At 61.2% G+C, this 57671-nt stretch carries 51 protein-coding genes, 1 tRNA gene and 1 pseudogene (2 of these 53 cut by a window edge); 28 read left to right on the plus strand and 25 right to left on the minus strand.

Features of this window, described 5'->3' with window-relative positions; translation table 11 throughout:
- The 4 genes from ABIB24_RS17090 to ABIB24_RS17110 all read left to right on the plus strand — a co-directional run.
- A protein-coding gene (locus ABIB24_RS17090; RefSeq protein ID WP_354316934.1) for an EAL domain-containing protein crosses the window boundary here: on the plus strand, nt 1-703 show its 3' portion. 3041 nt of this gene lie to the left of the window's left edge; the window shows 703 of its 3744 coding nt (coding positions 3042-3744); the start codon falls outside the window, past its left edge; the stop codon is at nt 701-703.
- Nucleotides 704-719: 16 nt separating this feature from the next.
- A tRNA-Ile gene (locus ABIB24_RS17095) sits at nt 720-796 on the plus strand.
- Nucleotides 797-922: 126 nt separating this feature from the next.
- The gene (locus ABIB24_RS17100) at nt 923-1987 is read left to right on the plus strand and encodes a tyrosine-type recombinase/integrase (protein WP_004887790.1); all 1065 of its coding nucleotides are present in this window, start codon (nt 923-925) and stop codon (nt 1985-1987) included.
- Between the two features lie 471 nt (nt 1988-2458).
- Nucleotides 2459-3292, plus strand: a complete 834-nt coding sequence (locus ABIB24_RS17110) for a hypothetical protein (protein ID WP_054573700.1) — start codon at nt 2459-2461, stop codon at nt 3290-3292.
- Between the two features lie 275 nt (nt 3293-3567).
- Here the strand turns inward: ABIB24_RS17110 and ABIB24_RS17115 are convergent, their stop codons facing one another.
- The 5 genes from ABIB24_RS17115 to virB5 form a co-directional block, all read right to left on the minus strand.
- Nucleotides 3568-3759 (minus strand): antitoxin VbhA family protein, encoded by a 192-nt coding sequence (locus ABIB24_RS17115; protein WP_054573699.1) that lies wholly within the window; start codon nt 3757-3759, stop codon nt 3568-3570.
- 287 nt (nt 3760-4046) lie between these two features.
- Nucleotides 4047-5132, minus strand: coding sequence for a TrbL/VirB6 family protein (locus ABIB24_RS17120; RefSeq protein WP_239688304.1), 1086 nt, complete (start codon nt 5130-5132; stop codon nt 4047-4049).
- The gene (locus ABIB24_RS17125) at nt 5129-5383 is read right to left on the minus strand and encodes an EexN family lipoprotein (protein ID WP_054573698.1); all 255 of its coding nucleotides are present in this window, start codon (nt 5381-5383) and stop codon (nt 5129-5131) included. The genes ABIB24_RS17120 and ABIB24_RS17125 overlap by 4 nt, the downstream gene beginning before the upstream one ends.
- Nucleotides 5380-5871 carry a hypothetical protein gene (locus ABIB24_RS17130; protein ID WP_054573697.1) on the minus strand — a complete coding sequence of 164 codons (492 nt, stop codon included), beginning with the start codon at nt 5869-5871 and terminating at the stop codon, nt 5380-5382. Before ABIB24_RS17130 ends, ABIB24_RS17125 begins: the two co-directional genes overlap by 4 nt.
- Before the next feature lies 1 nt (nt 5872).
- Nucleotides 5873-6637: a P-type DNA transfer protein VirB5 gene (virB5, locus tag ABIB24_RS17135; RefSeq protein ID WP_054573696.1), complete on the minus strand. Its 765-nt coding sequence runs from the start codon at nt 6635-6637 to the stop codon at nt 5873-5875.
- Nucleotides 6638-7050: 413 nt separating this feature from the next.
- Between virB5 and ABIB24_RS17140 the strand changes: the two genes are divergently transcribed.
- Nucleotides 7051-7569, plus strand: a complete 519-nt coding sequence (locus tag ABIB24_RS17140; RefSeq protein WP_354316936.1) for a plasmid mobilization relaxosome protein MobC — start codon at nt 7051-7053, stop codon at nt 7567-7569.
- 472 nt (nt 7570-8041) lie between these two features.
- On the opposite strand, the gene ABIB24_RS17145 is transcribed toward ABIB24_RS17140, so the two are convergent.
- From ABIB24_RS17145 to ABIB24_RS17155, 3 genes are all read right to left on the minus strand, one after another.
- On the minus strand, nt 8042-9334 hold the full coding sequence (locus tag ABIB24_RS17145) for a carbohydrate porin (RefSeq protein ID WP_054573695.1): 1293 nt from the start codon (nt 9332-9334) through the stop codon (nt 8042-8044).
- A 114-nt stretch (nt 9335-9448) separates the two neighbouring features.
- Nucleotides 9449-11884, minus strand: coding sequence for a membrane-bound PQQ-dependent dehydrogenase, glucose/quinate/shikimate family (locus tag ABIB24_RS17150; protein ID WP_054573694.1), 2436 nt, complete (start codon nt 11882-11884; stop codon nt 9449-9451).
- A gap of 382 nt (nt 11885-12266) precedes the next feature.
- A protein-coding gene (locus ABIB24_RS17155) for an IS3 family transposase (protein WP_173895541.1) occupies nt 12267-13423 on the minus strand; the annotation gives its coding sequence in 2 pieces (ribosomal slippage) (nt 12267-13165 and nt 13165-13423; 1158 coding nt in all).
- Nucleotides 13424-13652: 229 nt separating this feature from the next.
- On the opposite strand from ABIB24_RS17155, the gene pqqA (ABIB24_RS17160) reads away from it, so the two are divergent.
- On the plus strand, nt 13653-13724 hold the full coding sequence (gene pqqA, locus ABIB24_RS17160; RefSeq protein WP_003253598.1) for a pyrroloquinoline quinone precursor peptide PqqA: 72 nt from the start codon (nt 13653-13655) through the stop codon (nt 13722-13724).
- A 179-nt stretch (nt 13725-13903) separates the two neighbouring features.
- On the opposite strand, the pseudogene ABIB24_RS17165 reads toward pqqA (ABIB24_RS17160), so the two are convergent.
- From ABIB24_RS17165 to ABIB24_RS17175, 3 genes and pseudogenes are all read right to left on the minus strand, one after another.
- Nucleotides 13904-14485: pseudogene (locus ABIB24_RS17165) on the minus strand (transposase); the annotation flags it as partial.
- Between the two features lie 580 nt (nt 14486-15065).
- Nucleotides 15066-15593 carry a DUF2442 domain-containing protein gene (locus tag ABIB24_RS17170; RefSeq protein ID WP_170978807.1) on the minus strand — a complete coding sequence of 176 codons (528 nt, stop codon included), beginning with the start codon at nt 15591-15593 and terminating at the stop codon, nt 15066-15068.
- On the minus strand, nt 15590-15874 hold the full coding sequence (locus tag ABIB24_RS17175) for a DUF4160 domain-containing protein (protein WP_337994680.1): 285 nt from the start codon (nt 15872-15874) through the stop codon (nt 15590-15592). The genes ABIB24_RS17170 and ABIB24_RS17175 overlap by 4 nt, the downstream gene beginning before the upstream one ends.
- Before the next feature lie 242 nt (nt 15875-16116).
- Here ABIB24_RS17175 and ABIB24_RS17180 point away from each other — a divergent pair, with 242 nt between their 5' ends.
- Nucleotides 16117-16578: an Lrp/AsnC family transcriptional regulator gene (locus ABIB24_RS17180; RefSeq protein ID WP_015268712.1), complete on the plus strand. Its 462-nt coding sequence runs from the start codon at nt 16117-16119 to the stop codon at nt 16576-16578.
- Between the two features lie 13 nt (nt 16579-16591).
- Here the strand turns inward: ABIB24_RS17180 and ABIB24_RS17185 are convergent, their stop codons facing one another.
- A complete protein-coding gene (locus ABIB24_RS17185; RefSeq protein ID WP_137162838.1) occupies nt 16592-16882 on the minus strand; it encodes a hypothetical protein in 291 nt (96 codons plus the stop codon).
- A 601-nt stretch (nt 16883-17483) separates the two neighbouring features.
- Between ABIB24_RS17185 and ABIB24_RS17190 the strand changes: the two genes are divergently transcribed.
- The 9 genes from ABIB24_RS17190 (at nt 17484) to ABIB24_RS17230 (ending at nt 27745) form a co-directional block, all read left to right on the plus strand.
- Nucleotides 17484-19166, plus strand: coding sequence for a flavin monoamine oxidase family protein (locus ABIB24_RS17190; RefSeq protein ID WP_354316937.1), 1683 nt, complete (start codon nt 17484-17486; stop codon nt 19164-19166).
- A 14-nt stretch (nt 19167-19180) separates the two neighbouring features.
- Nucleotides 19181-19975 (plus strand): carbon-nitrogen hydrolase family protein, encoded by a 795-nt coding sequence (locus ABIB24_RS17195; RefSeq protein WP_137162836.1) that lies wholly within the window; start codon nt 19181-19183, stop codon nt 19973-19975.
- A 144-nt stretch (nt 19976-20119) separates the two neighbouring features.
- Nucleotides 20120-22420: a pyrroloquinoline quinone biosynthesis protein PqqF gene (gene pqqF / locus ABIB24_RS17200; protein ID WP_274120068.1), complete on the plus strand. Its 2301-nt coding sequence runs from the start codon at nt 20120-20122 to the stop codon at nt 22418-22420.
- Nucleotides 22421-22578: 158 nt separating this feature from the next.
- Nucleotides 22579-22650 (plus strand): pyrroloquinoline quinone precursor peptide PqqA, encoded by a 72-nt coding sequence (gene pqqA / locus ABIB24_RS17205; protein WP_003243383.1) that lies wholly within the window; start codon nt 22579-22581, stop codon nt 22648-22650.
- 78 nt (nt 22651-22728) lie between these two features.
- Nucleotides 22729-23640, plus strand: a complete 912-nt coding sequence (gene pqqB / locus ABIB24_RS17210; RefSeq protein WP_274078762.1) for a pyrroloquinoline quinone biosynthesis protein PqqB — start codon at nt 22729-22731, stop codon at nt 23638-23640.
- Between the two features lie 156 nt (nt 23641-23796).
- Nucleotides 23797-24552, plus strand: a complete 756-nt coding sequence (gene pqqC, locus ABIB24_RS17215; protein ID WP_003255592.1) for a pyrroloquinoline-quinone synthase PqqC — start codon at nt 23797-23799, stop codon at nt 24550-24552.
- Nucleotides 24549-24824 carry a pyrroloquinoline quinone biosynthesis peptide chaperone PqqD gene (gene pqqD, locus ABIB24_RS17220; protein WP_137162833.1) on the plus strand — a complete coding sequence of 92 codons (276 nt, stop codon included), beginning with the start codon at nt 24549-24551 and terminating at the stop codon, nt 24822-24824. The genes pqqC and pqqD overlap by 4 nt, the downstream gene beginning before the upstream one ends.
- A complete protein-coding gene (gene pqqE, locus ABIB24_RS17225) occupies nt 24796-25956 on the plus strand; it encodes a pyrroloquinoline quinone biosynthesis protein PqqE (RefSeq protein ID WP_025337440.1) in 1161 nt (386 codons plus the stop codon). Before pqqD ends, pqqE begins: the two co-directional genes overlap by 29 nt.
- Nucleotides 25922-27745 carry a S9 family peptidase gene (locus ABIB24_RS17230; RefSeq protein ID WP_354316938.1) on the plus strand — a complete coding sequence of 608 codons (1824 nt, stop codon included), beginning with the start codon at nt 25922-25924 and terminating at the stop codon, nt 27743-27745. Before pqqE ends, ABIB24_RS17230 begins: the two co-directional genes overlap by 35 nt.
- Before the next feature lie 132 nt (nt 27746-27877).
- On the opposite strand, the gene ABIB24_RS17235 is transcribed toward ABIB24_RS17230, so the two are convergent.
- Together ABIB24_RS17235 and ABIB24_RS17240 are read right to left on the minus strand one after the other, a co-directional pair.
- Nucleotides 27878-28036 carry a YqaE/Pmp3 family membrane protein gene (locus ABIB24_RS17235; protein ID WP_009681539.1) on the minus strand — a complete coding sequence of 53 codons (159 nt, stop codon included), beginning with the start codon at nt 28034-28036 and terminating at the stop codon, nt 27878-27880.
- A 152-nt stretch (nt 28037-28188) separates the two neighbouring features.
- Nucleotides 28189-29469: an aspartate aminotransferase family protein gene (locus tag ABIB24_RS17240; protein WP_354316939.1), complete on the minus strand. Its 1281-nt coding sequence runs from the start codon at nt 29467-29469 to the stop codon at nt 28189-28191.
- Nucleotides 29470-29678: 209 nt separating this feature from the next.
- Between ABIB24_RS17240 and ABIB24_RS17245 the strand changes: the two genes are divergently transcribed.
- The gene (locus ABIB24_RS17245; RefSeq protein WP_004375209.1) at nt 29679-30602 is read left to right on the plus strand and encodes a LysR family transcriptional regulator; all 924 of its coding nucleotides are present in this window, start codon (nt 29679-29681) and stop codon (nt 30600-30602) included.
- A 355-nt stretch (nt 30603-30957) separates the two neighbouring features.
- On the opposite strand, the gene ABIB24_RS17250 is transcribed toward ABIB24_RS17245, so the two are convergent.
- The 9 genes from ABIB24_RS17250 to bioB form a co-directional block, all read right to left on the minus strand.
- Entirely contained in the window at nt 30958-32736 is a 1779-nt protein-coding gene (locus ABIB24_RS17250; protein WP_274078766.1) for an acyl-CoA dehydrogenase C-terminal domain-containing protein, read from the minus strand.
- A gap of 123 nt (nt 32737-32859) precedes the next feature.
- Nucleotides 32860-34143, minus strand: a complete 1284-nt coding sequence (locus ABIB24_RS17255) for a GGDEF domain-containing protein (RefSeq protein ID WP_274078767.1) — start codon at nt 34141-34143, stop codon at nt 32860-32862.
- Nucleotides 34144-34434: 291 nt separating this feature from the next.
- On the minus strand, nt 34435-36240 hold the full coding sequence (locus ABIB24_RS17260; RefSeq protein WP_274078768.1) for a phenylacyl-CoA dehydrogenase: 1806 nt from the start codon (nt 36238-36240) through the stop codon (nt 34435-34437).
- A gap of 286 nt (nt 36241-36526) precedes the next feature.
- Complete coding sequence (locus ABIB24_RS17265) at nt 36527-36823, minus strand: hypothetical protein (RefSeq protein WP_003258614.1); 297 nt, start codon at nt 36821-36823, stop codon at nt 36527-36529.
- Nucleotides 36824-37053: 230 nt separating this feature from the next.
- Nucleotides 37054-37734, minus strand: a complete 681-nt coding sequence (gene bioD, locus ABIB24_RS17270; RefSeq protein WP_286919030.1) for a dethiobiotin synthase — start codon at nt 37732-37734, stop codon at nt 37054-37056.
- 10 nt (nt 37735-37744) lie between these two features.
- Nucleotides 37745-38563 (minus strand): malonyl-ACP O-methyltransferase BioC, encoded by an 819-nt coding sequence (bioC, locus tag ABIB24_RS17275; protein ID WP_075044392.1) that lies wholly within the window; start codon nt 38561-38563, stop codon nt 37745-37747.
- Nucleotides 38556-39287 carry an alpha/beta fold hydrolase gene (locus ABIB24_RS17280; RefSeq protein WP_054573687.1) on the minus strand — a complete coding sequence of 244 codons (732 nt, stop codon included), beginning with the start codon at nt 39285-39287 and terminating at the stop codon, nt 38556-38558. Before ABIB24_RS17280 ends, bioC begins: the two co-directional genes overlap by 8 nt.
- A complete protein-coding gene (bioF, locus tag ABIB24_RS17285; RefSeq protein WP_137162827.1) occupies nt 39280-40452 on the minus strand; it encodes an 8-amino-7-oxononanoate synthase in 1173 nt (390 codons plus the stop codon). The genes ABIB24_RS17280 and bioF overlap by 8 nt, the downstream gene beginning before the upstream one ends.
- Nucleotide 40453: 1 nt before the next feature.
- Complete coding sequence (gene bioB, locus ABIB24_RS17290) at nt 40454-41512, minus strand: biotin synthase BioB (RefSeq protein ID WP_013970556.1); 1059 nt, start codon at nt 41510-41512, stop codon at nt 40454-40456.
- Between the two features lie 89 nt (nt 41513-41601).
- Between bioB and ABIB24_RS17295 the strand changes: the two genes are divergently transcribed.
- The 5 genes from ABIB24_RS17295 (at nt 41602) to rarD (ending at nt 48142) form a co-directional block, all read left to right on the plus strand.
- The gene (locus ABIB24_RS17295) at nt 41602-42333 is read left to right on the plus strand and encodes a ComFC family protein (RefSeq protein WP_289514978.1); all 732 of its coding nucleotides are present in this window, start codon (nt 41602-41604) and stop codon (nt 42331-42333) included.
- 172 nt (nt 42334-42505) lie between these two features.
- Nucleotides 42506-43270, plus strand: a complete 765-nt coding sequence (locus tag ABIB24_RS17300) for a TOBE domain-containing protein (RefSeq protein ID WP_274120064.1) — start codon at nt 42506-42508, stop codon at nt 43268-43270.
- A gap of 111 nt (nt 43271-43381) precedes the next feature.
- Complete coding sequence (locus tag ABIB24_RS17305; protein WP_274078770.1) at nt 43382-44356, plus strand: serine/threonine protein kinase; 975 nt, start codon at nt 43382-43384, stop codon at nt 44354-44356.
- 306 nt (nt 44357-44662) lie between these two features.
- Nucleotides 44663-47095, plus strand: coding sequence for a hypothetical protein (locus ABIB24_RS17310; RefSeq protein WP_274078771.1), 2433 nt, complete (start codon nt 44663-44665; stop codon nt 47093-47095).
- 159 nt (nt 47096-47254) lie between these two features.
- On the plus strand, nt 47255-48142 hold the full coding sequence (gene rarD, locus ABIB24_RS17315; RefSeq protein ID WP_137162822.1) for an EamA family transporter RarD: 888 nt from the start codon (nt 47255-47257) through the stop codon (nt 48140-48142).
- Nucleotides 48143-48473: 331 nt separating this feature from the next.
- Here the strand turns inward: rarD and ABIB24_RS17320 are convergent, their stop codons facing one another.
- The gene (locus tag ABIB24_RS17320; RefSeq protein WP_025337425.1) at nt 48474-48992 is read right to left on the minus strand and encodes a glycine cleavage system transcriptional repressor; all 519 of its coding nucleotides are present in this window, start codon (nt 48990-48992) and stop codon (nt 48474-48476) included.
- A gap of 451 nt (nt 48993-49443) precedes the next feature.
- Here ABIB24_RS17320 and ABIB24_RS17325 point away from each other — a divergent pair, with 451 nt between their 5' ends.
- The gene (locus tag ABIB24_RS17325) at nt 49444-51621 is read left to right on the plus strand and encodes a malate synthase G (protein ID WP_354316940.1); all 2178 of its coding nucleotides are present in this window, start codon (nt 49444-49446) and stop codon (nt 51619-51621) included.
- A 147-nt stretch (nt 51622-51768) separates the two neighbouring features.
- Here the strand turns inward: ABIB24_RS17325 and ABIB24_RS17330 are convergent, their stop codons facing one another.
- Nucleotides 51769-52308, minus strand: coding sequence for a response regulator (locus ABIB24_RS17330; RefSeq protein ID WP_137162819.1), 540 nt, complete (start codon nt 52306-52308; stop codon nt 51769-51771).
- 116 nt (nt 52309-52424) lie between these two features.
- Between ABIB24_RS17330 and ABIB24_RS17335 the strand changes: the two genes are divergently transcribed.
- The 5 genes from ABIB24_RS17335 to ABIB24_RS17355 form a co-directional block, all read left to right on the plus strand.
- On the plus strand, nt 52425-54362 hold the full coding sequence (locus tag ABIB24_RS17335) for a DUF294 nucleotidyltransferase-like domain-containing protein (protein WP_354316941.1): 1938 nt from the start codon (nt 52425-52427) through the stop codon (nt 54360-54362).
- On the plus strand, nt 54359-55069 hold the full coding sequence (locus ABIB24_RS17340; RefSeq protein ID WP_075044380.1) for a 3'-5' exonuclease: 711 nt from the start codon (nt 54359-54361) through the stop codon (nt 55067-55069). Before ABIB24_RS17335 ends, ABIB24_RS17340 begins: the two co-directional genes overlap by 4 nt.
- A 243-nt stretch (nt 55070-55312) precedes the next feature.
- Entirely contained in the window at nt 55313-55831 is a 519-nt protein-coding gene (locus ABIB24_RS17345; protein ID WP_025337420.1) for an RNA polymerase sigma factor, read from the plus strand.
- Complete coding sequence (locus tag ABIB24_RS17350; RefSeq protein WP_354316942.1) at nt 55828-56784, plus strand: FecR domain-containing protein; 957 nt, start codon at nt 55828-55830, stop codon at nt 56782-56784. Before ABIB24_RS17345 ends, ABIB24_RS17350 begins: the two co-directional genes overlap by 4 nt.
- Before the next feature lie 220 nt (nt 56785-57004).
- On the plus strand, nt 57005-57671 hold the beginning of the coding sequence (locus tag ABIB24_RS17355) for a TonB-dependent siderophore receptor (RefSeq protein ID WP_354316943.1). The gene runs 1769 nt beyond the window's last position; 667 of the gene's 2436 nt are visible here — the first part of the coding sequence; its start codon is at nt 57005-57007; the stop codon falls past the right edge of the window.

Here is a 57671-nt window from a genome sequence, read left to right on the forward strand (position 1 = left end):
AGCGCTGATCCGCTGGAGCCACCCGACCTTTGGTGAAGTGCCGCCAGAGCACTTCATCCACCTGGCGGAAGAGAACGGCACCATCCTCCAGATCGGCGACTGGGTACTGGAACAGGCCTGCCGGCAGATGCAGGCCTGGAAGATGCACTACGACCCCTTCGGCCCACTGTCGATAAACCTCGCCGGCGCCCAGTTACGCCACCCCCACCTTGCCCGGCGCATCGAACAGTTGCTGAAGCACTACCAGCTCAAGGCCGGCGACCTGCAGCTGGAAATCACCGAAAACTTCATCATGAGCCAGGCAGAGGAAGCCCTGGCCGTGCTGTACCAGCTGAAGAAGCTGGGCGTGCAGCTGGCCATCGACGACTTCGGCACAGGTTATTCATCGCTGAGCTACCTCAAGCGCCTGCCGCTGGACATCCTCAAGATCGACAAATCGTTCATCCGCGGCCTGCCCGACGACCCCCACGACGCCGCCATCGCCCGCGCGATCATCGCCCTGGGCCGCAGCATGCAGCTGACCATCATTGCCGAGGGTGTGGAAAACCAGGCCCAGCAACGCTTCCTGGCGGCTGAAGGCTGTGAACAGATCCAGGGCTACATCGTCAGCCTGCCCCTGCCCCCGGACGACTTCGCGGCGACGTTTCTTCGCATAGCACTATCGGATCTTTCAGATGGCACAGGTGCGAAACCCTCGTTATAATCCGGCCACTTACTGAGGGCCTATAGCTCAGTCGGTTAGAGCAGAGGACTCATAATCCTTTGGTCCACGGTTCGAGTCCGTGTGGGCCCACCAACCTTGAAGCCGCGTATTACGCGGCTTTCAGCTTTCTGGGTTTGTGGCAGCCGGATCAGTCCTATGGTCCGAAGGTACAAATTAGGTACAGTGCGGCTTCGCTTGCACGCCTTTGGAGTCCTTCAGATGGCCACAATCGTCAAAACCCCTGCCGGCACCTGGAAGGCCGTCATCCGCAAGACCGGATGGCCGACCAACGCCAAAACCTTCCGCACCAAACGTGACGCCGAGGATTGGTCACGACGCACCGAAGATGAAATGGTGCGGGGTGTGTATATCCAACGCAGCGGTTCCGAGCGACTGACACTCGAAAATGCGCTGCAGCGGTATCTGCGCGAAGTCAGCCCTACCAAGAAGCCCACCACGCAGAAGGCCGAGGCGACCAAGGCTCAGCAGTTGATCAAGCACCTGGGCAAATACTCGCTGGCGGCTCTGTCATCCGAGGTTATTGCCAACTATCGCGATACACGCCTGGGCTCCCTGACCAACCGCGGCCAACCCACCAGCAATAACACCGTGCGGCTAGAGCTTGCCCTCCTCAGCCACCTATTCACTGTCGCAATTCAGGAATGGGGCCTCGGACTCACATACAACCCTGTGCTCAACATTCGGAAACCGAGCCCAGGTGAAGGCCGAAATCGTCGGCTTACAGCAGACGAGGAACGTCGCTTGCTGAAAGAGGTAAACAAACACAGCAACCCTATGCTCGGATGGATCGTCAGCATCGCCTTGGAAACGGGTATGCGATCGTCTGAAATCACAGGGCTACGTCGGCATCAGGTCGATGTCAAAAAGCGCGTAGCACGCCTTCTGGTAACGAAGAACGACAGCGCCCGAACTGTGCCACTTAGCAAGCTCGCTGCAGCAACATTCCAAGCAGCGCTTCAAAACCCTGTGCGCCCCATCGATTGCGATTTGATCTTTTTTGGTGAACCTGGAAAGGACGGGAAGCGGCGCCCTTATGCCTTCACGAAAATCTGGGGATTGCTCAAATCTAAGCTGGGCATGCCAGATTTCCGCTTCCACGACCTTCGCCATGAGGCAGTCAGCCGATTGGTTGAAGGTGGGCTTTCAGACCAAGAGGTTTCTAGCATCAGCGGCCACAAGTCAATGCAGATGTTGAAACGATATACGCATCTTCGCGCGGAGGACCTGGTGGTGAGGCTTGATAGCTTGAAAGCTAAAAAATAGGCAAAAAATAATTTCTATTACATATTCGCCGACAATAGATTTCAGGAAAACCCCTATATACATTAGCTTTTCCACGTCTGCCAATTAACCAAAACCATATATTTTGGCAACCACAAACCAACAAAGTCTTTAATCCAAACTAATACGCCTTGGTTGAAAACCGAGGCGTAGCCATTTGACGACTGCGCTTCACTACCCAAAGATACGCCTAACTATTAGCAACTATGGTTGATTGACAATGACGACCGAACAATATTTGCTTGAGCGCTTTGGCCCACTAATGAGCATCGTAGACATTGCCGCGATATTAGGCCGATCGCCAGAAGGAGTCAGAGTGGCCCTTTACTCAAACACCGAAATCTCTAAAAGACTCAAACCTACGATGCTCAAGATCGGCCGGCGAGTTTATTTCCGCACCCTCCAGGTCAAGGAGGTATTGTCGCTCGACGGGGAGCGTGGAAGTGCAATCCCATGAGCACGGATCAAACCTTCAAAGTTAAAAAGCCGCCCTACTGCATTGTTCCAGCAAGCGTCCTAACCGAGAGCAGACTGAGCTGGCGTGCGCGCGTGATCTTGTCTTGGATGCTGGGTCAGAACGAAGGCTGGGAGCTTAGGGTCGGCCACATACGTGGAAAATTCGGCCTCAGCGAGCAGCAATGGAGCGCTACAAGCAAGGAGCTACGGGCGCTAGGCTACTTCAAGCAGGAGCGATTCCAGAATGAATCCGGGAAGATCATCTGGGAGAATTTTGTCACGTATAACCCCAGTGAACCATCCCCCCAAAAACCAGGGGGTGGTCGGTCATGCCATGGTGAGCCACTGCCCGGGAAACCATCCCCTGGCCCCCAGGGGGATATACCAATAAAAAGAGAAAACAATACAAACCATACCAATATAAAAGAAACTAGAACAAAACCTAACACCAGCGAGACTTCACCGAAGCATACGCTCGCATGGCCAACACTGGCCGCCACAGAGCGGAGCCTCATTGAGCCATTGTTGATAGACGTGGACCAACAAGCCGCTCAGATGCTTCTTGATGAGCTAGCAGGCAATCTGGAAGCGGGCAGAGTTAAAGCACCTAACAGATGGTTCAAAGCAGTTCTCAAACGCTACAGAGAAGGTAAGTTCTCGCCCACGATTGCACGCGCTATGGCAAATAAGCAGAATTCGTCATTGCCAGACCAGCCCCGCAAAACGAAGCGGGTGATCAAGACGAGATCGGTTGCGGATGCAAACATCTCCGGCATGCCAAAGCACATAGCTGCAGTTCTGAATAGAAAATATCAGCAGCCACAAGCGTAGGAGCGAAGCGCTGTGAAACCTCGCCATTATTCGCCGTTCATCTCCGCGCTCCGCTTGGGCAACCCCTTCGGTTGCATCCCGCGTCCTATCCTTGCCGGACGGGCGGCAGGGGCAGGTCCGGCGGCTTCGCCTTGTTCCTCCCCCTGTCGCTAGGCTTGGTCGCTTACAGCTGCATCAAGGGTACGGCTACGCCCATCATCCTCACCCGTTCGGTGCTCGCCCTCCGGGCTGCGCTCCGCTGCGGCTTGCGGTGATGCCCTTGACCCAGCTTCCAGCTATTCGTGAATGCTGGCTGAAACAAATTCGGCCAAGGTGAGCTCCCCGTCCACAAAAGCTTGAGCGCGTCGCTTTTCTTCAGCGCTCAATACAAAGCCCTCAAGCCCGATTGACACGCACGCATACTCGACAGCCTTCCGACGCCGCTCCCGCTCAGCATTCGTGACGATGATGCTCTCCGAAGTATTCACGGGCTTTCCCTTCGTGTCGGTGACTAAAACAAGACAATTTCAGCGCTGAACAGATCAACGAGTGTCAAGGGCGTCACCGGAGGCCGCAGCCCGTGAAACGGGACCGGGCGAGGATGACGGCGAAGCGAACCCTTGACGCTGCGCACCTCCAATCCTATATGCGGGGGCTGCTGGATGCCTTTCCCAGCGGCCCCTGCTACCGGCGAGGGCGGGAAGTCCAGAGGGGCAGAGCCCCTTTGGGTAAGCCCGCCAGGGCGCGCAGCATGCTCCACGGCACCAATAGACCTTTAACTGCCGACTTTCCCTCCTCTCGCCCTACCCCAGTTCTTGCCCAGGTTCTGCATGACGTGCTGCCGGTAGGCGGGATTCCAAACGCTGTTCCCTGCGATCACATGATTTAAGCCTCTTGCAGTGGTCATCATGCCCGACTGCAGATCACGGCGCGTTGACATCGGATTAACTGTGTTGAAGACCGCCTTGGCTGGATTCAACGCCGCCTGCGCCATCTGCCGCAATGTGATCGCACTGGACGACAAACCACCTGCAAGCTGACCTCCTAAAGAGTAAGCCTGATAAACCATGTAGAGCACGATCCCGCTCAACGCGAGGATCTCCAACATGTCGGTCGCTGGGCCGTTTCCAGCAGTGGGCTGCACATCTGCCAACATTACCGAAAAGAATTTCATCCCAAGCGTCAGCACTGACGTGACAGCAGCACACTGAATGACATAGGTCATCACCTGGGCGAACCATTGATCGAACCACTTGCTGGTCATCTGGCCGAACAGCAGCATTGCAATGAACAACGGACCGCACCCAAGCAAAAACGCTAAAAGTACCTTCGCTGTAATGATCATCGCTCCAGCGGGTAGCGTGATCAGGAATGTTGCAAAGAGCATCGTTCCAGCGATGACCCCGTCATAAAGAATCATGCCTATTTCGGTAATCCCACGCCTCCCTGCACGAGCAATGAGATCAGAAAAGATATCCAAGCCGTCGGTCATAGCTCTATCAATCACCTGATAGACCGATGTCGCAGCTACACCGTCGCCGTTTGGCGAAAATGCATCTGCCAAGCCAGCCTCAAGGCCGTGAATCGCTTCCACCACCCAACCAAGGTACGTATCAGCATTGAGTGCCAGTGCGCCGATAAACACCCACTTCAGCATCAGCTTAAAGAGATGTGGAAGGGGATGCTCGATGAACCCACCGACCGACAAAAGGCCCAGGGTCATGAAAAACAGGCCACCGCCGACAACGAACAAGCCCGAGAAGTCATCAATGACACTATGTGCCATCAGCTGAACGTAGCTATTCAACACCGCGTCGACTGAGCCACCTATCCATTCGTAGATATTGGACTCCATGGTCATTGCCCCTCCAGATTCAGCATTTCACGCTTCCGATAGCCGCGCTGATCAAGCTGCTGCTCATTCCTGGCTTGCTTGGCATTAACGCAGTTCGGCGTAAGGGCCAGAGTCCCGGCATGTCGCTCACACTCCGCTATACGGATATCCCTTTCCGAACTGTGGGCTTTGTACCAATCGACAGAATGGACCGATTCATCCGCCCCGCAGCCCGTGAGCAGGAACAAAGCGACAATTGAGAAACGATAGGCTGTCATTTCCGGCCCTCCCGATTCTGATCCGCCCCATTCACTTCGCGAGGCAGCACATGCTCCGCCTCCGTGCGGAATTCCCCAGCAAATTTCAGCGAATAGGCCAGCTCAGCAGCGTTGATAATCTCGAGTGCTGCAAGCGTTCTCAACGCGCTTTCCCTTGTCCCTGCCCAACTACCCGCGATGCGGTATTCAGACCTCGAAATCAATAGCGACGAACCCAGTGCACATGCGAACGAGATCAAAACGGCGAGCGTTGACGAGATTGGCCCAGTTGCTCGGGGCGGCACTATCTGCAACCAATCCGCAAACGCGAGCACAAAAGGCATGATCGCGGCCGACGCTGCCAGGAGATCGCTCTGAAACAACTCGGGTGCACGTCGTGACACCTCTTTCAAAGCCCCGAACCGGCCAATACAAATCCAGAATCGTCGTAAGGAAGTGAGGATGAAGAAGCACACGACCAAGGGGAGGATATGAGCGTACGAGATCATTTCAGTTGCCTCCCAGGTTCAGCACTTCGCGATTCTTGTAGCCTCTCTTGTCGAGCACCTGGGCATTCAATTCCCGTTGTCGCTGCTCCTGGATCTTGCCCTCAGCCTCAGCGACCATTTGGAACATCTGCAATTTGGTCTGCTCGTTCTGGATCATCGCTTGCTCTGCCGCGATGCGACCTTGCAGCTCTGCGATCCCTTTGGGATCTTGCGTTTGATTGATCTGCCCCATGAGCTGGTCAATCTGGCGTAGTCGGGCTTCGGCCTGGTCATAGGCTTCCAGCGCAAACGCTTTATCTTGCGAAGGCTTCACCGCCTGTGCTCGGCAAGCATCGCGCTGCTGATCCTGAACCAGGCTTCCGCAAGCATCGAACACCTTGTTATCCGCATAGATCGAACCAGCACGACCATTTAGGCCTAAATAGCCGCCACGCTTCACTGCGTCATACACAGCCTGCCAATCTTGTGGCAGATAATCTCGCAGCTGCGGGTCATCGAATACTCGACCGAGTCCACGCGACCCTGTGAGCGCACCGTACTGCTGCTTCATCTGATCAATCTGAGATGTCATCTGCTGAACCTGCTGTGCCCAGCGAGTCGTGTTAGATGCGAACTCTGCAACAGTCATGGGGGAATCCGTCACTTGGGTAGTAACGGTTACAGGGATTTGCGCGTATCCCTGCTGCGAGCCGAGCATCAACGCGAGCGTTGTCGCGAAACTAAATGGCCGGACGCCTTTGTAGGCGAGACGCTTGAACAGACCCATAGTCACCTCTCCATTGGACATGGTGAACACTGGGCCGTCTGTCCGACCTGTCGATCTGTTTAGGAATCGCACCCAGCACGGATGTACCGTTCTTGGGGTGACTATGCGCCAGTCTTACCCGGTGTAGGCCCCGTCTTTTAAGGGCCGCGCCCATAATGCATTAAGCATCAGCGAGACGATTACAGCATTCATGCAATTAAACCAAAGCACTGTACTTTGGCAATATCTATTATCTCACTTTGGCGCACTATCTGAAAGTGCCATACATCCCAAATTCTTCGTCATGACGAAATCTCGATTGCTACGAAGGACTACTGCAGGATAGGCTAATCGCCGGTAAAGTGTGCGCACACAGTTTTCAAGAGATACCTTGCAGCGTGTGAGAGGTCGTTATGCGAAAGCCCAACCGAGCTATGAACGTCCACCTGGGGGCAGATCTAAAGGCGCGCTGGGTCGCCTATTGTGATGTACGAGGTAAAACACCAGGGGCTGCGCTTAAAGAGGCAATCGAACATCAGCTAGCTAACGCGGATGTCAGCACGACACCGAAAATCTATCGACAAAACGAGCAATTCAAAGAGCGAAAGCAACGCTTCGAAATACTTCTGACTAAATCAGAGAAAGCTGCTATTGCACAACGTTCACAAGCCGAGAGGTGCTCTATGAGACGCTGGATTGTAGATGCCATTCGTGTGGGCTTGACTCACGAACCACAATTTTCAATGTCAGAGATCGATCAGCTAGGTGAGTCTAATTATCAGCTGCTTGCTTTAGGGAGAAACTTAAATCAAATTTCCAGGGCTTTGAATGAGGGGCGTTACGAGCCGGTGACAGTAGAACGGATAGACGCTCTTAGGTACCTAATTGACAACCATACCACCAGAGTTAGTCGAGCTATCCGGGCGAGCCTAGAGCGCTGGAGCCTTGATTAGCTTGTTCACCCAACTTGACCACTAGCATTACGCGCGCCATTGACGGTGTAGGAGCGATAGTTAAGCACACACCGCCAAGGGAGAATGTTGATAAATTTATCTGCCTGTCCCTTTCATCATCACGGAGGAATATATGCTTGATTTGAATTTAGAGCTTCCAGCTGAAGTCGGTGAACTGGCAAAGGTCCACGGTTCGAGTCCATATGGGCCCACAAAAAAATCAATGGCTTACGTCTAATCGACGTAGGCCATTTCTGTTTCAGGGCACAAATCTTCCCCGTATTGTTCCCGTTTCGTCATCCGATCCTTCGAACGTAGTGAGCTTCCCGACACCCTTGGGGGCGATGCCTGGAACGCTCCGAATTTTGCTATCGGGACTCCCCTGCTCTGATCGCCGAAAGCCCAGTGCGCACAAACAAGCCTTCCACGATCACTTTAAAAATCAAACCAGCAAGCAAGCCAAGGCAAACCGTTAAAGCGTCATTTTTATTTGAAACCCAACCGCCAGCGCGTTTCCTCTTTGCTTACCAAAGAATGCACCAGGCTCGATGTAGTACTGCACATCGGGGCGCAGCAGTAGCCAGGGGGTCACTTGCGCGCCGTAGTTCAGCTCCAGCACTTGCTCCCCGCTATCCAGGCCACTGAACATTGCATATTGCTCTGCACTGGCTGCAGCGGCTTCCTGCAAATCGCGGGCGCGCGGGTTGATCACGGCGCGGCCATAGCCAAAGGAAATGGAGTCTTGCGGGCGGCTGTCAAACGGCTTTTGCCTAACCAGGCCCACGGAGTACCAGCGACGCATGGGTGAGGTCGCAGCGTTACTGGTGGCAGCTTGCCCGAACAACCGTAGGGCACTCGCCGGGTCTTGCTCATCGCGCCAGATCGCCTGGTCGACCAGCAAGTAAGCGCCTGTACGACTGCTGCTTTTACCGGTGCCGCCAATCTTGGGGTAATCGGAGGTATCGTAGTACCAGCCCACCTTGTACTGGCCGTTGAGGAAGGCGCCGTTATTGATGATCGCCTCCAGTGGCATGATGGCGCCCGTCGTGCCATTGGCGGGCATGGCGAAGGCTTTGGATACGCGCGCGTTGTACTCCGGGTTGACTTGGAACAACGCCGTTTGCAGCGTCAGCGACGGGTTGACGTCATACCGCAACTCGCCACCCCAGTGGGCTGTCGGGTAGTTACCCCAGCCACTGCCGCTGGACATGGTCAGCGGGTGTGCACAAAAGCCGGCGCTGACAAAGTTGGCCAGGATCGGCATGCCACCGAACTCGGTGCCCATGACCATGTAGCCAACCTTGGCGGACAAGTCGGGGGAGAACAGATTGCGCTGGTAACTCAACTCCGTCAGCCGGGTGTACTCGCCCCCATAGATTTCTTGCGCGGACATGCGGTTGCCAATCAGGTCCTCGGTGGCACTGTGGCCGCGACGATCATTGACCAGCACTTGCACACGACCGGCATCTGGAATGTCGAGCAGTTTGCTCAAGTCAAACTGCGCGCCCAGACGTATCTGTTGTGCATAGCGGGTGCCGCGCTTGATGCCGCCATTCAGGTTGGAAAGGGTTTCCGAGGTGTAGTCACCCGTCAGCTTTATACCTTGCTCCTCCAGCTTCTGGCGCTGTCCGCCCCAGTTGCCAGTGAGCGTAGGTTGCGTCATCAGGCTGGAAGTACCTGCCAGTGCGCAAGGCAGGGGCAGGAAACACAGGGACAAGCCGCTGCACAGGCTGCAGGCCAGCACGGTGCGGAGGGGTAATGACATGGTGGGCAGGCTCCCTTGCGTGAGAAATCGTTGCACAGCCCAGGCTTGCGAGAGGGCCGACTGGAAAGAAAAATCCCCGCGAACGGGGATTTTTCATAGGGCATCAACGAAGCGTTACGGCTTGCTGCTGTCAGGCAGCGCGTACGCGATGATGTAGTCGCCCACATCTGGCGAATGGCTCATGCCACCAGCGGAGATCACCACATACTGTTTGCCGGTGGTGGGCGACTTGTAGATCAGCGGGGCCGCCACGGCGCCCACTGGCAAGCGGGCCTTCCAGACTTCCTTACCGGTTTTCGAGTCGAGTGCACGCAGGTAGTAGTCCTGAGTGCCTGCGAAGAACACCAAGCCGGATGCCGTCGAGGTCGGGCCACCCAGCGTCGGCATACCCAGCGGGATCTGCATATGCGTCTTGATCCCCAGGGGGCCAGTATCCTGAACCGTGCCCAGTGGCACCTGCCATACCAGCTTCTGGGTATTCAGGTCGATCGCGCTCATGCTGCCAAACGGTGGGGTATTGCATGGCACGCCCAGCGGTGACTGGAGAATGTCGATCTTCACGCCGCCATAGATACCTGCAACCTGCGGGCGAATGGTGCCCATGAAACCAGGCACTTCATCGGTCGAGACTTTGTACTTGCGGGTGTTTTCCTGGGTTACCAGCGACATGCGTAACGGCATGCGCATGTCGTTGACGAACATCATGCCGGTGTTTTCATCGATGGAAATACCACCCCAGTTCATGCCACCCAACAGCCCTGGCCATTCGATGTACGGCTTCTCGGTGGGCGGTGTGAACGGGCCGACGTATACCGAGTCCTTGAACATGATGCGGCAGTAGAGTTGGTCGAAGGTGGATACCCCCCACATCGATTGCTCGGTCAATGGGTCCGCACCAATCACCGGCATGCCGGTCGAGAACGGTTGGGTTGGCGAAAGGTGTTCGCCTTCTGCAGCCGGTGAGGTGGGAACGGGGCGTTCCTGGACCTCAGTGACGGGCTGACCAGTACGACGGTCCAGTACGAAGATATTGCCGGTCTTGGTGGTCTGAATCAGCACCGGGGTCTTCACACCTTGCGCATTGTTCATTTCGTAGAGCACGGGTTGCGAAGGCAGGTCGTAGTCCCAGACATCATGATGGACAGTCTGGTAAACCCACTTCGCCTTACCCGTCGACGCGTCGACCGCGACAATCGCTGTGCCGAACTTCTCCTTCACCTGATTACGATCGCCACCCCAATAGTCAGGCGGGCCGTTACCGGTTGGCAGATAGACCAGGTTCAATTCCTTATCGTAGGTAGGAACAGTCCATACGTTAGGTGTTTCCAGCGCGAACTGATGGTCAGCTGCTGCGGTGTCGGTGCCTTCAGGCGCGCCGACATCCCACGCCCATACCAGCGCACCGGTCAGCACATCGAATGCACGTACGGCACCGGAAGGCTCGCCGGCCACGATGTCACGTACCCAACCGCCCACCACCGTGAGGTGGCCCATGACGACAGGCAGCGATGTCGGGTGGTAGCGCTTGCTGTCTTCCGTTGGTCCCATGCCTTTCTTGAGGTCAACGAAACCTTGCTCGCCAAAGTTGGGGCACAAGTTGCCAGTGTGTGCGTCCAGGGCAAACAAGCGGGCATCCACCGACGACACCAGGATGCGCTGGCGACATTGCTGTTCGCTGGCATGGGAGGCCTTGGCCTCGGCGCTCAGGCTGTCGTCGCGGTCGATGTCGTAATAGCCCACACCTCGACAGGTCACGTGCTCGGCGCTCTTGGCGTGCGGATCGAACTTCCAGAGCGGCTTGCCGCTGTCGCCATCAAGCGCGGTGATCAGGTTTTCCGGGGTGCATGAGTAGAGCACGTTGCCGATCTGCAACGGAGTGTTCTCGTCAACGCCGGCACCTGGGCCAGTGGTTCTGCGGCCAGTCCGGTAGGTCCAGGCAACTTGCAGGTCCTTGACGTTTTCTGGGGTAATTTGTGTGTAGGGGGCAAAGCGCGTTCCCGAAGCGTTGCGCCCGAAGAACTCCCAGTTCTCCGGGGCCTCGGCGGTTGCATCCGGGATTGCCTGGCTACCAGCTGCAATCGGGTTGGAGATCCCGCCGTGCGGGAAGAAGGCGGCGATGAACGTGGCGATCAAGGCCAGGAACACAGCAAACCCGGCGCGATTGGCGGCTCGACGTGTACCCGACGCGGTATCGGGTAGCGCAGCTCCGACCCACAGGCTCAGGGTCAGGATGATGGCTGGAACAACCAGGCGAGGCAGCAGTTGCCAGTAACTAAACTGGCCAACTTCGTAGAAGGCCCAGACGCAAGTGGCAAGAAATATCAGAATGGAAAGTACAGTACTGATTTTCTTGCGCAAGAATGCGAGTACAGCCAGCACGACGTAAGCCAGCCCTGCCAGCAAGTAATAACTTGAACCGCCCAAGGCCAGAAGCTTGGCACCGCCATAAATCAATGCCAGCGCTACACACATTACAAGTAGCGAGAAAAGAATTCGCCCGGCACCGCTTAACGAGCGCCTCCCAGCGTTGCTGCAATTTTCATCCGTCATAGTGTGTAAGCTCAATTGGTGAGTACATAGCGGTTCCCTCAGGGCGCGAGCAACCGAGCCAAGGAAAGGGTGGCTTCTGGTTTTAGCAGGTGATACGAACAAAAGCTTCGGGAAGGTTTTCGCCAGCAGTAGATCTCGTGTAAAGCGTCAGCGATACAGATTAAATGCTACTAGCTGTAGAACAAATCAGGTGAGCCTGCTGACACGAAAGATCTATAAGCTTGGTATAAGCCCTGCATTAAAGCCCGTAGCCTATAGCTTAACGCTACTAGAAGAATAATCCAAAACAGCCGCCCAAATACATCCACACGATTGAGAAAGATTGTTTGCAAATCAGCAACAATCAGTCTAGTGATCTTGCCCAGCAGCCGTGGACACGGGTTTAAGCACACATCCTGGCCTCGAAGGCCTCTGGGCTGATGTGCCCCAGCGTGCTGTGTCGCCGCTGGCGGTTGTAATCGGTTTCGACGTATTCAAACACGGTTTCACGCATCTGGGCGCGGCTCGTGAAGCGCTCGCCGTGGATGCACTCGACCTTCAGGCTGTGGAAGAAGCTCTCTGCACAGGCATTGTCGTAGCAGTTGCCTTTGGCGCTCATGCTGCATCGCAAGTGATGGGCGCGGATCAGCTCCTGGTAAGCCGCTGAGCAGTACTGGCTGCCGCGGTCGCTATGCACGATCACGTCATTAGGCTGCCTGCGTCGCCACAGCGCCATGTGCAAGGCATCGCAAACCAAGTCGGCCGTCATGCGTTCGTTCATGGCCCAGCCGATCACCATCCGTGAATACAGATCGATGACCACTGCCAGATACAGCCAGCCTTCCTCCGTATGCAGGTAGGTGATGTCACCCACCCATTTCTGATTTGGCGCAGATGCCTTGAAATCCTGCTTGAGCAAGTTCTCTGCCACTGGCAGGGAGTGCTGAGAATTGGTCGTGGCCTTGAACTTCTTGGCGGCCTTGGCACGCAGTCCTTGCCGTTGCATCGAGGCGGCTACCGTCTTGCGATTGCAGGGTAGGCCGGCTTCCCGCAGGTCGTGGCACAGCCGTGGAGCCCCGCTGCGGCCCTTGCATGCGCTGTATGCCTGAGCGACCTGCCGATCCAGTTCGGCTCTTCGCCGCTGGCGCATTGACGGCCTGCGAGAGCACCAAGCGTAGTAACCGCTGCGGGCAACGCCCAACACGCGACACATGGCCTGGATCGAGAAATGCGCGGTATGAGTCCTCATGAAGGCGTACTTCACTTGAGGCTCTTGGCAAAGTACGCGGCGGCCTTTTTTACGATGGCCAGCCCCTCGGCGTGCTCGGCCAACAGCCGCTTGAGTCGGGCATTCTCGTCGGCCAGCGACTGCTCGCGCTCGCTGCCGGCCTGAGTCTGGTGCTTCTTGCTCCGCCAGCCGTAGAGCTGGGAAGCATGCAGGCCGAGCTGTTCGGCAGCCTTGCTGACGCCAATGCGCTCGGCCAAAGCCAGCGCTTCGTCCTTGTAGGCTTGGGAATGGCGGGTGCGGGTCTGCTTCATTGGGGTTGCTTGTCTTGCCATGATTCACCTCGTTGCAGTTTATCGCTTAACGGGGTGTCCACTGGGACTGGGCAAGATCACCTCTAGCGTTCCAATGAGCCTGATTTGTTGCGTTACTTGCAAAAGACTTTCTCCAAAACCGACAGAGTTAGACGGGCAGTCTTCTTGTAAGATTATTTGACCCCATCTATATGAGTCCCAACTGATAGGGGTGAGATCATACCCCCACTTTTCCAAAAGGAGCCATATTATGTGGACAAAACCTGCATTCACTGACCTGCGCATTGGCTTTGAGGTCACTATGTATTTTGCTAATCGCTAAATCTCTAATGCAACTTCACGCCTCGGCCTGCCGGGGATCTTCCTTTTTCGAAAATATTTCTGAAATAGAAGACGGCCATTCAGGACCTGTAGAAAAAACTAGAACCAACATTTAAGGCATATGTAACGCATCTGAGATGCCAGATACGTACCTCAATAGGGGCTCCGCCAGCCGTTCAGCCTTGGTCTCGGCGCCTCGGGCGCTGCCCGATCCGCCGAATCCATCGCCGCAAGATAGCGGTCAATGCTCTGCTCGATCTGCTGCATGCGCGCCTTGATCTTGCCCTGGGTAAAGTTGCGGTCGCGGTTATTTACGGCTTTGAATTTGCTGCCGTCGATGGCAATGATCGACTGGGAGAAAAGATTGAGGTAGCGGCAAAGCACTACGAATTGCCGGCAGACGCTACGAATGGCTTTGCCGTTGTCTCTGCGAAAGTCGGCAATCGTTTTGAAGTCAGGAGCCAACCGGCCCGTTAACCACATCAGCTCAACATTGCGCTCTGCCTCGCGCTCAAGCCGGCGGCTGGACTGAATCCGGTTGAGGTAGCCATAGATGTAGATTTTCAGCAGGACTGCTGGATGGTAGGCCGGACGACCCGTTGCAGCCGGATCGACACCCTCGAACCCGAGCACTCCGAGGTCGAGTTCATCGACGAAAACGTCAACCACCCGAACAGGGTTCTCTTCGGTGATGTAATCATCCAGGCACTCCGGCAGCAGCGTGACTTGCGTCCGGGCCTCACCCTCAATGAACCGCTTCATGATCGTCCCCGCCACGATCTCGACGATCAGAAGGTTAGACAATCGCAGGTGTTTTCACACAGCCTGGGTCGATAGCTGCCGGTCAAGACGTACCGTGGGCTGGTCACATCCGAGGCAAATGCCTTGGTCAAATCGAATGCAAACAGGTGGTCAAGTGGGATGCAAGCGCTTGGTCAAGTCAGGTGCAATTTCCCAACCGGATCGCCGAATGTTAGAAGCCACAGCTGCTATTCATCGGCCGGGTAACAGAAAGCATGCCGCTCGATTGCTAGACGGTGGCACTGCACGCGATCAGTGGAATCTACAGGAACGCATACCTATACCGAGTAACCGGCAAAAACAGTACAGCCAAGGTACATTGCCCAGCTTGGCCAAGCTTTTCTAAATTACGCTCAACGGCAAGTGTTACATGGCCTCCAGCTATGCTAGCCTACGCTCTGCTTTGAGTGGTTTCGCTAGGCATATCGGTTGGCCGGGCAACTCATAATCCTTTGGTCCACGGTTCGAGTCCGTGTGGGCCCACCAGATGCGAAAAAGCCGCGCGATTGCGCGGCTTTTTTTTCTGTGTTCAGGCGGTGAATCACGCTCGCTTCTTCGGGGCATGCCCGGCCGCCTCATTTGCGAAGCTTCCAGGCAGGTGATAGGGCACACGGCTCACTTCCATGTCAGCCATTCGAAGTGCTTCCCATCCCTTCATCGCCAAAGCGACCGTCCTCGGCACAGGTTTTTCTCCACTACGATAGTAAGCCAACATGCGCCTGCTCAAGCCCAATTCCCGAGCTGCGCGATCCAATGTCAGCTCATGCTTAGCCATCCAGTTCCAGATGAGCTCATGTGAACACTCCCCTGCCTGCTCCACCGCCCGTGCGCGCAGGTTGTCCGCAGCAAGTTCAAGACTGTCGTCATTGGCCCAGATGACTGTGTCTTGCCACTCACCAATCGCAGCCGTTGCAAATACCTTGGGATCCGCAAGCGGGCCCAGAGTCGCGTGCTTCTCAATGATTTCATCCAGCGCCACGGTGAATTGCTGCCCATCCGCAAAAGTCAGTAGCAAGGTGCAAGGGGCAGTGACGGCCACCTCTGTGAGTTGAAAATGTTTGTTGGTCATGGATTCAGCTCCTCCCACATTGCTAGTAGTCGAGCCCTGTTCCGCGAAGCCCATTCAAGCGCCTCGCTCATCTCGCGCAAGGAAACCCGTGAACCACCGAAACCGGCCAGCGGGGACAGGTCATTGATCCCAATCAGTGCCTGACGGCCATCACTGAAACGCAGATGGAAATGCGGTGGTAGATGGTCGTTTGCATAGAGATAGATTACGCAATTGGATAATCGATGGATCGTGGGCATGAGCTCATCATATAGTGCAATGGTTGCACCAAACAATACCATCCGACCAATCTGTTCACAGCCCCAAAAATGTAACTCTTTTGGTTATTCCCCTCTCGACCGCGTCTCAGCCTGCCGCCGATTGCAGAAGGTCATACCCGCCGTAAAGTCCTGCGCGCCCAGCGACATCGCCCCGATCATCAGGTCGCACCAGATTGGACCGCGTCAGCGCAGCCAGCTGTGACTGCCCTTGCTCTGGCCAGCCCTGGCTGGCTAGGCTAGCGGGTCAACCGTAGAGACTCGCCATGTCGGATTCCCGCTCCATCACGCTGGATGAAATCGATCGCCAGCTGATCGCCCTGCTGCAGATAAACGCCCGCGAAAGCGTCGCCACCCTCGCCCGTCAGTTGGGCATCGCCCGCACCACCGTCAACTCGCGCCTGGAGCGGCTGGAGAAGAACAAGGTCATCTCCGGCTATGGCGTGCGCCTGGGCCAGCGGGTGATGGGTGGTGGGCTGCAGGCGTATGTGGGGATCAAGGTGCAGCCGCGCTCGGGCAAGGAGGTGGTGCGGCGCCTGAGTGCCATGGGCCAGGTGCAGCAACTGTGCGCAGTGAGCGGCGAGTTCGACTATGTGGCCTGGCTGCGTACGGATTCGCCCGAGCAACTGGACCAGCTGCTTGACCAGATCGGCAGTGTCGACGGGGTGGAGAAGACCACCACGTCGATCATTCTCAGCAGCAAGGTGGACCGCGGGCAGCCGCTCTGAACCTGGCTGGCGGTCAGGCCTCCTGGCCGTCGAGCAGGCCTTCCAGAATCGCCGAAAGGCTTTCGGCGGAATGCTGCATCGACCAGACGATGTCACGGCTGCGCTCGGGGGCGTGATGCTGGGCGTAGTCGGTGGCGATCTGATCGAGGCCACGGGCCAGCAGGCAGGCGTGGACCAAGGCGTCTGCGGCATCGATGCCGGGGCGTATGGCGAATAATGGCGGGTGGCTGGATTCGCAGTTGCAGAAGGTTTTTTCTGCGGTGGGTTTCAGTTTTTCGGGTTGGTCGGAATAAGTCTTCTTCATGATGCAATTTCCAAATTGAGTCCTGAGGAAACCGCCTACCAACTCCTTCTCACGGGAAATAGGTGGCAGCCATGCACGGGGTGAGAACCGGCCAACTTGGAAATCCGGCCAGGCGAAAGCCTGCCCGCGCACGGCTGCCATGACATAAGCCTTGGTGCGAAGTTGGAGATGGGTTCTCACACCCAGTCGCCCGAACAGCGGCGACCCAGTGAAGTTAACGATGAGGCGTTTCCCACGCAGCCAGACCGAGGCTATAGCGGGCGTAGGGTAATTCTTTAAATCATGGCATGGGTGTAGGAACTGTCTGATCACACCCTGTGGGAGCGGGCGTGCCCGCGAACACGGGCGCAGCCCGTGCCATACACCGCGGGGGCTTCTTCGCGGGCTCGCCCGCTCCCACAGGGGGCCGATGCTGTGCTTGAGATGGGCAGGCTTCCTGTTCGTCATAAAGCTATCTGGTTTATACATTTCGACGAGACAAGCTACATTCAGACAACAATCTGCACCTTAATAACGAACACCCCACTCCCTAAAATGGCCCCCAGGCATCTCCTATACTCAGGCTCCGCCCGCTGCGCAGCCTCTCTGGCAAGGTCACTTCATGAACAAGAAAAACCGCCACCCCGCCGATGGTAAAAAACCGGTCACCATCTTCGGCCCGGATTTCCCCTTCGCCTTCGACGACTGGCTGGAACACCCCGCAGGCCTGGGCAGCATCCCGGCCGAGCGCCATGGTGAGGAAGTGGCAATCGTGGGTGCCGGTATCGCCGGCCTGGTGGCGGCCTACGAGCTGATGAAGCTGGGCCTCAAGCCGGTGGTGTACGAAGCATCCAAGCTGGGTGGCCGGCTGCGCTCGCAAACCTTCAACGGCACCGACGGGATCATCGCCGAACTGGGTGGCATGCGCTTCCCGGTGTCGTCCACTGCCTTCTACCACTACGTGGACAAGCTGGGCCTGGAGACCAAACCGTTCCCTAACCCGCTGACCCCGGCCTCGGGCAGCACGGTGATCGACCTGGAAGGCCAGACCTACTACGCCGAAAAACCCACCGACCTGCCCAAGCTGTTCCACGAAGTGGCCGATGCCTGGGCCGACGCGCTGGAAAGCGGTGCCCAGTTCGCCGACATCCAGCAGGCCATCCGCGACCGTGACGTACCGCGCTTGAAAGAGCTGTGGAACAAGCTGGTACCGCTGTGGGACGACCGCACCTTCTACGACTTCGTCGCCACCTCGCGCTCGTTCGCCCAGCTGAGCTTCCAGCACCGCGAAGTGTTCGGCCAGGTCGGCTTCGGCACCGGCGGCTGGGACTCGGACTTCCCCAACTCGATGCTGGAAATCTTCCGCGTGGTGATGACCAACTGCGACGACCACCAACACCTGGTGGTCGGCGGTGTGGAGCAGGTACCGCAAGGCATCTGGCGCCATGTACCGGAGCGCTGCGCGCATTGGCCGGAAGGCACCAGCCTGAGCGGGCTGCATGGCGGCGCACCGCGTACCGGGGTCAAGCGCATCGCCCGCGCTGCCGATGGCCGCCTGGCGGTCACCGACAACTGGGGCGACACCCGTCACTACAGTGCCGTGCTCGCCACCTGCCAGACCTGGCTGCTGACCACCCAGATCGACTGCGAGGAATCGCTGTTCTCGCAAAAGATGTGGATGGCCCTGGACCGCACCCGCTACATGCAGTCGTCGAAGACCTTCGTCATGGTCGACCGGCCGTTCTGGAAGGACAAGGACCCGAAAACCGGCCGCGACCTGATGAGCATGACCCTCACCGATCGCCTCACCCGCGGCACTTACCTGTTCGACAACGGTGACGACAAGCCGGGGGTGATCTGCCTGTCCTACTCGTGGATGAGCGATGCGCTGAAGATGCTGCCGCACCCGGTGGAAAAACGCGTGCAACTGGCCCTGGATGCACTGAAGAAGATCTACCCGAAGACCGACATCGCCGGGCACATCATCGGCGACCCGATCACCGTTTCCTGGGAGGCCGACCCGCACTTCCTCGGTGCCTTCAAGGGCGCGCTGCCTGGGCACTACCGCTACAACCAACGCATGTACGCGCACTTCATGCAGCAGGACATGCCTGCCGAGCAGCGCGGCATGTTCATCGCCGGTGACGATGTATCGTGGACGCCAGCCTGGGTGGAAGGCGCGGTACAGACATCGCTGAATGCGGTGTGGGGTATCATGAATCACTTCGGTGGCCGCACCCACCCGGACAACCCCGGCCCAGGCGATGTGTTCGACGAAATCGGCCCGATCGCCCTGCCGGACTGAGACAAGGAGGCAGCATGCGCATCGCTCTGTTCCAGGGCGCACCCAAGCCACTGGACGTGCCCGGCAACCTGCAACGGTTGCGCCACCAGGCGCAACTGGCGGCCGAACGCGGCGCCAGTTTGCTGGTGTGCCCGGAGATGTTCCTGACCGGCTACAACATCGGCCTGGACCAGGTCGAGCGCCTGGCCGAGGCCGTCGATGGCCCGGCGGCCATGGAGGTGGTGGAGATCGCCCAGGCGCACCGCATCGCCATCGTCTACGGGTATCCGGAGCGTGGCGATGATGGCGCGATCTACAACAGCGTGCAGTTGATCGATGCGCACGGCCGCAGCCTGAGCAACTATCGCAAGACCCACCTGTTCGGCGAGCTGGACCGCTCGATGTTCAGCGCAGGTTCCGATCACTTCCCGGTGGTGGAGCTGGATGGCTGGAAGGTCGGCCTGCTGATCTGCTACGACATCGAGTTCCCGGAAAACGCGCGACGCCTGGCGCTGGACGGGGCCGAGCTGATTCTGGTGCCGACGGCGAACATGTCGCCGTACGACTTCATCTGCCAGGTGACCGTGAGGGCGCGGGCGCAGGAGAACCAGTGCTACCTGGTGTATGCCAACTATTGCGGCTCGGAAGGCGAGATCCAGTATTGCGGGCAGAGCAGCATCATCGGCCCGGATGGCAGCCTGCTGGCCATGGCCGGGCGGGACGAATGCCAGTTGCTGGCGGAGCTGGAGCATGAGCGGGTGGTGCAGGGGCGCGGGGCGTTTCCTTACCTCACCGATTTGCGCCAGGAGTTGCATCTGCGTAAGGGCTGATGGCCCTTTCGCGGGCACGCCCGCTCCCACAGGGTCTGCGCTGCCTTTCATACCTGCGCCATTCCTGTAGGAGCGGGCGTGCCCGCGAAGAGGCCGGGCCTGCAAACAAATGGGTTAGCATGGACAGCAGTTACCGGAGCCCCCATGCCTGACGCCACCCGCCACCTCACCCTCGCCAACGGCCTGCAGCTGACCCTGCGCCACGCCCCGCGCCTGAAGCGCTCGGCCGCGGCCCTGCGGGTGCACGCGGGTAGCCACGACGCGCCGACCAGATGGCCCGGCCTGGCCCATTTCCTGGAGCACCTGTTCTTCCTCGGCACCTCGCGCTTCCCTCTGGACGACGGCCTGATGCGCTACGTGCAGGCCCTCGGCGGCCAGGTCAATGCCAGCACCCGCGAACGCACCACCGACTTCTTCTTCGAGGTCCCACCCAGCGCCCTGGCCGGGGGGCTGGAGCGCCTGTGCCAGATGTTGGCCGAACCAGACCTGGGCATCGAGCGCCAACGCCGCGAACGCGAAGTAATCCATGCCGAGTTCATTGCCTGGTCGCGCAACCCTCAGGCCCAGCAGCAGTTCGCCTTGCTGCAATCGGCAGCGCCCGGCCATCCATTGGGCGCTTTTCATGCCGGTAACCGGCACACCCTGGCTTTGCAGGATCCTGCCTTCCAGCAAGCGCTCGGTGGCTTTCACCGGCGCTTCTACCAAGGCGGCCAGGTCACCCTGAGCCTGTGCGGCCCGCAATCGCTGGATGAACTGGAATTGCTGGGCCGGCAGCATGCCAAGCTGTTCGCAACGGGTGAACGGGTGCCACAAGCTCTGCCACCGCCTTTATCGGCGACCGACACGCACCTGCTGTTCAGCCACGAAAACCTCTCGGCAGGTGCCGAGCAGGCCCTTGAGTTGCTGATAACCTGCCTCAGCGATAGCCGCCCAGGCACCTGGCTGGATGCGCTTCGCCAGCGTGGCTGGCTGCAAGGCTTCAAGGCCGAGGCGCTGTATGCCTTCGCCGGGCAGTTGCTGTGGCACATTGATCTGAAGCTGAGCGAGGACGCCTGCCCAGAGGAAGCCGATGCCCTGTTGCAGGGCTGGTTCGGCTTCATCCGCCAGGCAGCCCCTGAGCAATTGAGTGCCGAATTCGAGCTGCTGCAGCAAAGCCGCGAACGCAGTGCCAGTGCGCTTGAGCTCGCCCGCCGGGACAGCGCCGGCCAGCCGTTCACCGGCCTGGACACACAAGGTTTGCAGGCCCTTCGTGCCCTGCTGGAAGGCCTGCCGGGCCGCGCACATGGGCATTGGCAACTGCCCGCCGTCGACCCCTTGCTCCTGGCAGACTTGCCTGATGCCAGGCCGCAGCCGCTGCCAGCGGCACTGAAGGTCAGCGACCAGCTGCCTGGCGCCCGTCAGTACGCGGCGCTGTACCTGCGCTGGCATGCCCCGTCCCCCTTGCGCCAGCGCCTGCATGCGCTGCTCGAACGCGCCTTGCATCCCCTGCAGGAGCGCTGCGAGCGCGTATCGGTGCAGTTGCAGTTCAGTGCCGCTGGCGAATACTGGCAACTGCGCTGCGCAGGTCTACCGGCAGCGGTGCTGCGCACTGTAGAACAGGCCTTGGCACTGATGCTCAAGCCCCCGGCAGGCAGCTGGCTGCCCAGTTCGACGCAGCCTCCAGCACTGATCCCCATCCGGGCCCTGCTCAAGCAGCTGCCCGACGCCGTGTTGGGCGCCGCGCCTGCACCTGCGCCGGCCTGCACCCTGGCCCAGACGCATCTCGAGAGCCTGTGGCAGCAAGCACGCTGGCACGGCCTGGCTACTGGTTTCGACGATGCCGCCCTGAACGCATTGGGCACCGTGCTGCAGCACTGCCCTGGCCAAGGCTCGGCGCCTGGCCCCCTGCCCGCCTGGGCCAACCACCGTTGGCAACATGCCGAAGTACCTGGCAGTGAGCATGCCCTGCTGCTGTTCTGCCCACTGCCGGCGGCCATGGAAGCCGCTGGCCGCCTGCTCGCCCAATTGCTGCAAGGGCCGGTTTACCAACGGCTGCGGGTAGAATTGCAACTCGGCTATGCGGTATTCAGTACCTTTCGTCAGGTCGAGGGGGTCGGCGGCCTGCTGTTCGGGGTCCAGTCGCCTCATGCCAGCCAGGTACAGATCCTCGACCACCTGCTCACCTTGCTGCGCCAGGGCGTCACCCTGGCCCCTGCCGCTGGTCAGGCCCTGGCCGGGCAATTCGATGAACCGGCGATGGGCAACGCCGAAGTCGCCGAATGGGCGTGGCAGACATTCCTGGCCACACAACCCGGCAGGCTGGATGCGTTGCGCAGGTCTATCCTGAAAACGCGGCAGACGGATCTGGACCAGCTGCTGAGCCACTTGCTCGATAAGGGCTCCACTTGGCTATGCCTTGCCAACGCTGCCGCACCAGATGCTTCCTGGCTGGGTTCAACCCCATGATTGTTACGAAAACCGCAACGGAGTTTTCGAATAATTAACCTTTCGGTACAAATTTTTCTTGTAAGATAGCGCAATCCCAGCCATGGGAACCTCCAGCCAATGGCGGTACCCAAGTAGTAGCTGACAAACCCACCCCCTCATCCGGAAGGAGTAATTCCATGTGGACCAAACCTGCATACACTGATCTGCGCATCGGCTTCGAAGTCACCATGTACTTCGCCAACCGCTAAGCCCGGCTTACGGTTCAACGCCTCGGCCTGCCGGGGCGTTTTCGTTTTTTCGCTACGGTTTCTGCAGAGAGAGTGGCCATGTACATCCAGGTTCTCGGTTCCGCCGCCGGCGGCGGGTTCCCACAGTGGAACTGCAACTGCGTCAACTGCAAGGGCTTGCGTGACGGCACCCTGCGGGCCACGCCACGCACTCAGTCGTCCATCGCCCTGTCCGACGACGGCGTGCACTGGGTGCTGTGCAATGCCTCGCCCGACATTCGCGCCCAGCTCCAGGCCTTTGCGCCGATGCAGCCGGCCCGCGCCCTGCGCGACACCGGCATCAACGCCATCATCCTGCTGGACAGCCAGATCGACCACACCACCGGCCTGCTCAGCCTGCGCGAAGGTTGCCCGCACCAGGTGTGGTGCACCGACATGGTCCACCAGGACCTGACCACCGGCTTCCCGCTGTTCAACATGCTCAGCCACTGGAACGGCGGCCTGCAGTGGAACCGCATCGAGCTGGAAGGCAGCTTCGTCATCGACGCCTGCCCCAACCTGCGCTTCACCCCGTTCCCCCTGCGCAGCGCCGCACCGCCCTACTCGCCGCACCGCTTCGACCCGCACCCGGGCGACAACCTTGGCCTGCTGGTCGAGGACACCCGCACCGGCGGCAAGCTGTTCTACGCCCCGGGCCTGGGCCAGGTGGACGACAAGCTGCTGACGATGATGCACGGCGCCGACTGCCTGTTGGTCGACGGTACCCTGTGGGAAGATGATGAAATGCAGCGCCGTGGCGTGGGCACCCGTACCGGCCGCGAGATGGGCCACCTGGCGCAGAACGGCCCCGGCGGCATGCTGGAGGTGCTGGATGGCTTCCCGCGTCAGCGCAAGGTACTTATCCACATCAACAACACCAACCCGATTCTCGACGAAGACTCGCCCGAGCGTGCCGAAGTGCTGCGCCGGGGTGTGGAAGTGGCCTTCGATGGCATGAATATCGAGTTGTAAAAAGGTCTGCGAGTTGACACAACCCCCTGTAGGAGCGGGCATGCCCGCGAAAAATCCAACACGGTGTATGGCACCGGCTTCGCCGGTGTTCGCGGGCACGCCCGCTCCCACAGGGGGCGAGGTGAGCCGAGACTCAGCTATACAGGAGCCAGCCGAATGAGCGACGCACTGCCAATGTCCCCTGCCGAATTCGAGCAGGCCCTGCGCGCCAAGGGCGCCTACTATCACATTCATCACCCGTACCACGTGGCGATGTATCAGGGTCGCGCCACCCGCGAACAGATCCAGGGCTGGGTGGCCAACCGCTTCTACTACCAGGTCAACATCCCGATGAAGGATGCCGCGATCCTGGCCAACTGCCCGGACCGCGAAGTACGCCGCGAGTGGATCCAGCGCCTGCTCGACCACGATGGCGCGCCCGGCGAGGACGGTGGTATCGAAGCCTGGCTGCGCCTGGGCCAGGCCGTGGGCCTGGACCCGGACCAGCTGCGCTCCCAGGAGCTGGTACTGCCCGGTGTGCGCTTTGCGGTGGACGCCTACGTCAACTTCGCCCGCCGGGCCAGTTGGCAGGAAGCGGCCAGCAGCTCGTTGACCGAACTGTTCGCCCCGCAGATCCACCAGTCGCGCCTGGACAGCTGGCCGCAGCACTACCCGTGGATCGACCCGGCCGGCTACGAATACTTCCGCACCCGTCTGGGCCAGGCCCGGCGTGACGTGGAGCACGGCCTGGCGATTACCTTGCAGCACTACACCACCCGCGCGGGCCAGGAGCGTATGCTGGAGATACTGCAGTTCAAGCTGGATATTCTCTGGAGCATGCTCGACGCCATGAGCATGGCCTACGAGCTGAACCGCCCGCCCTATCACTCCGTCACCCAGGAACGGGTGTGGCACAAAGGGATCACCCTATGAGTTTCGACCGTAATCAAGTGCCAGCCTGGCGCCCCGGCTACCGCTTCCAGTACGAGCCGGCGCAAAAGGGCCATGTGCTGCTGTACCCCGAGGGCATGATCAAGCTCAACGACAGCGCGGCCCTGATCGGTGGCCTGATCGACGGCCAACGTGACGTTGCCGCGATCATTACCGAACTCGAACAACAGTTCCCCGGTGTCCCGGAAGTGGCCGATGACATCGAGCAGTTCATGGAGGTGGCCCGTGCCGAACACTGGATCGTCCTCGCCTGAGTTACCGCCCACGCCCGCAGTCGGCCTGCCGCTGTGGCTGCTGGCCGAGCTGACCTACCGCTGCCCGCTGCAGTGCCCGTACTGCTCCAACCCGCTAGACTTCGCCGCCCAGGGCCAGGAGCTAAGCACCGCGCAGTGGTTCAAGGTGATGGCCGAAGCCCGGGAAATGGGTGCCGCGCAAATCGGCTTTTCCGGCGGAGAACCGCTGGTACGCCAAGACCTCGCCGAACTGATCGGCGAGGCCCGCCGGCTGGGCTACTACACCAACCTGATCACCTCGGGCATCGGCCTGACCGAGGCGCGCATCGCCGACTTCAAGAAGGCCGGCCTGGACCATATCCAGATCAGCTTCCAGGCCAGTGACGAGCAGGTCAACAACCTGCTGGCCGGCTCGAAAAAGGCCTTTGCGCAAAAGCTGGAAATGGCCCGTGCGGTGAAGGCCCATGGCTACCCGATGGTGCTCAACTTCGTCACCCACCGGCACAACATCGACAAGATCGACCGCATCATCGAGCTGTGCATCGCCCTGGAAGCCGACTTCGTCGAGCTTGCCACCTGCCAGTTCTACGGCTGGGCCCACCTCAACCGGCTGGGCCTGCTGCCGACCCGCGCGCAGCTGGAACGGGCCGAACGCATCACCAACGAGTACCGGGACAAGCTCAAGGCCGAGGGCAACCCGTGCAAGCTGATCTTCGTCACCCCGGACTACTACGAGGAGCGCCCCAAGGCCTGCATGAATGGCTGGGGCAGCCTGTTCCTCACCATCACCCCGGACGGTACCGCCCTGCCCTGCCACGGCGCGCGCCAGCTGCCGGTGCAGTTCCCCAACGTGCGCGACCACGACCTGCACCACATCTGGTACGACTCGTTCGGCTTCAACCGCTTCCGTGGCTATGAGTGGATGCCCGAACCCTGCCGTTCCTGCGACGAGAAGGAAAAGGACTTCGGCGGCTGCCGCTGCCAGGCCTTCATGCTCACCGGCGATGCCAGCAACGCCGACCCGGTGTGCGCCAAGTCGGCCGACCACGGCATCATCCTCAAGGCCCGCGAGGAGGCGGAAAGCGCCCAGCTCACCATTGAAGAGATGACCTTCCGCAATGAACGAAACTCCCGTGTCATCGTCCGCGGCTGAGTTCAGCGCGGCCCAGGCAGTTGCCGCCGGCACCGACTTCGCCGAACTCAAGGTCAGCGCCGCGGGGCTGTTCTGGAACGAGTTTCGCCCGGCCGATGGTGCCTGTCGCATCTGGCACTGGCAGCACCAGCAGGCCCGCTGCCTGACCCCCGATGGCTTCAGCGTGCGTAGCCGGGTGTACGAATACGGCGGTGGCAGTTTTTGCCTGGGTGGTGACGGGCTGCTGTTCGTCAACGAAAAGGACCAGCAGATCTATACCCAGGCCCTGGAAGGCGCGGTACCACGTGCCCTGACCCATGATGCCAGCTGCCGCTATGGCGATGTGCAGTGGCACGACGGCCTGGTGCTGGCGGTCGAGGAGCAGCATGGCGAACGGGTCGAGCATCGCCTGGTCGCCCTGGGTGAACAAGCCCGCGAAGTGCTCGCCGAGGGTGCCGACTTCTATGCCTCGCCTACGGTGAGTACCGACGGCCAGCGCCTGGCGTGGGTCGAATGGGACCGCCCGGCACAACCCTGGACCGTCACCAGGCTGATGTGCCGCACACGTGATGCAAGTGGCCACTGGGGGCCCGCGCAATGTGTGGCCGGCGCTGACGAATCGCTGCAGCAGCCGCGCTTCGATAGCGAAGGCCGACTCTACTGCCTGTCTGACCGCAATGGCTTCTGGCAACCCTGGGGCGAGATCGATGGCTGCTGGCAAGCCCTGCCTGCCGAGCCCGCGGACCACGCTGCGGCACCCTGGCAACTGGGCGCCAGTACCTGGTTGGCGCTGGGGCCACAAAGCTATCTGGCCAGCTGGTTCGAAGACGGCTTCGGGCAACTGGGGCTGCGTACTGCCGATGGCCGCCTGGAGCGTTTCGCCAGCGCCTACACGCGTTTTCGCAGCCTGGCCATGGATGCCGAACACCTGTATGCCATTGCCGCCTCGCCGATTAGCCCGCCGGCGGTCATCGCCATCGCCCGCAGCAACCACGAGGTCAGCGTATTGGCCGGTGGCGCCGAAGTGCTGCCGGCAAGGCATATCAGCTTGCCGCAGTCGATCCACTACGGCAGTGACGGCCAGCGCGCCCATGGCTTCTTCTACCCGGCAGCCCGCTCGCAAGGTGCCGCGCCGCTGGTAGTGTTCATCCACGGCGGGCCGACTTCGGCCTGTTATCCCGTGCTCGACCCACGCATCCAGTATTGGACTCAACGCGGCTTCGCCGTCGCCGACCTGAACTACCGGGGCAGCACCGGCTATGGCCGTGAATACCGCCAGGCCTTGCATCTGCGCTGGGGCGAAAGCGATGTGGCTGATGCTTGCGCGGCGGTGGAATACCTGGCCGGACGTGGGCTGATCGACAGCCGCAAGGCGTTCATCCGCGGTGGTAGCGCGGGCGGCTACACCACACTGTGCGCCCTGGCGTTCGATGATGTGTTCCGCGCCGGCGCCAGCCTGTACGGGGTCAGCGACCCGGTTGCCCTGGGCCGGGCCACCCACAAGTTCGAAGGGGACTACCTGGACTGGCTGATCGGTGAACCGCTGCAGGATGCCGAGCGCTATCGCCAGCGTACGCCGCTGCTGCATGCGGGACAGATCAAGGTACCGGTGATTTTCTTCCAGGGTGAGCTGGATGCGGTGGTGGTGCCAGAGCAGACAAGGTCGATGCTGGCGGCGCTGCAGGCTAACGGGATAGAGGCCGAAGGGCACTTCTATGCGGGGGAGCGTCATGGGTTCCGCAAGGCGGAGAACCTGGCGCATGCCTTGGAAGAAGAGTGGAAGTTCTATTGCCGGGTGTTGGGGGGCTGAGATTCTGGGGCCGCTTTGCGGCCCATCGCGACACAAGGCCGCTCCTACAGGGATCGCACAAGCCCGAATGTGGCGCTGTACCTGTAGGAGCGGCCTTGTGTCGCGATGGGCTGCAAAGCAGCCCCAAAAATCTCAGCGCTTGGCGATGATATACACCGCATGCACGATCCCCGGAATATACCCCAGCAAGGTCAGCAAGATATTCAGCCAGAACGCCCCGCCAAACCCCACCTGCAGGAACACGCCCAGCGGTGGCAGGATGATGGCGATGATGATGCGTATAAAGTCCATGCGAGTCTCTCCTGAAGGGGTTACATCAGAGACTAGTCGCCCGCCACAGAGGTTCAACAGGCAAAAAAAACGCCCCGGGCCGAATGAAACAGGCCAAGGGCGATGCGCAGGAACGCCAGACGGTTCGTAGAATTCTCGATGTCACCAGGCCGCTAGGCTGGCATTTCGCGGCGGGCCTGCTGCTGGGCGTGCAGGCGGGCGAAGGCACGGGCCAAGCGCAGCAGCATTTCGTCGATGTTGCCCTTGCTCACGGTCAGCGCTGGCGAAAAACGCACCACATCCGCCTGCGGTGCGTTGAGCAACAGGCCTTCGTGCAAGGCAGCCGCCACCAGCTCGCGGGCCAGGTTTTCTTTCATCTGCAGGGCCCACAGCAGGCCTTGCCCGCGCACTTCGCCCTGGCCGTAGCGCCCGGCCAGCCGGCTCAGGCCTTCACGCAGGTGGCGGCCGTTGTGCTGCACCTGGGCGAAGAAGCCAGGCTCCAGCACGGTATCCAGCACGGCCAGGCCGGCGGCGCACATCAGCGCGTTGCCATGGTGGCTGCCTTCCAGTTCGCCAGGCTCGGCGCAGCACGCCGTGCCCCGGGCCAGCAAGGCCGCCAGCGGCACGCCACCGCCCAAGCCCTTGCCCAGGGTGATGATGTCGGCGCGCACGCCGTAGGTTTCCTCGGCCAGCAGCGCGCCACAGCGGCCGATGCCGGTCTGCACCTCGTCGAGGATCAGCAGGATGCCCAGTTCGCGGCACAGCGTTTCCACACCCTTGAGGTATTCCTGCGTAGCCGGGATGACACCTGCCTCGCCCTGGATCGGCTCGAGCATGATCGCCACGGTGCGCGAGTCCACCTCGGCGTGCAGCGCCGCCAGGTCGTTGAACGGCACCTTGCTGAAGCCCGGCAGGCCCGGCTCGCAGCGGTTGCATGGCAGCGGGTCGGACGCCGACAACGCGCCCAGGCTGCGGCCATGGCAGGCCTGGCTGGCGGTAATGATGTGATAGGCGCCGTTGCGGTGCAGTTGGCCCCACTTGCGCGCCAGCTTGATCGCACCTTCGCAGGCTTCGGCACCGCTGTTGAGCAGGTAGGCCTGGTCGCTGCCGGTGCTCTGGCACAGGCGGTTGACCAGCCCCAGCAGGCCACGGCTGTGGAAGCCCGAGCCCGGGTTGATCAGCGCCTGGGCCTGGTTGCCCAGTGCCTTCACCAGCACACTGGGGCTGTGGCCCAGGCTGTTGACTGCACCACCCTGGGTGAAGTCCAGGTAGGCATGCCCTTCGTTGTCCCACAACCAGGAGCCCTGGCCACGCACGAACACCTGCGCTGCGCGTTCGGTGCTGGGCATCAGGCGCTCACGCGACAGCTGCGGCGCTTCAGGCACGATCACCGGCGCACGCTTGGGCTCGGCGACGGCGGCAGGGGCCGGGCGGCGCAGGTTGAACAGGTTCATCAGGGCTCCAACCAATCACGACAGGGGCGGCCACGGTGCGGTCTGGGTGCCGGCACTCGATATTTTGCCTTGCCTATCAAAAGTGTTTTTCATCCGGGGTAACAATCGATCGATTCATCGCTGTAACCCGTTGGAATACGGCGATAGACTAGGCCTCGCCAGGGTTTTCGACCATTTCGTTTTTCCAGCATTTTCGATAAGTATCACTTATGGATTTCCGCCAACTGCGTTATTTCGTCGCGGTGTATGAAGAAGGCCACGTGGGCCGCGCCGCCGAGCGCCTGTCGCTGTCCCAGCCAGCGCTTTCCCAGCAGATCCGCCAGCTGGAGCACAGCCTCGACCTGAGCCTGTTCGAACGCAGCAACAAGCGGCTGCTGCCGACTCTGGCCGCCCATACCCTGTACAACCACGCCCTGCCGCTGCTCGACGGCCTGCAGCGAGCCCACGAGGCCATGCGCAACTTCAAGGGCCAGTCGCTGCGTACTTTGGCCATCGGCGTGCTGCAGACCGTGCGACCGAGCCTGGTGCCGCAGCTGCTCGAACGCCTGCGCAGGGCACAGCCGCACCTTGTGGTGCAGATCTACGAATTGTCGGGGCTGGAGATCGAACGGCGCTTGCTCAATGGCAGCCTGGACATCGGTATCAGCTACCTGCCGCCACGCCAGCCGGGGCTGCATGGTCTGCTGCTGTACGAAGATGAGCTGCAACTGGTCATCCCCGCTACCCACCCGCTGAAGGACTTCAAGAAGGTGTCCATTCGCCAGGCTGCCGAGCTGCCCATGCTGATGCTGGGCGAGGAGTTCCAGATCCGCCAGATCTGGCAGGCGCAGCTGGCCAGCCAGGGGCGTCGGCCGCAGGTGCAGGCAGAGATGAACAACATGGCGGGGATTCTCGACAGCCTGGCCCATACCGCGCTGGCCACCATCCTGCCGGGGCGGGCCAAGGAGGCCGCCGAGGATGACCAGGGGCTGCTGTGGAAGCCGTTGAGCGAGCCGCGGGTACCGCTGAAGGTTGGCTTGGTGTTCCGCGATGCCCAGCGCCAGCAGGCCTCTGTGGAGCTGCTGCGCACGCTGCTGGAGGAAGAGACGGACGCCCGCCTGTTGGGCGCATCACCGCTGGATGTGCTGGGCTGAAAAACACGCGCACAAAGAAAACCCCGCCGAAGCGGGGTTTTCCAGACTGTTTCCCTGTGACATCCGTATCGCCCCGCCATCCTGGCAGGTGGTCCTTCGTCGTCGTCCTTGATCTGTCCTTTGCGCTTCCTGCGCAACGTCCATGTGGTAAAGAATAACCGTGGATCCAATCTGAGAACAGTGGCGAAAAGTCACCGCGTTGTGTAGGAAAAAGCTTACACGGCAGGGGCCGCTTTGCGGCCCATCGCGACACAAGGCCGCTCCTACAGGGGAACGCATAGCCATTCGAGCTTGCGCGGTACCTGTAGGAGCGGCCTTGTGTCGCGATGGGCTGCAAAGCAGCCCACAAAATCCCTCAGAACTGCTCGGCATCCAGCAGGTACAACGACTCACTCCCCGCCTTCACCGAAGCCACCAGCGAATCCACCCGCGGCAGCAACCGCGCAAAGTAGAACCGCGCCGTACCCAGCTTGCCCGAATAAAACGCTGCATCCCCCTCACCCGCCTTCGCCGCCCGCGCCATCAATGCCCACATGTAGGCATAGGCGACATAACCAAAGGCATGCAGGTACTCGACCGAAGCCGCGCCAACCTCGTTCGGGTTGCCCTTGGCCTGTTCCAGCACCCACTCGGTCAGCCCGTCGAGTTGATCGAGACCGGCAGCCAACGGCTTGGCAAATTCATCCAGCTCGCTACCCGCGCTGGCAATGAACTGGCGAATCTCGTCGGAGAACAGCCGGTAGTACGCCCCACCACTGGCCACCACCTTGCGTCCCATCAGGTCGAGGGCCTGGATGCCGTTGGTGCCTTCGTAGATCTGCGTGATACGCACATCGCGCACCAGTTGCTCCTGCCCCCATTCGCGAATGTAGCCATGCCCGCCGAACACCTGCTGGCCGTGCACCGCGCACTCCAGGCCCAGGTCGGTGAGGAAAGCCTTGGCCACCGGCGTCAGCAGTGCCACCAGCTCTTCGCTGCGCTTGCGCACGGCGGGGTCTTCGCTGTACTTGGCACTGTCCAGCTGCATGGCCACGTAGCTGGAGAAGGCACGGCCACCCTCGATCAGCGCCTTCATGGTCAGCAGCATGCGGCGCACGTCCGGGTGGACGATGATCGGGTCAGCGGCCTTGTCCTTGGCTTGCGGCCCGGTCGGGGCGCGGCTTTGCAGGCGGTCGCGGGCATACTCCACGGCGTTCTGGTAGGAGCGCTCGGCCGAAGCCAGGCCCTGGATACCAACGCCCAGGCGCTCGTAGTTCATCATGGTGAACATGGCCGCCAGGCCCTTGTTCGGCTCACCGACGATATAGCCGACCGCTTCGTCGAAGTTCATCACGCAAGTGGCCGAGGCCTGGATGCCCATCTTGTGCTCGATCGAGCCACAGGTGGCCGGGTTGCGCGCCCCCAGGCTGCCGTCTTCATTGACCAGGAACTTCGGCACCAGGAACAGCGAAATGCCTTTCGGCCCCGCCGGTGCGTCCGGCAGCTTGGCCAGCACCAGGTGGATGATGTTCTCGGTAAGGTCGTGCTCGCCGCCGGTGATGAAAATCTTGGTGCCGCTGACCTTGTAGCTGCCGTCGGCCTGGGGCTCGGCCTTGGTGCGGATGATGCCCAGGTCGGTACCGGCGTGCGGCTCGGTGAGGCACATGGAACCGGCCCACACGCCGGCGTACATGTTCGGCAGGTACTTTTCCTTCAGCGCTTCACTGGCGTGGGCATTGATCGACAGGCAGGCGCCAGCAGTCAGCATCGGGTACAGGCCGAAGGACAGGCTGGAGGCGTTGACCATTTCCTCGACCTGGGCCGAGATGACCTTGGGCATGCCCATGCCGCCGAACAGCGGGTCGCCGCCCACGCCCACCCAACCGCCTTCAGCGTAGGTGTTGTAGGCCTCGATGAAACCGGCCGGTGTGCGCACTGCGCCGTTGTCCCAGTGGCAGCCCTCTTCATCTGCGGCGCGATTGAGCGGCGCAATGGATCTGGCAGTGACCTTGCCGGCTTCTTCCAGCACCGCCATGGCCGTGTCGGCATCGACAACCTCGGCCAGCCCGGGCAACTGCGCCCACTGCTCGGCCACGTTGAACACTTCATTCAGTACGAAGCGCATGTCGCGCAGGGGCGCTTTATATTCAGCCATGACAACCTCTCGCTAGTCGGGTCGGGGCGGTCTCGGGGAACCGCGACACTGGGTTGCAGGCAGTGTAACCGAACAACTTTTACGAGACATAGGGTCATCACTAGACCGTACAGTCTATTTCGGTCACGCCGTGCGCACTGCCCCTCGCTGCGATTGTTGCCCATGCACCATGACACAATTGCGCCCCGCACCCTTGGCGCTGTACAACGCCTGGTCGGCGGATTTCAGCACGGCTTCGGGGTTACGATGATCGGCCTGGCGCTCGGCCACGCCGATGCTGATGGTGACCGACACCGTGCCACCACTGCTGCCCGCCCGCCGTTGGCGCCCGGTGGTATCGTCCTGCGGGCGGTTGTGCTGGTCGCGCAGGTGCATCACGTAGTTGGCGATCACTTCGCGCACGGCCTCCACGTGCGGCACGCATTCCTCGGCGGTCTTGCCAGCAAACACCAAGGCGAATTCCTCGCCGCCATAGCGGTAGGCGCGGCCACCCCCGGTGACCTTGGACAGGCGGCTGGCAACCAGGCGCAGCACCTGGTCGCCGACGTCGTGGCCGTGGGTGTCGTTGAATTTCTTGAAGTGGTCGACATCGGTCATGGCGATCACATAGTTGCGCCCCAGGCGCTGCATGCGCTCGTTCAGCGCACGGCGCCCCGGCAGGCCGGTCAGCTCGTCGCGGAAGGCCATCTGGTAGGCCTCGTGCGCCACCGCTGCGGCGATCATCAGCATCACCTGGCTGCACATGATGTTCAGGGTGAACGGCAGGATGAAGGTTTGCGGCAGCATCCAGAAGATGCCCAGCAGGCCCATCACCTGCGCAGCGTGCAGCGGCCGTGGCGCACGCAGGTATTGCACCACCAGCAGGATGAATATGCCGAGGAACAGCGGGTAGACCATCTGGATCAGGCTCATCCACTGGCCATGCAAGGTTGGCCAGCGGATTTCGGCCAACCAGGTCAGCAGCGCTTCGGGGTAGCTTTGCTCCAGGGCCACTGCCACGCTGCCCACGGCAAACAGCACGGCGCCACGGGCGACCAAGTCCTGCAGCAGGTGGGTGCGCTCCTGCCAGGCACCATACAGCCCGAACAGGGTGGGCAGCAGCAGGCACACCAGGTGGAAGATCACCGCCGCGTCCTCGCGCACGCGGCCATGGTCACGGTAGAAGTCGGTCTGGGTGTCGAGCAGGTAGTAGGCGATGTACACCGTGAGCATCAGGAACAGCTCGCGCTGGCGACGGTACACCGCACAGTAGGCTCCGCCCAGCAGCAGGACCAAGGTGGGCAGGACGTTGAACAGCGATGTGAAAAAGACACTGAGGTCTCTCACATAGGCCGCGGCGAGGCCTGCCAGCAAAAGAATCAGCGAAGGCAGGAAGTGGCTCGCGCGAACAGCGTTAAAACGAAACAAGGGTAATCTCCAACCCGGCAGATCAATGGTGGCATTGTGCCCTTACTTCATCGGCAGTGCACATGAACAGTTGAATTTCGAATCAGACTCGGTTCCTTGTAGGAGCGGCCTTGTGTCGCGATCGGGGTGCGAAGCAGCCCCAGGATTTCTGCCACAGCAAAGATTGCTGGGGCTGCTTTGCAGCCCATCGCGACACAAGGCCGCTCCTACAAGGGGACCGCGCTGGACCTGAAGAAATAAAAAAACCCGCCTGCCGGTGAGGGCAGGCGGGTTTGGTTTACAGCGGCAGGATCAGTACGACAGGCCGAAGCTCTCTTCGTCCATCGCCATCAGGTTGTTGGCACCCGACAGCATGGTCGCCACGTGGGTACGGGTACGCGGCAGGATGCGCTGGAAGTAGAAGCGCGCGGTCTGCAGCTTGGCGGTGTAGAACGCTTCTTCGCTGGTGCCGGCAGCCAGTTTCTCGGCCGCCAGGCGGGCGATGTCGGCCCAGAAGTAGGCCAGGCAGGCGTAGCCGGAATACATCAGGTAATCGACCGAGGCCGCACCCACTTCTTCGCGGTCCTTCATGGCGGCCATACCCACTTTCATGGTCAGCTCGCCCCATTCCTTGTTCAGCGCCGCCAGCGGTTCGACGAACTCCTTGACCGCTTCGTTGCCTTCCTGCGCCTGGCAGAACTTGTGCACGATCTTGGTGAAGCCCTTCAGTGCTTCGCCCTGGGTCATCAGCACCTTGCGGCCGAGCAGGTCCAGGGCCTGAATGCCGGTGGTGCCTTCGTACAGCATGGAAATGCGGCTGTCGCGCACGTTCTGCTCCATGCCCCACTCGGCGATGAAGCCGTGGCCACCGTAGATCTGCACGCCGTGGTTGGCGGCTTCGAAGCCGACCTCGGTCATGAACGCCTTGGCGATCGGGGTCAGGAACGCCAGCAGGGCATCGGCCTTCTTGCGCTCTTCTTCATCCTGGCTGTACTTGACGATGTCCACCTGCTTGGCAGTGAAGTACACCATCGCGCGGTTGCCTTCGGCGAAGGCCTTCATGGTCAGCAGCATGCGACGCACGTCCGGGTGGACGATGATCGGGTCAGCAGCCTTGTCCGGTGCTTTCGGGCCGGTCAGGGAACGCATCTGCAGGCGCTCGCGGGCGTACTTCAGGCCACCCTGGAACGCTACTTCGGCGTGGGCCAGGCCTTGCAGCGCGGTACCCAGGCGAGCGGTGTTCATGAAGGTGAACATGCAGTTCAGGCCCTTGTTGGCCGGGCCGATCAGGTAGCCGGTAGCGCCGTCGAAGTTCATCACGCAGGTGGCGTTGCCGTGGATACCCATCTTGTGTTCGATCGAGCCGCAGCTCACGCCATTGCGCTCGCCCACACCGCCTTCGGCGTTGGGCAGGAACTTCGGCACGATGAACAGCGAGATGCCCTTGGTGCCAGCCGGTGCGTCCGGCAGGCGGGCCAGGACGATATGGACGATGTTGTCGGCCATGTCGTGCTCACCGGCAGAAATGAAGATCTTGGTGCCCGACACCTTGTAGCTGCCGTCGGCCTGTGGCTCGGCCTTGGTGCGCAGCATGCCCAGGTCGGTACCGCAGTGCGGCTCGGTCAGGCACATGGTGCCGGTCCACTCGCCGGATACCAGCTTGGTCAGGTAGGTGTGCTGCTGCTCGGCAGTACCGTGCGCAGAGATGGTGTTCATCGCGCCGTGCGACAGGCCCGGGTACATGCCCCACGACCAGTTCGAACCACCGACCATTTCGCTCAGGGCCAGGCCCAGCGATTCCGGCAGGCCCTGGCCGCCGTGCTCGACGTCATGCGCCAGGCTCGGCCAGCCGCCTTCGACGAACTGCTGGTAGGCCTCTTTGAAGCCGGTAGGGGTTTTCACGCCCGATTCGCTCCAGGTGCAACCTTCCTGGTCACCCACGCGGTTCAGTGGCGACAGCACCTGCTCACAGAACTTCGCGCCTTCTTCGAGGATCGCGTCGACCATGTCGGGCGTGGCGTCCTGGCAACCCGGCAGGCTCTGATAGTGCGCCTCATAGCCGAGCAGCTCGTCGCGAACGAAGCGGATATCACGCAAGGGGGCTTTGTAATCAGGCATTGCGATGAACCTCTAGGTGAGTTCTGTGGGGTGACCCGCACTTGGCGGCCGTCGATCAAACAGTTGTTTGAAACTTACGTTTAGCTCCGCCTTATGTCAAGGATGGACTATGGTGCCATTTACGCCACGAAAAATGGCAAAAGCGCCAAGCCATGATATGTACCCCTGTGGGAGCGGGTTTACCCGCGAATGGGCCAGCCCGGAAAACAGAGGTGTCCGGGCGGACGCATTCGCGGGTAAACCCGCTCCCACAGAGATAGCGTTAGGTTCGGGAAGGGCCGCCGTATCAGGCGTAGGTGTCGATGATCCGACCGAGCATTTCGTCGGATGCCTTGGCGACCTTTGCGCCAAGTTCGACTTCGAGTTTGCCCACGGCCAGCTGCACGGTGCTGGTGGCCAGGTCCATCTGCTGGCTGCGGTCGACCGCGCGCAGGCGTTCGGCCTGAAAATCGCTGGACTGGCTGGTGGCGCTACGTTCGGCGGTGGTGCTGGCGATCTGGCTGGCGGCCTGATCGACGCGGTTCTGGCCGGTCTGGATTGCGCTCAGGCCCGCATAGTAGGCGGAGCTACCGGTGATTTCCATGTCAGGACTCCATTGACGCTGGATGACGAACAGGCCCAATTAAAGCAGGCCAGGGGTGAAAAGGCCCGTTTAAATCCCTAATGGCCTGGTGCCATTTGATAGGCCTTGGGTATTCCTGTACCGGCCTCTTCGCGGGCTTGCCCGCTCCCACAGGGTCCGCACAATAGCTGGACCCTGCGCTGTACCTGTGGGAGCGGGCAAGCCCGCGAAAGGGCCTGGCCTGGAAACGGCTAATCCAGCAGATCCAGCTGAAGGTGTTCAGCCACCATGTCGGCACTGGCCTGCTTCAATTTGGGCACACGCCCCAGGCATGGCGCTGGCAAACGCTCGGCCAGGCTAGCCAGGTTCTCTTCCAGGCGCGAAGTACGCGGCTCGATGATGTTCGCCACCCATCCCGCCAATTGCAGCCCGTCACGGGCAATCGCCTCGGCGCTGAGCAAGGCGTGGCTGATGCACCCCAGTCGCACCCCCACCACCAGGATCACCGGCAACTTCAAGGCAATGGCCAGATCGGACAAGTTGGCCTGCCCCGACAACGGCACGCGCCAGCCACCGGCCCCCTCGATCAGGGTGAAGTCGGCATTTTGTTGCAGCACATTGCGCATCGCCGCCAACAGCTCCGGCACGGCAAGCGTTACTCCCGCCTCGCGCGCTGCCACATGGGGTGCGATAGCCGGTTCGAAGGCAAACGGGTTGACCTGTTCGTAGGGCAGCTTGATCGTGCTTTCATCGATCAGCGCCTGGGCGTCGCTGTTGCGCAAGCCTTTCGGTGTCATCGTGCAACCGGAGGCTACCGGCTTGGCCCCCAGCGTGCTCATGCCCTGCAACCGTGCCGCATGCAACAGCCCGGCAGCGATGGTGGTCTTGCCAACATCGGTATCGGTACCGGCAATGAAATAGGCCTGGCTCATCTCGCTCCCCTTACACCTGTGGCTTGCGCAACAAACCATAGACCACCTGATAGGTGGCTGGCAGCCCCTCAGGCTGGCGAAACGCCTCATAAGCCTGCAGCAGGCCCTGCATGCGGGCCCGGCCGGTAAGCCCGGAAGGCCGGCCAGGGTTCAGGTTGTGGGCGCCGAGGGCCTTGAGTTCATGGGTCAGGCTGCGTACATCCGGGTAGTGCAGCACGTGCGGGCAGCGCTGCAGCCCCAGCTGTTCGAAGCCGCTGGCTGCGCACAGGCGTTGATAGTCCTCGAAACGGCGGAAGCGGTTCACATGCACCAGGCCATCCACCGCCTGCCAACTGGCGCGCAGTTCATCGAGGGTACCCACACACAGGCTGCTGAAGGCCAGCACGCCGCCCGGGCGCAGCACTCGCAGCGCTTCTGCCAGCACGCTGGCGAACTGGTCGCACCACTGCACGGCCAGGCTGGTGAACACCAGGTCGACGCTGGCATCACGCAGCGGCAAACGCTCGGCGTCACCGGCCACGTGATAGAGCGCCCCGCCCTGTTCGTTGCGGGCATGGCACAACATGCCCTCGGCGATATCCACCGCCACGCCGCTGGCCTGGGTGAAACGCTCGGCCAGCGCCCGGCTGAAATGGCCGGTGCCGCTGCCCAGGTCCAGCCAGCGTGACGGCTGCAGGCCTTCCGGCAACTGCTCCAGCAAGCTCGAACCCACCGCACGCTGCAAGGCTGCCACGCTGTCGTAGCTGGCTGCGGCGCGGGAGAACGAGGCCGCTACCTGGCGCTTGTCGGGCAGCGCGCCGGGCAGGGTCGGACGGGAAAGGTCAGTCATCGCCACTCTCATGCAGGAAACTCTTGATGCCCGCCGCCAGTTCCTGCGGGTACTCCAGCAGGAACGCGTGGGAACTGTCTTCGACCAGGCCCACTTCCACATCGGGCAGCAGCTCGCTCAGCGCTTTTGCCGCCTCTGCCGGCACCAGCGCATCGCTGCCGGCGAACAGGTGCAACTGCGGGCCACCGTAGGCCTGCAGTGCTTCGCGGGTGTCCAGCTTGGCCAGCACCTCAAGGCCGGTGGCCAGGTACAGCGGGTCGGTGTCCGGTACGCCGACACCCAGCTGGCGCAGCAGGGTACGCGGTTGCAGGGCACCGTCGCTGCACAAGGTACGGAAGCGCTTCAGGGTGACCTGGGTATGGCTGCGGCAGCCGTCGAGGAAGGTGCCGAAAGTGTCTTCGGCCATGCCGTGGGGCCAGTCGGGGCGAGCCACGAAACTGGGGTTGCTGGCCAGGGTCAGCAGGCCGCAGCAATGGTCGCCGCGCTTGTGCGCCAGCGCGCTGGCCAGCATGCCGCCTAACGACCAGCCGCCCAGCCAGACATCGCTCGGCAGCTTGCGGTCGAGGTGGTCGACCCAGGCCTGCACATCGCTGTGGGCCAGTTCCGGCAAGGGCATCAGCTCTACCTGCAGGCGGGCGTCCTGGGCACGCAGGCTGGCGGCCAGCGGCTCCAGGGAAGCAGTGCCCAGGCCCCAGCCGGGCAACAGAACAAGTCGATTACGCATCGGCGCTCTCCAACTGTGGATAACACTCGGCCAATGCATTCAACAATAGCTGCACCTGCGCCTCGCTGTGCGCGGCGCTCAATGTCACCCGCAGGCGTGCGCTGCCCGCCGGCACGGTGGGCGGGCGGATGGCCGTCACCAGCAAGCCGCGCTCGCGCAACATGCCTGACAGGCGCAGGGCCTGTGTGCTGTCACCGATGACGATCGGCTGGATCGGCGTCGGGCTGTCCATCAATTCCAGGCCGATCTGCTGCGCGCCTTCACGGAACTGGCGAATCAGCGCGGCCAGGTGCTCGCGGCGCCAGGCCTCGCGGCGCAGCAGTTCCAGGCTCTTGAGGGTGGCGCAGGCCAGCGCCGGTGGCTGGCTGGTGGTGTAGATGTACGGGCGGGCGAACTGCACCAGCGCCTCGATCAGTTCTTCGCTGCCGGCCACAAAGGCGCCAGCGGTACCACAGGCCTTGCCCAGCGTACCGATCAACACCGGCACATCTTCAACGCCCAGGCCGAAGTGCTCGACGATACCGCCACCCTGGGTGCCGAGGGTGCCCAGGCCATGGGCATCATCGACCATCAACCAGGCACCGCGAGCGCGGGCGACATCGGCCAGCGCCGGCAGGTCGGCCAGGTCGCCGTCCATGCTGAACACGCCATCGGTCACTACCAGGGTATTGCCGACGGCCTTGTCCAGGCGGCTGGCCAGGCTGGCCGGGTCGTTGTGCAGGTAGCGGTTGAAACGGGCGCCGCTGAGCAAGCCGCCATCCAGCAGCGAAGCGTGGTTCAGGCGGTCCTGCAGCACCGTGTCGCCCTGCCCCACCAGCGCAGTGATGGCGCCCAGGTTGGCCATGTAGCCGGTGGAGAACAGCAGCGCACGCGGGCGCCCGGTGAGTTCGGCCAAGGCCTCTTCCACCTGGTGGTGCGGCGTACTGTGGCCGATCACCAGATGCGAGGCACCGCCACCGACACCCCAACGCTCGGCGCCGGCCTGCCAGGCGGCAATCACCTCGGGGTGGTTGGCCAGGCCCAGGTAGTCATTGCTGCAGAAGGCCAGCAAACGCTGGCCATCGACCACCACTTCCGGCCCCTGCGGGCTTTCCAGTAGTGGCCGCTGCCGATACAGGTCTGCGGCGCGCCGTTCGGCCAGGCGCGCTGCCAGGTCAAAGGCCATTTCAGGCTGTCGCGGCGTTGTAGAACATCTCGCTGCTGCGCTGCTCGACCAGCGCCTGCTCGATAGCCGCCTGGTGCACTTCGTCGGCGTGCTCTTCACGCGCTTCGGGCTTGATGCCCAGGCGTGCGAACAGCTGCATGTCCTTGTCGGCCTGCGGGTTGGCGGTGGTCAGCAGTTTTTCGCCGTAGAAAATCGAGTTGGCGCCAGCCATGAAGGCCAGGGCCTGCATCTGCTCGTTCATCTGCTCGCGGCCGGCGGACAGGCGCACGTGCGACTTGGGCATGAGGATACGGGCAACGGCCAGCATGCGGATGAAGTCGAACGGGTCGACGTCTTCTTCCTCGGCCAGCGGCGTGCCGGCCACCTTGACCAGCATGTTGATCGGTACTGACTCCGGGTGCTCAGGCAGGTTGGCCAGCTGGATCAGCAGGCCGGCGCGATCGTCCAGCGACTCGCCCATGCCGAGGATGCCGCCGGAGCAGATCTTCATCCCGGCATCGCGCACGTAGGCCAGGGTCTGCAGGCGCTCGCTGTAGGTGCGGGTGGTGATGATGCTGCCGTAGAACTCCGGCGAGGTATCGAGGTTGTGGTTGTAGTAGTCCAGGCCGGCCTGGGCCAGGGCCTTGGTCTGCTCCTGGTCGAGCTTGCCGAGGGTCATGCAGGTTTCCAGGCCCATGGCCTTGACGCCTTTGACCATCTCCAGCACGTAGGGCATGTCTTTGGCCGACGGGTGCTTCCACGCCGCGCCCATGCAGAAGCGGGTAGAACCGATGGCTTTGGCGCGGGCGGCTTCTTCCAGCACCTTCTGCACTTCCATCAGCTTCTGTTTTTCCAGCCCGGTGTTGTAGTGGCCGGACTGTGGACAATATTTGCAATCTTCCGGGCAGGCGCCGGTCTTGATCGACAGCAGGGTCGAAACCTGCACGCGGTTCGGGTCGAAATGCGCGCGGTGCACGGTCTGCGCCTGGAACAGCAGGTCATTGAACGGTTGCTGGAACAGCGCCTTGACCTCGGCCAGGGACCAGTCGTGACGTGTTGTTGCAGTTGTGCTGGCGCTCATGGGCGTTTCCTTGTTTAGGCTGAAGCAGGCGCCGGGACAGGAAAGCCCGCCAGCGCATCACGGATAGCTCGCATAGTCATGGAAGGCCTATGAACTGTCAACCACACTGGAAAAGACTGGTTTACAAGTGCTCACTTATTAACCAATCGTGTTTACTGTGCGATGAACCTGCCGAGCAGGCCTACCCGCTGTGCGTCGCCTGCGAGCAGGAACTGCCCTGGCTGGGCGATCATTGCCTGCGCTGCGCCCTGCCGTTGCCCATGGCCGGCCTGACCTGCGCTCAGTGCCAGCGCCGCGCACCGGCCTTCGAGCAGGTGCTTGCACTGTGGCATTTCGGCTTTCCGGTGGACACGCTGATCAGCCGTTTCAAGCACAACCGCCAGTGGCCCTTGGGGCACCTGATGGCCGAATTGCTCGCGCATGGGCTGCTGCACAGCTTTACCGAAGGGCTGCCGCGCCCCGACCTGTTGTTGCCTGTTCCCTTGGCCAAACGTCGACTACGGGAGCGGGGTTTCAACCAGGCAGGGATGCTCGGGCGCTGGCTTTCGTCGCACGTGGGGGTACGTTGCGACGAGCGGTTGCTGCTGCGCACACGGGAGACACCTGCGCAGCAACAACTGGACGCCAAGGCCAGGCGACGCAACTTGCGCCAGGCGTTTACCGTCACGGGCAAGCTGACGGGCAAGCACGTCGCCATTGTCGATGACGTGTTGACCACCGGTGCTACCGCGCAGGCGATTGCCCAAGTGCTGCGCAAGGCCGGTGCGCGGCGGGTGGATGTGTATTGCCTGGCGCGCACGCCCAAGCCGGGGTATGTATGAGCAAGCGCGGATCGCCCGGTGTAGGAGCGGCCTTGTGTCGCGATCGGGCTGCGCAGCAGCCCCAGCGATATTTGCCAAGGCATGAATCGTGGGGCCGCTTCGCGCCCCTTTCGCGACACAAGGCCGCTCCTACAAACTATCCACCCTCAGGCCCCCACAAGACCGAATGCCCATGTCCCTGCCCCCCCACCTCACCCAGCACATCGCCCGCCGCCCCCAGCGCATCGCGCTGCTGCAGCACATTGCCGAAGAAGGTTCGATCACCCGCGCCGCCAAGGCCGCGGGCATCAGCTACAAGGCCGCCTGGGATGCAATCGACGAACTCAACAACCTGGCCAGCCAGCCCTTGGTCGAGCGCAGCACCGGTGGCCGTGGCGGTGGCGGTGCGCGTTTATCGACGGAAGGCGAGCGGGTGCTGCGCCTGTATCAGAGGCTGCAGACACTGCAGGCGCAAATCCTTGAAGCAGCCGAAGAGTCCAGTGACCTGGACCTGCTCGGCCGGCTGATGCTACGCACCAGCGCGCGCAACCAGTTGCAGGGCCAGGTCAGTGGCCTGCGCCGCGAGGGACGGCATGATCGCGTCAGCCTGGCGTTGGGCGGAGGGTTGGAGATCGAGGCGCTGATCACCCACGACAGCACCGCACGGCTGGAGCTGACGCTGGGGACGACGGTAGTGGCGCTGCTCAAGGCGGGGTGGGTGAGGTTGCTGGCCGACGAGGAACAGGCCGAAGCGGGGAGTAACTGCCTGCGGGCGACAGTGGAGGAGGTACTGGCGGAGGCTGATGGGCCTGGTGAGGTCCGGTTGGCGTTGGGGAATGGGCAGACGTTGTGTGCGTTTGCCGAGACGGATTGGTTGGCTGGCCAGCGGGTGACAGCAGGCAGTTCGGTGCGGGTTCAATTTCATCCCTCTTATGTATTGCTTGGGATTCCTGCATAGCCTGGCCGCCAGGGAAACGATGCACCTGTGGGAGCGGGTTTACCCGCGAAGAGGCCGGTACAGGCATAACGCGCTACCATGGCCCCCACGCCGCCTACCCCCGGAGCCACCATGTCCCACCCCTTCGACACCCTCACCCCCGACCTGGTCCTGGACGCCGTGGAAAGCCTGGGCTTTCTCAGCGATGCCCGGGTGCTGGCGCTGAACAGCTACGAAAACCGCGTCTACCAGGTGGGCATCGAGGGCGCGCAACCGCTGATCGCCAAGTTCTACCGCCCAGGCCGCTGGAGCGACGCGGCCATCCTCGAAGAGCACAGCTTCACCGCCGAACTGGCCGATTGCGAAGTGCCGGTGGTCGCCCCGCTGCAGCACGACGGCCGCACCCTGTTCGAACACCAGGGCTTCCGCTTCACCCTGTTCCCCCGCCGCGGCGGCCACGCGCCAGAGCCGGGCAACCTCGACCAGCTCTACCGCCTCGGCCAGTTGCTCGGCCGCCTGCACGCCGTGGGCGCCAGCAAACCGTTCGAGCACCGCGAAGCGCTGGCCGTGGACAACTTCGGCCATGCCTCGCTGAATACCCTGCTGGAAGGCGACTTCGTCCCCCGCGAACTGCTGCCAGCGTTCGAATCGGTGGCCCGCGACCTGCTCAAGCGGGTGGAGGACATCTATGCCCGCACGCCGCACCAGCTCATCCGCCTGCATGGCGACCTGCACCCCGGCAACCTGATGCACCGCGACGATGTGTACCACGTGGTCGACCTCGACGACTGCCGCATGGGCCCGGCGGTGCAGGACCTGTGGATGATGCTGGCCGGCAGCCGCGAGGAACGCCTTGGGCAACTGGCCGAACTGATCGACGGCTATAACGAGTTCCACGACTTCGACCCGCGCGAGCTGGCCCTGATCGAGCCCCTGCGCGCCCTGCGCCAGCTGCACTACAGCGCCTGGCTGGCGCGGCGCTGGGACGACCCGGCATTCCCGCCGAGCTTCCCTTGGTTCGGCCAGCCACGCTACTGGGGCGACCAGATTCTCGCCCTGCGTGAACAGATGGCCGCATTGGATGAACAGCCGCTGAGGTTGTTCTAGAACTTGCATCAAAAAAGATTTAGCTAGCAAACGCCGTATTACGCAAGCCGGCATCCGGGATGGCGGCATGCTGCCCTGCAACTTCCTTAGATGCTGAACCTAGTATTTTTGCCAGTAGGCAAGGGGGGAGGCTGAGTGTAAAAAATCTTAGGTCAGCGTGGGACTATTAGCAGTAGGTCAAACAAACTGGGCATTTGCTGAGCAGACGCAGCGTCCGGCCAAGTCCCCTTTGTCGAAGCGGCCAACTTAGGGGCATAAGCTCACGCAGATACCTACCTTACAAAACCGGCTCAAGGCGATAAATTTATGAATAACTCGACTAACCAATCGCTCGAAAAGCTCCTGGAAGAACTGGGCACGGCACGGAAAAACTTTGGATACCCCGTAATCGTGGCTTTCGATAGAAAAGCTTCAAACAATGTATTAAAACAAGAGTTTATTGAGCGCTACTCCGGCGGGCTATTCATAGCCCCAATGAACAGCGAAGTTGATATTGAAGCGGGTATTTCCTATCACCAGCTTGTGCGTTTTTCCCTGGATGAGCCCCGACTATCCTTTGAGAATGCAGACCTCAGCGGCTCTAAAGCCGTGCTGATGATGCGAGCCGTGCAAGGCAAACAGATTCAGTTAAGCCAACCGATAGGCAGCACACGCAGGCGCGTCACTCGGTTGGCAGAGGCGACGCCTATCAATGGCCCATCCCTGGTATACGATATTGAGTTGAAAAGTCTGAAGGGGGAGGTTTCGCAGGAAGGCCGGGCTTATTTCAACCTTGCAGCAGGCAAGAATTATGCTTTCTATGGCGGATCAACACAGTATGAACTGGACAAACTTGGTGAGCATTTCAAGAAATACTTTGAAGGCTACGATGAAACCCCTGGAGACAGAGATATCATCGAATACACCTTGGGCCAAATTGCTCACGTGCAGGGTTCGCCACTGAAGCCAAATAAATTTGCGATTCGCACCCACGGCGCATCCAAAAACACAATACAATCTGGCGACGGCGCAGTCGTTTTATTCGTCGAGCTAGAAGGATTCAACAGTGAAAATGCTGCCCCGCCAGACGAAAACAAAAAGCTTCCTTATCTTTTACCGAACGGATATAGCGCCAATGTGCTTGTCAACACCGACTTCCTCGCACTGAACATTATCGCCGCCCAAATAGAAGCACTTCCAGAGAACAGGTTTCAACTGAAGTTCAAACTGGAGAATGCCGAAAAACTTGAGTATCGAGCAGAGGGGAACATAATATTTCAAGAGGCGCCGCTGCCCCAACCCGGCTCTCAGCTTTACATCAATGAAGTCACGTGGATTGCACCAAAAGAAAATGACGCAAATAATGGACTCACTTTAGAGTTCATAAATAATAGGCTCACTGTAAATTTCACTGGGCACATGCAGGCAGATGTCAGAGTGAAGCCTAAGGATAGGGACTGGATACAGGGAACCGTCACACTTAAATGGCGTATTCTCATCAAATACAAAGTTGAACTTGTCGAGATCGACGGCAACCGCAAAATGGTACTTATCGATGATAGCGACCACGATGTAGAATTTAATCTGAATTATGAATGGTCCCGGGAAATAGAAGCCGCTTTCGATGTATTTTTAATTTCGACAAAACGAGTAGAAACGGAATATCTATCTTATTTCCATGCCACATTCTCCAGATTGCGCGACGCCCTCACGAACCTCCATTTAGAGGTCGAAACCTTCATCATGTCATCGCTACTGTTCCGCAATTCGCAGATCGCTATTGATTCCCTGCACCAGCCAAATGATTTTATCACCCTAGGCCAATTGGCTGAAGACCTAAACAAATTCTCTATCACGCCAAGCGAAAATGGTGAAATAAGCGTACTGGCCAACGAGAAAATATTCTTCAAAACTAAACCCTACCTCCAGGACGTCAAATGGAGCGTACGTCATCTCCCTGATTACACCGGTGATGACCTCAAAGGGGAAATCAACGAAAACACGGGCGAATACACCGCACCTGCTGCCGACAAATTCAAAGGTAGCCACATCAAGGTCATGGTTAGCGCTCAAAAAGGCACTCACATTTCTCATGTTCTCGTGAGCGTTTTGCGAACCACTATCCATGTCTACCCCTCCATCGCTAGCGTAAACATAGGGTCCTATGCCGAAATAATTGCTGGCGAAATAAATGGAAAAAACATCAGCATGAAAGTCGAAGGGCTCGGTGAATTAGCCGACTCTTCCAGACCCGACCCTCTAGCACAGGCAACCCAAAAGTACCTCGCCCCCAAGCAGGTGCCAGAATGGGAAGAAGGCATGCCCATAGTTGATAAGGTACTGCGTCTTGATAAAGTAGTGGTCAGCAATGGGACTGCCACCAATACCGTCCATATACTCTTGCCTGTTGCAATGGATGGCCCTTATTGGCTGAAGCCGAAGCAGGGACAAGCGGGTTTGGAGTTTGAGTTCTGGAGGAAACCCTCAGGCAAGCCGGAAGAGCAAGTAGCAAAGGAAGAAACCTCATGGCATGTGCGTGTCGGCAATGGCACAATCGACGACGGTGTTTACACGCCACACCCTTCCAGGCCGGACGGTGAGTACATTGTCATCGTGGCGATCCACGAGGACCAAATCATCGATCTATACGCCAGTATGATTGTGCCCATTCCCTTTGTTAGTGCTGAAAAATTCCTGGCGCTTTATGCGTCTGTTGAAGCTAGTGACAATTCGCGTAGGGCGCGCATCAACCGGAAGTGATCGGTTGGGCGTGCATTTGACGGCCAGATTCTCCATGCCGTTGACGCCGAAAACCAGGGCCATGCCCTGGTTTTCGCGTTTCATAAGTGCCTGCACAACTCGCCAACGTGTGCTGAAATAGCCCAGCGCTTCATTTAGCTACCTAAGCAAGGATTCTGCATGCACGCCGCAAACCCGCGTCGCGGGTACCTACTGGGCCTCAGCGCCTACATCATCTGGGGGCTGTTCCCCCTGTACTTCAAGGCAATCCAGAGCGTCCCGGCGGTGGAGATCATTGTCCACCGGGTGCTCTGGTCGGCTTTGTTCGGCTCGTTGCTGCTACTGGTGTGGAAACACCCAGGCTGGTGGCGTGACCTGCGTGACAACCCGCGCCGGCTGGGCATCCTGGCCCTGAGCGGGGCGCTGATCGCCGGCAACTGGCTGACCTACGTATGGTCGGTGAACAACGGGCGCATGCTCGAGGCCAGCCTGGGTTACTACATCAACCCGCTGATCAATGTGCTGCTGGGCATGCTGATTCTCGGCGAGCGCCTGCGGCGTCTGCAGTGGCTGGCCGTGGCCATGGCCGCCGTGGGTGTGGCCCAGCAGGTGTGGCAGGTGGGCAGCCTGCCGTGGGTGTCGCTGGTACTGGCGCTGAGCTTCGGCTTCTATGGGCTGATTCGCAAACAGGCACCGGTGGCGGCACTGCCGGGCCTGGTGGTGGAAACCTGGATGCTGGTACCGCTGGCCCTTGGCTGGCTGTTGTTGCACCCGGCGGCGACAAGTGCCCAGGGCGCGTTCTACACCAGCAGCGAAGCGTTGTGGCTGATGGCTGCGGGGCCGGTGACACTGGTGCCGCTGGTGTGCTTCAACGCTGCAGCGCGGCACTTGCCGTACACCACGCTGGGCTTCCTGCAGTACTTGGCGCCGACCCTGGTGCTGCTGCAGGCGGTGCTGCTGTTCGATGAGCACTTGTCGTCGAGCAACTTGGTGGCGTTCATGTTCATCTGGGCGGGTTTGGCGATTTACAGCGTCGATGCGTGGGTCAGTTTGCGCAAGCGTAGCTGATCAAAAAATGATCATAGCTCTGCAGACCTTGTGATTCTTGGCCTGCAGAGACATCTCCAAAGGTTATCCACATCCTCGTCCCCGTGCTTTGTGCACAAGCTGCTGATTTTTGGGTGTTTTTTGATCAAAGCCTTGTAAGGCGCGCGCGGCCTGGGCTGGAGAGGGGAACCCCCAGGTTATCCACAGGGCCTTCCCCGTGATATCGGGATAACCGTAGGGGGCTGCTTTGCAGCCCATCGCGACACAAGGCCGCTCCTACAGGGGAACGCGTAACCTTGTAGGAGCGGCCTTGTGTCGCGATGGGCCGCGAAGCGGCCCCGGCAATCTCGGATCAATCCTCCGCTCGCAGTTGCAACTCAACCATCAGGTCATCCGCCAGGCTCTCCAGTCGCTGCTGTAGTTCTTCGAGCGGCAGAGTCAACGGCAAAGCCAACAACGCATCTGCATGAAACAACGGCTCGCTGCTCATCGGCGCCGGCCGCACTTCTGTTGAAAACCGCTCGACGTTCACCTGCAATTCAGCCAGCAGGCGGGTGATATCACGCACGATCCCCGGCCGGTCATTACCTACCAGCTCCATGGCAATCGGCTTCCAGGTACACGACGGCTCGATGCCGCTCTCGGCGATCAGCACGCGAATGTCATATCGGACCAACCCCTGCAGCGAAGCCACCAGCTCGTCGTAGTTTTCCGCCGGCACCGCCACCCGCAGGATGCCGGCAAACTGCCCGGCCATGCGCGACATGCGGCTTTCCAGCCAGTTGCCACTGTGGTCGGCGATGCACTGGGCAATGCGCTCGACCTGGCCGGCCTTGTCAGGGGCAATCACAGTCAGTACAAGATGATCCACAAGCCCTTCCTCGTGTCGGACCGCGCCGTGCGGCAGAAAATCGGGGGATCGACTCAGTATAGGCAAGGCGCGGCAACCTGCCGCAGGGCAATCCGCACAACGAATCGTGTACTGTTTCAAGATTTATCTGGAACAATCCACCTGTTTTTTGCGAACATACTCACTCCCAGCGTGACCATACGCGACCAACGGGTCGCATAACGGCGCTTTTAGTCTGATTTTGCCCCGCCTACTGCTTCATGTAGTATCCCGTGGCGCGGACTACAAAACGTCGTTTGGATGTCTGCCAAGGCGCCTGTGAAAATACGCACACTGTCTGCCAGCCGGTCTGGCAGGCCGCACCCAGCCGCGCTCGGGGCTTTACTCGGGGGCATGCACTGGTGCCGTGTTTAGAGAAGCGCTACAGGCTTAATACAGAAGAGCGAAATAGCTGAGCAGAGTGAGGCAAGCAATGACTGGATACGTTCAAGTCGGTGGCCTTCAGGTCGCCAAGGTCCTGTACGACTTCGTGAACAACGAAGCCATCCCAGGGACCGGCATCGTCGCCGAGCAGTTCTGGGCGGGTGCAGAGAAGATCATCAATGACCTCGCTCCAAAGAACAAAGCCCTGCTCGCCAAGCGCGACGAGCTGCAAGCCAAGATCGACGCCTGGCACCAGGCACGCAAAGGCCAGGCCCACGACGCCGTAGCCTACAAAGCATTCCTTCAGGAAATCGGCTACCTGCTGCCACAAGCCGACGATTTCCAGGCCACCACCCAGAACGTGGACGAAGAAATCGCCCACATGGCCGGCCCACAGCTGGTCGTACCGGTGATGAACGCCCGCTTCGCCCTGAACGCCGCCAACGCCCGTTGGGGTTCGCTGTACGACGCGCTGTATGGCACCGATGCCATCAGCGATGAAGGCGGCGCCGAGAAAGGCCAAGGCTACAACAAGGTACGTGGCGACAAGGTCATCGCCTTCGCCCGCGCCTTCCTCGACGAAGCCGCGCCACTGGCGGCCGGCTCGCACGTCGACTCCACCGGCTACCGCATCGAAGGCGGCAAGCTGGTAGTTGCCCTGAAAGGTGGCAGCAACAGCGGCCTGCGTGACGACGCCCAGCTGATCGGCTTCCATGGCGATGCCACCGCGCCGACTGCCGTGCTGCTCAAGCACAACGGCCTGCACTTCGAAATCCAGGTCGATGCCAGCACCCCGGTCGGCAGCACCGACGCCGCCGGCGTGAAAGACATCCTGATGGAATCGGCGCTGACCACCATCATGGACTGCGAAGACTCGGTCGCCGCCGTCGATGCCGACGACAAGGTGATCGTCTACCGAAACTGGCTGGGCCTGATGAAAGGCGACCTGGCCGAAAGCGTGAGCAAGGGTGGCAAGACCTTCACCCGCACCATGAACCCGGACCGCGAGTACACCGCGCCCAACGGCGGCAGCGTGACCCTGCACGGCCGTTCGCTGCTGTTCGTGCGCAACGTTGGCCACCTGATGACCAACCCGGCGATCCTCGACGCCCAAGGCAACGAAATCCCCGAAGGCATCCAGGACGGCCTGTTCACCAACCTGATCGCCCTGCACAACCTCAATGGCAACACCAGCCGCAAGAACACCCGCAGCGGCAGCGTGTACATCGTCAAGCCGAAGATGCACGGCCCGGAGGAAGTAGCCTTCGCCGCCGAGATCTTCAGCCAGGTCGAAGACCTGCTGGGCATGAAACGCAACACCGTCAAGGTCGGCATCATGGACGAGGAGCGCCGTACCACGGTCAACCTCAAGTCGTGCATCAAGGCCGCAGCCGAGCGCGTGGTGTTCATCAACACCGGCTTCCTCGACCGCACCGGCGATGAAATCCACACCTCGATGGAAGCCGGCGCCGTGGTGCGCAAGGGCGCCATGAAGAACGAGAAGTGGATCGGTGCCTACGAGAACAACAACGTCGACGTCGGCCTGGCCACCGGCCTGCAAGGCCGTGCGCAGATCGGCAAAGGCATGTGGGCCATGCCCGACCTGATGGCAGCCATGCTCGAGCAGAAGATCGCCCACCCGCTGGCCGGTGCCAACACCGCCTGGGTGCCGTCGCCGACCGCCGCCACCCTGCATGCCCTGCACTACCACAAGGTGGACGTACAGGCGCGTCAGCGTGAACTGGCTTCGCGTACCCCGGCGTCGGTGGACGACATCCTGTCCATCCCGCTGGCCGCCGACACCAACTGGTCGGCCGAAGAGATCCGCAACGAACTGGACAACAACGCCCAGGGCATCCTCGGCTACGTGGTGCGCTGGATCGACCAGGGTGTGGGTTGCTCGAAGGTGCCGGACATCAACAACGTCGGCCTGATGGAAGACCGCGCCACCCTGCGCATTTCGGCCCAGCTGCTGGCCAACTGGCTGCGCCATGGCGTGGTCAGCCAGGAGCAGGTGCTGGAAAGCCTCAAGCGCATGGCCGTGGTGGTCGACCAGCAGAACGCCGGCGACGCCCTGTATCGCCCGATGGCACCGAACTTCGACGACAACGTCGCGTTCCAGGCTGCGGTTGAGCTGGTGGTGGAAGGTGGCAAGCAGCCGAACGGCTATACCGAGCCGGTACTGCACCGCCGTCGCCGCGAGTTCAAGGCGCGTAACGGGTTGTAAGCGACATCTGCGACAGGGGGCCGCTTTGCGGCCCAATCGCGACACAAGGCCGCTCCTACAGGTACCGCGCAAGGCTGAGGTCTGGCGCAGTACTTGTAGGAGCGGCCTTGTGTCGCGAAAGGGCTGCAAAGCAGCCCCACTCCTGCACTACTCGATCTTCAGTTCTTTCTTCACCAGCTCCAGCAGCCTGTCCAGATCGACCGGCTTCAGCAGAAAATCCACCACCCCCAGGTGCATCACGTCCACCGCCTCTTTCACATCGGTGTCGCCCGACACCACGATGATCGACAACGCCGCCCGTTCCGACTTGCGAATCTGCCGGATCAGGTCCAGGCCATCCTCGGGCTGCATGCGCAAATCCGTGATCATCAAGCCGATTCTTTGTTGGTGGTACAGGTATAGCCTGGCTTCCTCGGCCCCATCCGCTCCGACACAGTCGATCCCCCGGCTCTTCAGGTACAGGACCAGCGCCTCACGGTTCACTGCATTGTCATCCACCACCAGCACCAACGGCTTGGCTGCCACAGGCGCACTTACGACGGCCAATGCCTCGCGCTCGGCGTCGCTCAGGATGTCGTGTTGCTCAGGCATGCTCATCTCGTCAAAAAAATTCCGCTTCAGCATTAGGACCGCAGAACTTGCGTAACCCGGCTGGCCTTTCGTCGGGTCTTTGACAGGGGCGCTCATAGACTTACGTCCAATGGGCACCACCCCGCCGCAAGCCGACCATGGAGGCAGAGAACAACATGGCCGGCACCTATATATAGATATATATAGTTCGGCATAGCGATACGGTCAGTTTCATGAGCAAAAAGGACGCCTACAGCCAGGCGGGCAGGACAGCAGTGCTGCAGAACATCCAGGGCACCCTGCAGTTCCTGCAGCGTTTTCCGCCGTTCAACCAGATGGAACACAGCCACCTGGCCTACCTGGTCGAACAGTGCCAGCTGCGCTTCTATGCCAGCGGCGAAAGCATCGTCAAACCTGCCGACGGGCCGGTCGAGCACTTCTACATCGTCAAGCAGGGCCGCGTGGTGGGTGAGCGCCAGCACCTGGTCAAGCCTGGTGTGGAGACCACCTTCGAAATTACCAGCGGCGAATGCTTCCCGCTGGCTGCTCTGCTCGGCGAGCGAGCGACCCGTACCGAGCACCTGGCCGGTGAGGACACCTTCTGCCTGCAGCTGAACAAGGCCGCGTTCATCTGCGTGTTCTCGATGTCGGAAGTGTTTCGGGATTTTGCCCTGCGCGGGGTCAGCAGCCTGCTCGACCAGGTCAATCAGCAGGTACGCCAGCGCGCGGTGGAAACCCTCGGCACCCAGTATTCGCTGAACACGCCACTGGGTGAACTGGCCATGCGCCACCCGGTGGTGTGCAGCCCCGACACGCCCCTGCGCGACGCCGTGCGGCTGATGCACGAGCAGCAGGTCGGCAGCATCGTGGTGGTCGACCCGCAGCGCTACCCCACCGGTATCTTCACCCTGCGCGACCTGCGCCAGGTGGTGGCGGCGGCCGATGCCGACCTGGGCGCGCCCATCGCGCGGCACATGACCGCCCAACCGTTCTACCTCAGCCCCCAGGCCAGCGCCTTCGACGCAGCCATGGCCATGACCGAGCGGCATATCGCCCACGTATGCCTGGTGGAAAACCGACGCCTGTGCGGTGTGGTTTCGGAGCGCGACCTGTTCTCCCTGCAACGGGTCGACCTGGTACACCTGGCGCGCACCATTCGCCATGCGCCACGCCTGGATACCCTGGTCTCGCTGCGCGGCGAAATCAGCCAACTGGTCGAGCGCATGCTGGCCCATGGCGCGTCCTCCACGCAGATCACCCAGATCATCACCCTGCTCAACGACCACACCGTGTGCCGGGTGATCGAACTGGCGCTGGCCGAGCGCGGTGACCCGGGCGTGCCGTTCAGCTGGCTGTGCTTTGGCAGCGAAGGACGACGTGAACAAACCCTGCACACCGACCAGGACAACGGCATCCTCTTCGAAGCCGCCGACAGCGCCGAAGCCGACGCCATCCGCGCACGCCTGCTGCCGCTGGCGCAATACATCAACCAGTGCCTGGCCCAGTGTGGCTTCACCCTGTGCAAGGGCAACGTCATGGCCGGAAACCCCGAGCTGTGCCTGTCGCGCAGTGAGTGGGCGCGGCGTTTTGCCGGTTTTGTCCGTGAAGCCAGCCCGGAGAACCTGCTGGGCTCGAGCATCTATTTCGACCTGCGCGTGGTGTGGGGCGACGAGCAAGGTTGCGAGCAGCTGCGCCAGGGCCTGCTGGAGCAGGTGGCCGATAACCGCATCTTCCAGCGCATGATGGCTGACAACGCCCTGCGCCAGCGCCCGCCGGTGGGCCGCCTGCGCGAGTTCGTGCTGACCCGCCAGGGCAACGACAAGGCCGCCACCCTCGACCTCAAGGTCCAGGGCCTGACGCCCTTCGTCGATGGTGCCCGGCTGCTGGCCCTGGCCAACGGCATCGGTGCCTGCAATACCCTGGAACGCCTGCGCCAGCTGGTGGCCAAGGGCGTGATCGAGGCACTGGACGGCGCAGCGTATGAAGAGGCCTACCACTTCATCCAGCAAACCCGCATGCAGCAGCACCAGCGCCAGACCCGCGACAACCTGCCCTATTCCAACCGCCTGGACCCGGACAGCCTCAACCACCTGGACCGGCGCATCCTGCGCGAGTCCCTGCGCCAGGCCCAGCGCCTGCAAAGCAGCCTGGCCTTGCGGTACCAGCTATGAGCCTGTTCGCCTGGCTGCGCCCCAGTGCGCCCGAACTGGACCATGCCACGCGCCAGCGCCTGGCCCGGCTGCCCAAGGCCGCGCCCCTGGGGGTGTGTACCCTGCGCGAGCAGCGCTGGGTGGTGCTCGACCTGGAGACCAGCGGCCTGAACCCCAACCGTGACCAGGTGCTGTCGGTTGGCGCCGTGGCCATCGAAGATGGCGCCATCGACTTTGCCCAGCAGTTCGAACGCACCCTGCACCGGCCTTTGCAGAAGACCAACGCCAGCGTGCTGATCCATGGCCTGGGCCCGAGTGCCCTGGCTGCCGGTTGTGACCCGGCCGAGGCGTTGCTCGACCTGCTCGACTTCATTGGCAATAGCCCGGTGCTGGCATTCCACGCGCCGTTCGACCAGCGCATGCTGGCCCGTGCGCTGAAGGAAAGCCTGGGCTATCGCTTGCACTCGCCCTTCCTGGATGTTGCCGAACTGGCACCGATGCTCAACCCCGACACAGTGCTGCGCGAGGCCGGGCTGGATGACTGGGTGGCGCGTTTTGGCCTGCAGGTAGAGGAGCGCCATCATGCCAGCGCCGATGCCCTGGTTACCGCCGAGCTGGCGCTGATCCTGTTCAGCCAGGCCCGCCGCCAGCAGCTGGACAGCCCGCTGCAGCTGGAGCAGCGCTTGCGCGGGTGGCGCAGGCGCAAGGTGCACAACCACGGCCTGTAGCTTTTCACCGCCCTTGCTGGCCTCTTCGCGGGTAAACCCGCTCCCACAGGGACTGTACTGCCTTTGATGCCCTGGAGATCCTGTGGGAGCGGGTTTACCCGCGAAGAGGCCAGCACAGGCATAACATCTGCACGACTTGGATGATGGCCATCCGATAAGCGTCCATTGCACCCACCCCCTCCCCTCTGCAACAATCGCGAATAATTATCGTTAGTTAATGCATTCGTTCCGGGGGGACGCTGCTTGTCTTCTGCACAGAGCCCACACGCCGATCTGGTCGGTGCGCTGTACCGCGACCACCGCGGCTGGCTGCTCGCCTGGCTGCAACGCAGCATGGCCTGCCGCCAACGTGCCGAAGACCTGAGCCAGGACACCTTCGTGCGCCTGCTCGGCCGTGAGCAACTGGATACGCCCCGCGAACCCCGCGCGTTCCTGGCCGCCGTGGCCAAGGGCCTGATGTTCGACCACTTCCGCCGCGCCGCGCTGGAACAGGCCTACCTGGCCGAACTGGCCCTGATGCCGGAAGCCGAACAACCTTCCCCGGAAGTGCAGCACCTGATCCTCGAGGACCTCAAGGCCATCGACCGCCTGCTCGGCAAGCTGTCGAGCAAGGCCCGCGCAGCATTCCTGCACAATCGCCTGGACGGTATGAGCCATGCCGAAATCGCCGAGCGCATGGGGGTTTCGGTGTCGCGGGTGCGCCAGTACATCGCCCAGGGCATGCGCCAGTGCTACGTGGCTCTGTACGGGGAGCCGACGTGAGCAGTGCACCGGTTTCGTCCCGGGTGCTGGAAGCCGCCATTGCCTGGAAACTCAGCCTCGACAACGGCAGCGGCACACCCGACGAGCGCAGCGAATTCATGCGCTGGCATGCCGCCAGCGAGGAGCACGCCCGCGCCTGGCGCCAGCTCGGCGCCATGGACCAGCGCGTGAGCGCCGCTGCCGGCCCGGCACGCCAGGCCCTGCTGCAATCGCGCGCCGGCCTGCGCCGACGCATCGGCAAGGTCGGCGGCGGGCTGGCCGGCATGTTTCTTTTGGGCTCGCTGCTGGCCTGGGTCGGCGCACCATCGCTGGCACCGAACTACTGGCTGGCCGACCAGCGTACCGCCACCGGCGAACTGCGTACCCTGCGCCTGGAAGACGGCACCTTGCTGAGCCTGAACAGCCACACTGCCGTGGATATCGACTACGCCGGCGAGCAACGGGTGATCGTGCTGCACCAGGGCGAGATTTCGGTCGAAACCGGCCACCAGGACCCGCGCCCGCTGCTGGTGCGCACCGACGATGGCCGCCTGCGCCCATTGGGCACGCGCTTCCTGGTACGCCGCGAGGACGACGGTACGCGCCTGGAGGTGTTGCAGGCCTCGGTCGCCGCCATGCCGCTGAACAGCGGCGACGAACAAGTGCTGCGCGAAGGCCAGCAGGTGCTGATGAACGCCAACGGCCTTGGCCGGATCGGCACGGTGCCAGCCGGTGCCGACGCCTGGACCCGCGGCATGCTGGTGGTGGACAACGTGCGCCTGGCTGACCTGCTGGCCGCGCTCGGCCAGTACCGCAGCGGTTACCTCGGGGTGGACGACCAAGTCGCTGACCTGCGAGTGACCGGCAGCTTCCCGCTGACCGACACCGACCTGGCACTGTCGTCGCTGGTGCCGGCACTGCCGGTGAAGGTCGAGCGGCATACGCCGTGGTGGGTGACCGTCGTTCCGAAGTAAACCTGTACCGGCCTCTTCGCGGGCTCGCCCGCTCCCACAAGTACCCCACCGTGCTTGAAACCTGTGTGGTACCTGTGGGAGCGGGCAAGCCCGCGAAAGGGCCGGTACAGGCAAAAACCAACTTCAAATAATTCTCAATTTTTTTCAGATTCGCCCTGTCACTTTTCAAATCTCGCTCGGCAAGGAAGCAGAAAGCACTTATCCGTCGAGGAGCCGCTGCATGTCCCGTGCTGTTGATCGTATCCTGCGCCCCAGCCTGATGGCCCTGGCCATCGCCGTGGCCGCGCCATTGGCCAGCCCTGTACTGTTCGCCGCCGAGCAATCCGCTCAGCGCGCCTACGACCTGCCCAGCGCCCCGCTGGCCACCACCCTCAACCAGATCGCCAGCCAGGCCGGCATCACACTGGCCATCGACCCGGCACTGGTCAGCGGCCGCACCTCGGCCCCGGTGAGCGGGCAGTACGATGGCCTTGGTGCCCTGCAGGCCGCCCTGCGCGGCACCGGCCTGCAGCTGCAGCAAAGCAGCGTGGGCAGCTACAGCCTGGTGGCTACGCCGGAAGGGACACTGGCGTTGCCGGAGACTGCGATCAATGCGACTTCCAAATATGAAAGCGCCTGGGGGCCGGTAGAGGGTTACACCGCGACCCGGACAGCGGCTGGCACCAAGACCGACACCGCCATCGCCGAACTCCCCCGCTCGGTAAGCGTGATCACCCGCCAGCAGATGGAAGACCGGCCGGTGCTCAGCCTGAACGATGCCCTTCGCTACACCGCTGGCGTGCAAAGCAGCGGCTATGGCTCCGACTCGCGCAGCGACTGGTTGCTGGTACGTGGTTTTGAGCCTACCCAGTTCCTCGATGGCCTGCCATTGCCCAAGGGCAACTACG

The organism is Pseudomonas sp. UYEF17 (assembly GCF_040546125.1).
GTDB classification, from domain to species: domain Bacteria; phylum Pseudomonadota; class Gammaproteobacteria; order Pseudomonadales; family Pseudomonadaceae; genus Aquipseudomonas; species Aquipseudomonas putida_Z.

Coding starts and splice junctions, on each gene's coding strand:
- ABIB24_RS17100 (WP_004887790.1), top strand. CDS start 923: ATGGCCACAATCGTCAAAACCCCTGCCGGCACCTGGAAGGCCGTCATC.
- ABIB24_RS17110 (WP_054573700.1), top strand. CDS start 2,459: ATGAGCACGGATCAAACCTTCAAAGTTAAAAAGCCGCCCTACTGCATT.
- ABIB24_RS17120 (WP_239688304.1), bottom strand. CDS start 5,132: ATGACCATGGAGTCCAATATCTACGAATGGATAGGTGGCTCAGTCGAC.
- ABIB24_RS17125 (WP_054573698.1), bottom strand. CDS start 5,383: ATGACAGCCTATCGTTTCTCAATTGTCGCTTTGTTCCTGCTCACGGGC.
- ABIB24_RS17130 (WP_054573697.1), bottom strand. CDS start 5,871: ATGATCTCGTACGCTCATATCCTCCCCTTGGTCGTGTGCTTCTTCATC.
- virB5 (WP_054573696.1), bottom strand. CDS start 6,637: ATGGGTCTGTTCAAGCGTCTCGCCTACAAAGGCGTCCGGCCATTTAGT.
- ABIB24_RS17140 (WP_354316936.1), top strand. CDS start 7,051: ATGAACGTCCACCTGGGGGCAGATCTAAAGGCGCGCTGGGTCGCCTAT.
- ABIB24_RS17145 (WP_054573695.1), bottom strand. CDS start 9,334: ATGTCATTACCCCTCCGCACCGTGCTGGCCTGCAGCCTGTGCAGCGGC.
- ABIB24_RS17150 (WP_054573694.1), bottom strand. CDS start 11,884: ATGACGGATGAAAATTGCAGCAACGCTGGGAGGCGCTCGTTAAGCGGT.
- ABIB24_RS17170 (WP_170978807.1), bottom strand. CDS start 15,593: ATGACCAACAAACATTTTCAACTCACAGAGGTGGCCGTCACTGCCCCT.
- ABIB24_RS17175 (WP_337994680.1), bottom strand. CDS start 15,874: ATGGTATTGTTTGGTGCAACCATTGCACTATATGATGAGCTCATGCCC.
- ABIB24_RS17180 (WP_015268712.1), top strand. CDS start 16,117: ATGTCGGATTCCCGCTCCATCACGCTGGATGAAATCGATCGCCAGCTG.
- ABIB24_RS17185 (WP_137162838.1), bottom strand. CDS start 16,882: ATGAAGAAGACTTATTCCGACCAACCCGAAAAACTGAAACCCACCGCA.
- ABIB24_RS17190 (WP_354316937.1), top strand. CDS start 17,484: ATGAACAAGAAAAACCGCCACCCCGCCGATGGTAAAAAACCGGTCACC.
- ABIB24_RS17195 (WP_137162836.1), top strand. CDS start 19,181: ATGCGCATCGCTCTGTTCCAGGGCGCACCCAAGCCACTGGACGTGCCC.
- pqqF (WP_274120068.1), top strand. CDS start 20,120: ATGCCTGACGCCACCCGCCACCTCACCCTCGCCAACGGCCTGCAGCTG.
- pqqB (WP_274078762.1), top strand. CDS start 22,729: ATGTACATCCAGGTTCTCGGTTCCGCCGCCGGCGGCGGGTTCCCACAG.
- pqqC (WP_003255592.1), top strand. CDS start 23,797: ATGAGCGACGCACTGCCAATGTCCCCTGCCGAATTCGAGCAGGCCCTG.
- pqqD (WP_137162833.1), top strand. CDS start 24,549: ATGAGTTTCGACCGTAATCAAGTGCCAGCCTGGCGCCCCGGCTACCGC.
- ABIB24_RS17230 (WP_354316938.1), top strand. CDS start 25,922: ATGAACGAAACTCCCGTGTCATCGTCCGCGGCTGAGTTCAGCGCGGCC.
- ABIB24_RS17235 (WP_009681539.1), bottom strand. CDS start 28,036: ATGGACTTTATACGCATCATCATCGCCATCATCCTGCCACCGCTGGGC.
- ABIB24_RS17240 (WP_354316939.1), bottom strand. CDS start 29,469: ATGAACCTGTTCAACCTGCGCCGCCCGGCCCCTGCCGCCGTCGCCGAG.
- ABIB24_RS17245 (WP_004375209.1), top strand. CDS start 29,679: ATGGATTTCCGCCAACTGCGTTATTTCGTCGCGGTGTATGAAGAAGGC.
- ABIB24_RS17250 (WP_274078766.1), bottom strand. CDS start 32,736: ATGGCTGAATATAAAGCGCCCCTGCGCGACATGCGCTTCGTACTGAAT.
- ABIB24_RS17260 (WP_274078768.1), bottom strand. CDS start 36,240: ATGCCTGATTACAAAGCCCCCTTGCGTGATATCCGCTTCGTTCGCGAC.
- ABIB24_RS17265 (WP_003258614.1), bottom strand. CDS start 36,823: ATGGAAATCACCGGTAGCTCCGCCTACTATGCGGGCCTGAGCGCAATC.
- bioD (WP_286919030.1), bottom strand. CDS start 37,734: ATGAGCCAGGCCTATTTCATTGCCGGTACCGATACCGATGTTGGCAAG.
- bioC (WP_075044392.1), bottom strand. CDS start 38,563: ATGACTGACCTTTCCCGTCCGACCCTGCCCGGCGCGCTGCCCGACAAG.
- ABIB24_RS17280 (WP_054573687.1), bottom strand. CDS start 39,287: ATGCGTAATCGACTTGTTCTGTTGCCCGGCTGGGGCCTGGGCACTGCT.
- bioF (WP_137162827.1), bottom strand. CDS start 40,452: ATGGCCTTTGACCTGGCAGCGCGCCTGGCCGAACGGCGCGCCGCAGAC.
- bioB (WP_013970556.1), bottom strand. CDS start 41,512: ATGAGCGCCAGCACAACTGCAACAACACGTCACGACTGGTCCCTGGCC.
- ABIB24_RS17295 (WP_289514978.1), top strand. CDS start 41,602: ATGAACTGTCAACCACACTGGAAAAGACTGGTTTACAAGTGCTCACTT.
- ABIB24_RS17300 (WP_274120064.1), top strand. CDS start 42,506: ATGTCCCTGCCCCCCCACCTCACCCAGCACATCGCCCGCCGCCCCCAG.
- ABIB24_RS17305 (WP_274078770.1), top strand. CDS start 43,382: ATGTCCCACCCCTTCGACACCCTCACCCCCGACCTGGTCCTGGACGCC.
- ABIB24_RS17310 (WP_274078771.1), top strand. CDS start 44,663: ATGAATAACTCGACTAACCAATCGCTCGAAAAGCTCCTGGAAGAACTG.
- rarD (WP_137162822.1), top strand. CDS start 47,255: ATGCACGCCGCAAACCCGCGTCGCGGGTACCTACTGGGCCTCAGCGCC.
- ABIB24_RS17325 (WP_354316940.1), top strand. CDS start 49,444: ATGACTGGATACGTTCAAGTCGGTGGCCTTCAGGTCGCCAAGGTCCTG.
- ABIB24_RS17330 (WP_137162819.1), bottom strand. CDS start 52,308: ATGAGCGCCCCTGTCAAAGACCCGACGAAAGGCCAGCCGGGTTACGCA.
- ABIB24_RS17335 (WP_354316941.1), top strand. CDS start 52,425: ATGAGCAAAAAGGACGCCTACAGCCAGGCGGGCAGGACAGCAGTGCTG.
- ABIB24_RS17340 (WP_075044380.1), top strand. CDS start 54,359: ATGAGCCTGTTCGCCTGGCTGCGCCCCAGTGCGCCCGAACTGGACCAT.